Source organism: Flavobacterium sp. C3NV (assembly GCF_046825355.2).
Lineage (GTDB): Bacteria > Bacteroidota > Bacteroidia > Flavobacteriales > Flavobacteriaceae > Flavobacterium.
The window spans coordinates 288,357-346,027 of record NZ_JBKQBJ020000005.1 but is presented as its reverse complement, the minus strand read 5'-3'; the positions used below and the strand labels follow the sequence as shown (position 1 = coordinate 346,027).

At 34.0% G+C, this 57,671-nt stretch carries 49 protein-coding genes (2 of these 49 cut by a window edge); 30 read left to right on the top strand and 19 right to left on the bottom strand.

Going from position 1 to position 57,671, the window contains the following annotated elements:
• From ACIDC4_RS10105 to ACIDC4_RS10085, 5 genes are all read right to left on the bottom strand, one after another.
• Positions 1-2: a 2-nt sliver of a 1-acyl-sn-glycerol-3-phosphate acyltransferase gene (locus ACIDC4_RS10105; RefSeq protein WP_194615211.1), read on the bottom strand. 1,135 nt of this gene lie to the left of the window's left edge; a 2-nt sliver of its 1,137-nt coding sequence is all that appears in the window; its start codon straddles the left edge of the window (only 2 of its three bases are visible, at positions 1-2); the stop codon falls past the left edge of the window.
• A 64-nt stretch (positions 3-66) separates the two neighbouring features.
• Positions 67-846, bottom strand: coding sequence for a TatD family hydrolase (locus ACIDC4_RS10100; RefSeq protein WP_412042639.1), 780 nt, complete (start codon positions 844-846; stop codon positions 67-69).
• Between the two features lie 201 nt (positions 847-1,047).
• The gene (locus tag ACIDC4_RS10095) at positions 1,048-2,697 is read right to left on the bottom strand and encodes a S41 family peptidase (protein ID WP_412042640.1); all 1,650 of its coding nucleotides are present in this window, start codon (positions 2,695-2,697) and stop codon (positions 1,048-1,050) included.
• A 426-nt stretch (positions 2,698-3,123) separates the two neighbouring features.
• Positions 3,124-3,846, bottom strand: a complete 723-nt coding sequence (locus tag ACIDC4_RS10090; protein WP_412042641.1) for a tetratricopeptide repeat protein — start codon at positions 3,844-3,846, stop codon at positions 3,124-3,126.
• A 6-nt stretch (positions 3,847-3,852) separates the two neighbouring features.
• Entirely contained in the window at positions 3,853-4,434 is a 582-nt protein-coding gene (locus tag ACIDC4_RS10085; protein ID WP_412042642.1) for an RNA polymerase sigma factor, read from the bottom strand.
• A gap of 259 nt (positions 4,435-4,693) precedes the next feature.
• Here ACIDC4_RS10085 and ACIDC4_RS10080 point away from each other — a divergent pair, with 259 nt between their 5' ends.
• The 6 genes from ACIDC4_RS10080 (at position 4,694) to ACIDC4_RS10055 (ending at position 13,916) form a co-directional block, all read left to right on the top strand.
• Positions 4,694-4,999 carry a DUF8108 domain-containing protein gene (locus ACIDC4_RS10080; protein ID WP_412042643.1) on the top strand — a complete coding sequence of 102 codons (306 nt, stop codon included), beginning with the start codon at positions 4,694-4,696 and terminating at the stop codon, positions 4,997-4,999.
• Positions 5,000-5,194: 195 nt separating this feature from the next.
• Positions 5,195-6,187, top strand: coding sequence for a hypothetical protein (locus tag ACIDC4_RS10075; protein WP_412042644.1), 993 nt, complete (start codon positions 5,195-5,197; stop codon positions 6,185-6,187).
• A 185-nt stretch (positions 6,188-6,372) separates the two neighbouring features.
• Entirely contained in the window at positions 6,373-8,325 is a 1,953-nt protein-coding gene (locus ACIDC4_RS10070) for a DUF7849 domain-containing protein (RefSeq protein WP_412042645.1), read from the top strand.
• Between the two features lie 192 nt (positions 8,326-8,517).
• Positions 8,518-11,178: a CHAT domain-containing protein gene (locus ACIDC4_RS10065; RefSeq protein WP_412042646.1), complete on the top strand. Its 2,661-nt coding sequence runs from the start codon at positions 8,518-8,520 to the stop codon at positions 11,176-11,178.
• Positions 11,130-11,567 (top strand): retropepsin-like aspartic protease, encoded by a 438-nt coding sequence (locus ACIDC4_RS10060; RefSeq protein ID WP_230034504.1) that lies wholly within the window; start codon positions 11,130-11,132, stop codon positions 11,565-11,567. The genes ACIDC4_RS10065 and ACIDC4_RS10060 overlap by 49 nt, the downstream gene beginning before the upstream one ends.
• Positions 11,568-11,714: 147 nt before the next feature.
• On the top strand, positions 11,715-13,916 hold the full coding sequence (locus ACIDC4_RS10055) for a T9SS type A sorting domain-containing protein (protein WP_412042647.1): 2,202 nt from the start codon (positions 11,715-11,717) through the stop codon (positions 13,914-13,916).
• 172 nt (positions 13,917-14,088) lie between these two features.
• Here ACIDC4_RS10055 and ACIDC4_RS10050 read toward each other — a convergent pair whose 3' ends face one another.
• The 5 genes from ACIDC4_RS10050 to ACIDC4_RS10030 all read right to left on the bottom strand — a co-directional run bounded on the left by ACIDC4_RS10050 (position 14,089) and on the right by ACIDC4_RS10030 (position 20,981).
• A complete protein-coding gene (locus ACIDC4_RS10050) occupies positions 14,089-17,259 on the bottom strand; it encodes an efflux RND transporter permease subunit (RefSeq protein WP_412042648.1) in 3,171 nt (1,056 codons plus the stop codon).
• A 71-nt stretch (positions 17,260-17,330) separates the two neighbouring features.
• Entirely contained in the window at positions 17,331-18,398 is a 1,068-nt protein-coding gene (locus tag ACIDC4_RS10045; protein ID WP_412042649.1) for an efflux RND transporter periplasmic adaptor subunit, read from the bottom strand.
• A gap of 9 nt (positions 18,399-18,407) precedes the next feature.
• The gene (locus ACIDC4_RS10040) at positions 18,408-19,742 is read right to left on the bottom strand and encodes a TolC family protein (protein ID WP_194615200.1); all 1,335 of its coding nucleotides are present in this window, start codon (positions 19,740-19,742) and stop codon (positions 18,408-18,410) included.
• Positions 19,743-19,752: 10 nt separating this feature from the next.
• Positions 19,753-20,352: a TetR/AcrR family transcriptional regulator gene (locus ACIDC4_RS10035; RefSeq protein WP_194615199.1), complete on the bottom strand. Its 600-nt coding sequence runs from the start codon at positions 20,350-20,352 to the stop codon at positions 19,753-19,755.
• A gap of 107 nt (positions 20,353-20,459) precedes the next feature.
• Entirely contained in the window at positions 20,460-20,981 is a 522-nt protein-coding gene (locus tag ACIDC4_RS10030) for a YceI family protein (protein WP_065451577.1), read from the bottom strand.
• 268 nt (positions 20,982-21,249) lie between these two features.
• On the opposite strand from ACIDC4_RS10030, the gene ACIDC4_RS10025 reads away from it, so the two are divergent.
• Positions 21,250-22,224 (top strand): polyprenyl synthetase family protein, encoded by a 975-nt coding sequence (locus tag ACIDC4_RS10025; RefSeq protein ID WP_412042650.1) that lies wholly within the window; start codon positions 21,250-21,252, stop codon positions 22,222-22,224.
• A 179-nt stretch (positions 22,225-22,403) separates the two neighbouring features.
• On the opposite strand, the gene ACIDC4_RS10020 is transcribed toward ACIDC4_RS10025, so the two are convergent.
• From ACIDC4_RS10020 to ACIDC4_RS10010, 3 genes are all read right to left on the bottom strand, one after another.
• On the bottom strand, positions 22,404-24,272 hold the full coding sequence (locus tag ACIDC4_RS10020; RefSeq protein ID WP_412042651.1) for a trehalase family glycosidase: 1,869 nt from the start codon (positions 24,270-24,272) through the stop codon (positions 22,404-22,406).
• Complete coding sequence (locus ACIDC4_RS10015) at positions 24,262-25,482, bottom strand: MFS transporter (RefSeq protein ID WP_412042652.1); 1,221 nt, start codon at positions 25,480-25,482, stop codon at positions 24,262-24,264. Before ACIDC4_RS10015 ends, ACIDC4_RS10020 begins: the two co-directional genes overlap by 11 nt.
• A gap of 283 nt (positions 25,483-25,765) precedes the next feature.
• On the bottom strand, positions 25,766-28,405 hold the full coding sequence (locus tag ACIDC4_RS10010; protein WP_412042653.1) for a TonB-dependent receptor: 2,640 nt from the start codon (positions 28,403-28,405) through the stop codon (positions 25,766-25,768).
• A 164-nt stretch (positions 28,406-28,569) separates the two neighbouring features.
• Between ACIDC4_RS10010 and ACIDC4_RS10005 the strand changes: the two genes are divergently transcribed.
• The gene (locus ACIDC4_RS10005; protein WP_065451582.1) at positions 28,570-29,595 is read left to right on the top strand and encodes a LacI family DNA-binding transcriptional regulator; all 1,026 of its coding nucleotides are present in this window, start codon (positions 28,570-28,572) and stop codon (positions 29,593-29,595) included.
• Positions 29,596-29,635: 40 nt separating this feature from the next.
• Complete coding sequence (locus ACIDC4_RS10000) at positions 29,636-29,992, top strand: hypothetical protein (protein WP_395430430.1); 357 nt, start codon at positions 29,636-29,638, stop codon at positions 29,990-29,992.
• Positions 29,993-30,042: 50 nt separating this feature from the next.
• Here ACIDC4_RS10000 and ACIDC4_RS09995 read toward each other — a convergent pair whose 3' ends face one another.
• The 4 genes from ACIDC4_RS09995 to ACIDC4_RS09980 all read right to left on the bottom strand — a co-directional run bounded on the left by ACIDC4_RS09995 (position 30,043) and on the right by ACIDC4_RS09980 (position 32,716).
• On the bottom strand, positions 30,043-30,528 hold the full coding sequence (locus tag ACIDC4_RS09995) for a hypothetical protein (RefSeq protein WP_412042654.1): 486 nt from the start codon (positions 30,526-30,528) through the stop codon (positions 30,043-30,045).
• A gap of 275 nt (positions 30,529-30,803) precedes the next feature.
• Positions 30,804-31,385 (bottom strand): hypothetical protein, encoded by a 582-nt coding sequence (locus tag ACIDC4_RS09990; RefSeq protein ID WP_412042655.1) that lies wholly within the window; start codon positions 31,383-31,385, stop codon positions 30,804-30,806.
• A gap of 40 nt (positions 31,386-31,425) precedes the next feature.
• Positions 31,426-32,100, bottom strand: a complete 675-nt coding sequence (locus tag ACIDC4_RS09985) for a hypothetical protein (protein WP_412042656.1) — start codon at positions 32,098-32,100, stop codon at positions 31,426-31,428.
• A gap of 64 nt (positions 32,101-32,164) precedes the next feature.
• Positions 32,165-32,716, bottom strand: a complete 552-nt coding sequence (locus ACIDC4_RS09980) for a hypothetical protein (protein WP_412042657.1) — start codon at positions 32,714-32,716, stop codon at positions 32,165-32,167.
• Positions 32,717-32,832: 116 nt separating this feature from the next.
• On the opposite strand from ACIDC4_RS09980, the gene ACIDC4_RS09975 reads away from it, so the two are divergent.
• The 7 genes from ACIDC4_RS09975 (at position 32,833) to ACIDC4_RS09945 (ending at position 43,079) form a co-directional block, all read left to right on the top strand.
• Positions 32,833-35,607: a 2-oxoglutarate dehydrogenase E1 component gene (locus tag ACIDC4_RS09975; protein WP_412042658.1), complete on the top strand. Its 2,775-nt coding sequence runs from the start codon at positions 32,833-32,835 to the stop codon at positions 35,605-35,607.
• 78 nt (positions 35,608-35,685) lie between these two features.
• Positions 35,686-36,930 carry a 2-oxoglutarate dehydrogenase complex dihydrolipoyllysine-residue succinyltransferase gene (gene odhB, locus ACIDC4_RS09970; RefSeq protein ID WP_412042659.1) on the top strand — a complete coding sequence of 415 codons (1,245 nt, stop codon included), beginning with the start codon at positions 35,686-35,688 and terminating at the stop codon, positions 36,928-36,930.
• A gap of 215 nt (positions 36,931-37,145) precedes the next feature.
• On the top strand, positions 37,146-39,629 hold the full coding sequence (locus ACIDC4_RS09965) for a TonB-dependent siderophore receptor (protein ID WP_412042660.1): 2,484 nt from the start codon (positions 37,146-37,148) through the stop codon (positions 39,627-39,629).
• Positions 39,630-39,691: 62 nt separating this feature from the next.
• Positions 39,692-40,024, top strand: a complete 333-nt coding sequence (locus ACIDC4_RS09960) for a hypothetical protein (protein WP_412042661.1) — start codon at positions 39,692-39,694, stop codon at positions 40,022-40,024.
• A gap of 18 nt (positions 40,025-40,042) precedes the next feature.
• Complete coding sequence (locus tag ACIDC4_RS09955) at positions 40,043-40,345, top strand: hypothetical protein (protein ID WP_412042662.1); 303 nt, start codon at positions 40,043-40,045, stop codon at positions 40,343-40,345.
• 3 nt (positions 40,346-40,348) lie between these two features.
• A complete protein-coding gene (locus tag ACIDC4_RS09950) occupies positions 40,349-41,899 on the top strand; it encodes a PepSY-associated TM helix domain-containing protein (protein ID WP_412042663.1) in 1,551 nt (516 codons plus the stop codon).
• Positions 41,900-41,963: 64 nt separating this feature from the next.
• A complete protein-coding gene (locus ACIDC4_RS09945) occupies positions 41,964-43,079 on the top strand; it encodes a PepSY-associated TM helix domain-containing protein (protein ID WP_412042664.1) in 1,116 nt (371 codons plus the stop codon).
• A gap of 227 nt (positions 43,080-43,306) precedes the next feature.
• Here ACIDC4_RS09945 and ACIDC4_RS09940 read toward each other — a convergent pair whose 3' ends face one another.
• Together ACIDC4_RS09940 and ACIDC4_RS09935 are read right to left on the bottom strand one after the other, a co-directional pair.
• Complete coding sequence (locus ACIDC4_RS09940) at positions 43,307-43,654, bottom strand: toxin-antitoxin system YwqK family antitoxin (protein ID WP_230034469.1); 348 nt, start codon at positions 43,652-43,654, stop codon at positions 43,307-43,309.
• 210 nt (positions 43,655-43,864) lie between these two features.
• Positions 43,865-44,857, bottom strand: a complete 993-nt coding sequence (locus ACIDC4_RS09935) for a TlpA family protein disulfide reductase (protein WP_412042665.1) — start codon at positions 44,855-44,857, stop codon at positions 43,865-43,867.
• 157 nt (positions 44,858-45,014) lie between these two features.
• On the opposite strand from ACIDC4_RS09935, the gene aspS reads away from it, so the two are divergent.
• The 14 genes from aspS to ACIDC4_RS09865 all read left to right on the top strand — a co-directional run.
• Positions 45,015-46,766 carry an aspartate--tRNA ligase gene (aspS, locus tag ACIDC4_RS09930; protein ID WP_412042666.1) on the top strand — a complete coding sequence of 584 codons (1,752 nt, stop codon included), beginning with the start codon at positions 45,015-45,017 and terminating at the stop codon, positions 46,764-46,766.
• A 382-nt stretch (positions 46,767-47,148) separates the two neighbouring features.
• Positions 47,149-47,343: a cold-shock protein gene (locus ACIDC4_RS09925; protein ID WP_007137066.1), complete on the top strand. Its 195-nt coding sequence runs from the start codon at positions 47,149-47,151 to the stop codon at positions 47,341-47,343.
• 242 nt (positions 47,344-47,585) lie between these two features.
• Entirely contained in the window at positions 47,586-47,951 is a 366-nt protein-coding gene (locus ACIDC4_RS09920) for an NADH-quinone oxidoreductase subunit A (protein ID WP_194615179.1), read from the top strand.
• A 177-nt stretch (positions 47,952-48,128) separates the two neighbouring features.
• Positions 48,129-48,677 (top strand): NADH-quinone oxidoreductase subunit B, encoded by a 549-nt coding sequence (locus ACIDC4_RS09915; RefSeq protein ID WP_065451598.1) that lies wholly within the window; start codon positions 48,129-48,131, stop codon positions 48,675-48,677.
• A 1-nt stretch (position 48,678) separates the two neighbouring features.
• Complete coding sequence (locus ACIDC4_RS09910; RefSeq protein WP_412042667.1) at positions 48,679-49,200, top strand: NADH-quinone oxidoreductase subunit C; 522 nt, start codon at positions 48,679-48,681, stop codon at positions 49,198-49,200.
• 24 nt (positions 49,201-49,224) lie between these two features.
• Positions 49,225-50,463: an NADH-quinone oxidoreductase subunit D gene (locus ACIDC4_RS09905; protein WP_194615177.1), complete on the top strand. Its 1,239-nt coding sequence runs from the start codon at positions 49,225-49,227 to the stop codon at positions 50,461-50,463.
• Between the two features lie 266 nt (positions 50,464-50,729).
• Positions 50,730-51,260, top strand: coding sequence for a complex I 24 kDa subunit family protein (locus ACIDC4_RS09900; protein ID WP_173969066.1), 531 nt, complete (start codon positions 50,730-50,732; stop codon positions 51,258-51,260).
• A 1-nt stretch (position 51,261) separates the two neighbouring features.
• On the top strand, positions 51,262-52,416 hold the full coding sequence (locus ACIDC4_RS09895) for an AAA family ATPase (RefSeq protein ID WP_412042668.1): 1,155 nt from the start codon (positions 51,262-51,264) through the stop codon (positions 52,414-52,416).
• On the top strand, positions 52,416-53,045 hold the full coding sequence (locus tag ACIDC4_RS09890; protein ID WP_412042669.1) for a DUF3226 domain-containing protein: 630 nt from the start codon (positions 52,416-52,418) through the stop codon (positions 53,043-53,045). Before ACIDC4_RS09895 ends, ACIDC4_RS09890 begins: the two co-directional genes overlap by 1 nt.
• A gap of 6 nt (positions 53,046-53,051) precedes the next feature.
• Entirely contained in the window at positions 53,052-54,419 is a 1,368-nt protein-coding gene (gene nuoF / locus ACIDC4_RS09885; protein WP_412042670.1) for an NADH-quinone oxidoreductase subunit NuoF, read from the top strand.
• Between the two features lie 82 nt (positions 54,420-54,501).
• Positions 54,502-55,533 carry an NADH-quinone oxidoreductase subunit G gene (locus ACIDC4_RS09880; RefSeq protein ID WP_194615175.1) on the top strand — a complete coding sequence of 344 codons (1,032 nt, stop codon included), beginning with the start codon at positions 54,502-54,504 and terminating at the stop codon, positions 55,531-55,533.
• A gap of 3 nt (positions 55,534-55,536) precedes the next feature.
• The gene (nuoH, locus tag ACIDC4_RS09875) at positions 55,537-56,589 is read left to right on the top strand and encodes an NADH-quinone oxidoreductase subunit NuoH (RefSeq protein WP_412042671.1); all 1,053 of its coding nucleotides are present in this window, start codon (positions 55,537-55,539) and stop codon (positions 56,587-56,589) included.
• A 159-nt stretch (positions 56,590-56,748) separates the two neighbouring features.
• Positions 56,749-57,294 carry a NuoI/complex I 23 kDa subunit family protein gene (locus tag ACIDC4_RS09870; RefSeq protein ID WP_194615173.1) on the top strand — a complete coding sequence of 182 codons (546 nt, stop codon included), beginning with the start codon at positions 56,749-56,751 and terminating at the stop codon, positions 57,292-57,294.
• Positions 57,295-57,671, top strand: the 5' portion of a protein-coding gene (locus ACIDC4_RS09865; protein ID WP_173969071.1) for an NADH-quinone oxidoreductase subunit J family protein. Its footprint extends 163 nt past the window's final position; the window shows 377 of its 540 coding nt (coding positions 1-377); its start codon is at positions 57,295-57,297; its stop codon lies off the right edge, out of view.

Below are 57,671 nucleotides of genomic sequence, written 5' to 3'. Positions count from 1 at the left end.
ATTATTTATATTGGTTTTAAGTGGGCAAAAGAACAAAAAAAAAATTAAACTATTGTAAGGTATAAATTAAATCCCGAAAACGTTTACAGAATTTTGTGTTGTTCGTTGTGCAATTTCCTCCTCAGAAACGTCATATAGATCTGCCAATTTAGAAATAACATTCACTAAATAACTGCTTTCATTGCGTTTTCCGCGATACGGAATGGGTGCTAAATAAGGAGAATCTGTTTCTAAAACGATATGTTTCAAATCGATTTGATTCAAAAATTGATCGATTTTTCCGTTTTTAAATGTCACTATTCCACCAATTCCCAACTTCATATTGTAAGATATCGCCTGAAGTGCTTGTTCGTGCGTTCCTGAAAAACAATGAAAAATCCCAAACAAATCATCTGATTTCTCTTCTTCGAGCACTTCAAAAATCTCATCAAAAGCTTCACGGCAATGTATTACGATAGGCAATTTATATTGTTTGGCTAACTGAATTTGTCTCTTAAAAGCAATTTGCTGTTCTTTCAAATGCGTTTTATCCCAATACAAATCGATCCCGATCTCGCCAACGGCATAGAACTTTCTTTTTGCCAGTTCGGTTTCTACGTGCTTTAACTCGTCTTCGTAATTATCTTTCACGTAAGTGGGATGCAAACCCATCATCAGGAATACATTATCAGGATAATTTTGTTCTAAATCGTACATAGATTGTGTTGCAGCAGCATCAATTGCGGGAATAAAAAAGCGTGTTACTCCGGCATTAATGGCTCTTTGCATCATTTCGTCGCGATCCTGATCAAATTCGTCAGAATATAGGTGTGTATGTGTATCGGTAATTATGGGTGTTGAATTCAATTGTCTAATTTTTAAAGGTTCAAAATTACGACAATATTAAAAACTTTCCCAATCTTGATGAAATGGCACACGGATGACACGGATTCACTTCGTGAAAACGCGGATGTGCACGGATTTTTTGTTGTTTGTTTATTGCTATGAAAAGCAAAAACCTTTGTCAAAGTTTAAAGCTTTGACAAAGGTTTATTCGAAATAAAAATATTATTTTCCTGTTTCAATAAATACCAAGGCACGATCCAGAACTTCATCTTTACCTTCCTGAATACCTTTTATAGTAGGTTTTACTTTAATATCAGGAACGATACCTATTCTTTGCGTTTCACGTTTATCCGGATAATAAACTCCAATCCCGGAATATCTGGTATGAAATTGTTTAAAATCTAGTTCTATTACATTTCCATCTGCTCCTGCGGTCTGACTTCCAATGATTGTTGTGTTTCCTGCTGTCTGAAAACACATAGCTGTCCATTCTGACTGACTTAGAGATTGTTCATTAAGCAGCAATACTACTTTGCCTTTATAATGGTCCTTATTTTCAGAACCGCACATTGTTCCTTCTGTCCATTTAAATTTTCCAGGATAACTAAAATCAGGATACGTATAGATTACAAAATTTTGTTCGTGGGCATTTAAAAATTTAGAGATATCTTCATAAGTTCCTTGCGGATAATTTCTCATATCAAAAACAATTGCTTTGGTAGATTTTAATGCTTCGATCATATCCGGAACATTTGGCACTTTTAGCGTTCCCATGTCTACGTAGCCAATATTGTTATCCAGGACTTTAAATTTTTCTGGTTTTTTCTTCTTTGCTCCTTTTTTAAATTCATTTCTGTGCGAATCATGATAATTAAACCATGTCATTGCTTTTGTTGTGTATTTACCGTCTTTAAAAAATTCAACATTTACATGATCTGAATTTCCGCTTAAAATTTTTCTAAGCACCTTATCCAAAAGTACCGGTTCATTTGAAGCTGAGTACAAATCTTTGTATTCATCTATAAGTACCGGAATTGTTTTGTCATTTACTTTTGTAATTACATCTCCTATTTTTATATCATCGGCCTGAGCCAGACTATCTCCTAAAATTTCGGTAACCACCAATTTGTTATCAATTATTTTGCAGGCGGCAGGAAAGTACCGTTTGTAATCTTCCAATTTACTTTGCTGGTACATTACAAATTCAACATGACTATCGTCAAGCGTAGACGACATTTTTTTTGCTATGGTGTAAAACTCATCTTCATCTTTTGCTGCGAGAACTAAGGGAAGTGATTTTTCTAAAGTAACATCCCATTTTTGATCCATTAGGTATTTATACGGAAAAAAATATTCTACTAAATTCCAGTACGCAAACACCCATAGTATTCTTGAATTTTTATTGTCGTACTTCAAATTAAAATAATCTCCGTTTTTAAGAGGATTATATCCCGGACCAATTTCTTCATCGGTTTGAAATCTGTTGTTTTCTATAAATTTTAATTTCTTCGAAAGTTTTTTAGAAAATAATTTAGGATTATTGAGCCAGCTTAAATCAAAGTTTTTATTAAAATATTCAACACCTTTTGGTGCAATGATGGGAGCAATTTCTATTACCGGACCAAGATCGTCAATCCAGTTTTCGAGAACTAACGAGAATTCTGCCTGAGTTTGTGCTTTTTCTATTTTTGGTAAAATTTCAAGAAGCTGGTTGTCCCAATTCACCTCTCCATTTGCAACTTTTGGGTGATAATATTTCAAAAAGCCCCAAACTTTACAGGTTGCTGTAAGCTTTTCGGTCTCTGTAATTTTGGCTTGTACTAAAGTAATTTGTGAAAGGAATAAGAGAAAAAAGAGGGTAATTTTTTTCATTCAATAATGGTTAGAATTATAAATAGTTTTTGGTTGTTTAGTGGTATAAATTAGAAACGAATGTAGTATAAAAAATTTAAATGCTTTTACGGCTTTACGTAAAAAGTCTTTTCAAATATATTGTCGTCAATGGCACACGGATGATGCGGATTCACTTCGTGAAAACGCGGATGGACGCGGATTTTTTCTTGTTGGTGTGGTTATCTTTAATTGAGCGAAGTCAATGGCACACGGATGACACGGATTCACTTCGTGAAAACGCGGATGGACGCGGATTTTTTTCTTGTTTTTGTCAGGCTGAGCGGAGTCGAAGCCCCGTAAAGTAATTCAGCCAATATTCATCAAAGGCAAAAAAAATCGCAAAGTATTTTACCTCTTTGCGAATCTTCGTGTATTCTTGGTGTTTTTTGTGAAACCCTTACTTCCTTAATTTAACTCATCCAGAAGTTTCTCGACATCGTCATAGTTTTCGTAATCCTGCGAAATGGTTTCCAGGATTTCTTTACACTCTGTATATTTCTTTTGTTTCAATTTAGACAAGGCAAGACTCCATGTTGCTTTGTCTTTATAAGCAGATGTTCCTGATCTCAATTCACTAAAAACACCTTCGGCTTTTGGGTATTTACTTTCTTCCAGTAAAGCCACACCATAAAAATACTGAATTTCGGGTGTTTTATTTTCTTTTAAAATCTCTTCAAAAAGCGGAATTGCTGCCGCATATTTTCCATCATTAAAAGCGGTTTGCGCTCCTATCAATGCTGTATCTGTGTCTCCTCTTTCTACAAACGAAGCCGTTTCGGGATTATCATAATCGGCAAAAGACGGATTATTATAATCAAAAAAGAAGAGTCCAAACAAAATAATAACAGATGCGGCGGCGGCTAAATACCAAGGTCGCATTACCACCACTTTTGGTTTGCTGGTATTAAAATGTATATCCGAAATTGTGGTCAAGTTTGCTTTAAACGCTTCTCTTTCTTCTTCAAACTCAAATTTAGTTTTAAGGCGCAACTGTACCTCCTTGAAAGTTTCAAATTCCGAAGACAATTCATGATCTTCAGCCAATTGTTTTTCAAAACTATCTTTTTCCTCAACAGTCATTTCTCCCTGAAGATATTGATCGAATAATATATAGCGTTCCTCGTTCATGACTAATTATTTTTTTAGCGATTTAAAATTTTTGGCTTCCTGAATCCATTGCGTTAACTGCCCCACACATAACGATTTCTTTTTACGCACGTAACCATAAGTAACGTTAAGCTTCTCGGCCACTTCTTCCATTGTTTTCGTAGTAAAGCTCAGTTTTAATAATTCCTGGCATTTATCTCCCAATTTTAGAAACATAGCATCAAAAAGCTGCTGTTTTTCATCAAATTCTTCTGTGTGAGTAATCAGTTCAGATGCAGATTCATTCATAGATAAAACATCTTCATTAATTGTTACCCCTTTGTTGGATGTTTTTTTGAGTTCGTTCAGCCATTTTCTTTTACACAGTAAAAAAAAGTACGCATCAAACGGGCAAGTTAACTGTAGTGTATTGGCTTTGGCCTGATTAAAAAGTAAAATCATAATTTCCTGAACCACATCCTGAGCATGTTCCTTATCTCCTGAATTGTTCATAATGAACATCACCACTTTTGGAACAAACTTTTTGTAAATCGTCTGAATAATTGCCGAGTCATTTGCAGCAAGTCCTTCAATATACATTTGATCAGGATGAATTTTACTTTTTCCCATAAAAAAAACTTTTTGTAGCTAATTTAAAAAACAATTGTAAATAAATTTCACAATATAGGGTAACAATTAACATATGAGATTGATATAACGTAACAAAAGTCTTTTAGCATTAATAAAATGTAATAAGAGATGACCCACAGATTAAACGGATCAAAACAAATTGTCACAGATTTTCTACTTATTGAAATTTAAAATTCGTAATCATTCGTGGAGTTTGTGGCAAAACCTTTTCTAAAAACAATAATAAAAATTAAGAGAAATGGAAACTTATCAATTTGTAACCGAAAAAAACTTAGACCAGTTCAACCAAATGATTTCTGCCAAAACACGCAATGGTTTTGTCATCACAGAACATAATGAGAAACTGCCTTATGTTGTTTTATCCAAAGAAAAAAAAGCAATCAAACATCCCCTTCATTTGTTTATTACCTGTATCACATTCGGACTTTGGTCAATCGTATGGATTTATTTGAGTATTACGCTTTCGCGGAAGAAAAACATTCTCGTTGCCGTAGATGAAGACGGAAATTTATTTGAAGACAAATGCCTTTCAAAAGAAAATTAAAAAAAAAATTGAAAACCGGGGTAACAATTTTATAAGCCAGTTGATATAACATCAGAATATAAATTGAAAAGAGAATTTTTAAAACCAAGGGTAACAATATCAAACCCAAATTGATATAAGAATATAAAACTATAATTAACCAAAATCTGAAAACCACCTGAAACCATCAGGACAGATTTATAAAAACTAGAAATTATGAACACAAATCTTAAAAAAATCGGACTTTTATTTTTATTAGTTATCACCTTCATTAGCTGCGACAATGGCGATGACAATAATACAGACAATCTTATTTTGCCTCCAACAGCAGCAGCTTTTAAAAGCATTCGCGAAAAAGGAGTTTCAGCAAACAAACAAAAATTTACCATTACTGCAGGAACTGGTGTTGTAACAATTACATCTGCAAAAGGGGTTAAATTGAACATCAACGGAGATTGTTTGACCAAAAACGGAGTTGCGGTAACCGGAGCAGTAGACATCGAATATATCGAACTTTTCGACAAAGGAACTATGTTAATCACCAACAAACCTACAATGGGAGTTATGCCTGACGGAAAGAAAAACTTACTGATTTCAGGTGGAGAATTCTTCATCAAAGCCACGCAAGGCGGAGTGGAACTTAAAACTTCTTGTAGTATGAATTTAATCGTACCAACAGCTTTAACAGACGGACTTGACAATGCAATGACTTTATGGAATGGTACAATCGATGATAATGGAGAACTGGCCTGGAGAGAGAACAAACCAAATGCTGATGGAACTGGCGGCGGAAAAGGTGGCGTACAAGGCGAAGGAGCTAATTATTATGTAACTTTTGGCAACTTTGGCTGGACAAACGTAGACCGTTTTTACAGCGATCCAAGACCTAAAACTACCCTTCTTGTGGCTGCTCCTACTGGTTACGACAACAACAATAGCGCCGTTTACCTGTCATATGATGGCGAAGGAACAAATGCATTAGCAAAATTAGATACTTATACGCCTGCAGGATTATTCAGCGAACACTATGGTCAAATTCCGATTGGTTTAAAATGTCACGTGATTTTTGCAACCGAAGATAATGGTCAATGGCGTTATGCAATCAAAGCCGTAACCGTTGCTGCCAACGATGTTTACACCTTTACTTTAGCCGAAACAACAGTCGGCACCGAAGCACAACTGGTAGCCGCAATCAATGCTATTCAGTAACTTACAAAATACTTTTAAGAAAAAGTGGTGATTTGCTCATCACTTTTTTTTACATTTAATCCAGTTTTAAAATTAATTCTGATGATTTTAAGAAGCTAATCCTGCTATTCGTTACAATCTTTTATGTCCGCCGCGGCGGACACAAAAGGATTTCCACTACTACCAGGGCTAAAAAACCTCAAGTTATGAAACCACTATCGTCTATTTTCTTTATTCTATTTTCTATTCTCTCTATAGGACAAACCAAAGTAAAAGACACCATAACCCGTCGAGCCAATATCGTTTTTATGCAAAATGGAAATGCCGTTACTTACAAACCCGAAACCCCGTCATTGATACCAATTGCAGGTGCGCCAAAACCCAGTTATTCTTATTTATGGGAATTGGGCGACGGACATTACAGTAAAGAAGCCGAACCCAAACATGTTTATAAAAACAAAGGAACATACACCACAAGACTTGCCGTAACCAACAATTACGACAACGGAAAACCTCCTGCGACACGACCAAAAAAAGTAGCTGTCAACGATATTACCGATACTAATTATAAAGACATTGCCTCAATCGTCGATCAAAACGGATTTTCAATTATAAAAAATTGCGATCCTATTCCGGAGCAGGAAATGGTAGTCGTAGTAGGTTATCAAAATTTGGAGAATTATGTATCGAGCGGAAAGCTTTATTTGTTCTATAATGAGAAACAATTTAAAAGTAATAATTTCGAACTAACAGACTTTCGTACCTATGCAAACGAACGTGAAATAAAAGAAAAAACCATTGCTGCTGTTACTGATGTTGATGATTCTAACAATTATCTGGCTTCCGCCGAAAGTAATTTCAAAACCAAAAAATACCGAAATACCACCACCGAGGAAGATCTCGACGCATCATTATTAGACGCTAATAAAACCTATCATAATGTTTCGGTTCTAGAATTTGATGATGTAAATCCTAACGAAACACACAATGTTTTTTATACGTTTAAAACCACTCCGGAAATGATCAAAGATACCAGCGCAACGGTAACGATGCGTGGCATTTTTGTACCCAACAGAAGTTATAAAAACCACAAAATAAAAAATCTCGAAATGGAAATCGTAACTTCTCACGATCCTAACAAAATGGGATCTAACGGAAGTTTTATGAATTACAGATTGGTCCGTTTTAAACGAGTAAATTTTAAAACCCGTTTCCAAAACAATGGCGAAGGTCCTGCAAGAATGATTCGCTTAGAAACCGATGTTCCGGATATGTTCGACAAAAAAACATTTAAGGTCGAAGATATGTATCCTAAATGTCCGATTTGTCCAAAAGATGAAGTTCCTACTGTAAGTTGTCTCGATACCATTATCAAAAAAAATCAAATCTTTTTTACGTTCAAAAACATTTATTTACCCGGAAGCGAACAGAAAAATGTACACGAAAAAGATTCTACAAAGGGTTTTGTAAAATACTCGATGAAATTTGCAGAGGATTTTCATAAGGTAAAAACCCGAAGCAGAACGGCGATTATTTTTGATAAAAATGAACCTATAATTACCAATTATGCCACTACCCGATTCCTGCCCGGAATTTCGATTGGCGCAAAAGCGGGTTATAATCTATATCCTGATCTCGAAAAATCGACCAGTTATTTTGTGGGTGCCACAATTTCGCCTTTTAAATCGTATCGTTTTTATTGGCAGGCCGAATGGCTGAACGCCATTAATAAACACGAAAGTGCTGCAACAGTTGTCGATCAAAATGTGGTAAACCCAAATGGTGTAAAACAATTTCAACGCACGACGACGACTATAGAAAACAAAAGCGTAAACTGGGAAGTTCCGGTTTTGATCAGATACAATATTAATAATTATATTGGTGTTGGTGCCGGAATTCAGGCTAATTTTGATGTTTCGTCTGAACAAACTACCAACAAAAAAATTGAAAGTTTCGAAGGTGGAACCGATCAGTTTTTAATGGATACCAGAACGGAATCCAATTCAGTCAAAAATTCGTTTGTGAATCTTAAAACCGGACTTTTATTTGACTTAACATTAGGTTTCGCGAGAATTGGACCGAGTTTAGGGGCGCGCTACGTGATGAATTTTGAACAGAATTTTAACTATTTTCAGTTTTATGGGATATGGAAATTTTAATTTTTTTTCACCATATAAGTTATATAAGTCCATATTATTTACTTTGTTTTATTAAATACAAATGTCACCCTGAGCGAAGTCGAAGGCTTATAGAAAAGGTCTTCGACTTCGCTCAGACAGACAAAAGCATATCAACATAATTGTAATATGCACTTTATGCTTTAACTTTAAAATTATGCGTACCAATATAATATGAACTTATATAACTTATATGGTTTAATCTTTCTTTTTATAAATCTGAATGTTTTCGGACAGAGTCAGGAAGATAAAATATATAATGCAATTGATGTTTTTGTTGCTCATCCTTCCGCGAAAGCGTTACAAAATTTAACCCATCTTGAATCTGATTTTTGGAGAAATCCAAAACCCAAAACCAAAGATGAATTATTAGCGATAGTAGTTCTAAACTGCAATAAAGCCTATTATGAAAACCAATTTGGGCAAACCGAAAAAGCGATTGCGAGTTACGAGAAAGCCTGGCAAATTTATCAGAAAAACAAACTTAGCGATTACGATATCATCGAATTTTGCCTAAAACCTCTAGGGAATTTATATACTATTTTAGGAGATTATGATAGTGCGAAAAACACTATAAAGCAATACTTTTTCATTATAAATACTTCTAAAAATTATCCAGATGCTCAAAGGCAAAAGTTTGCTGCGATTTTGAATTTATCGAATGTGTATCAAAGTTCCGGCAAGATTTCTCTGGCGATTGAATTATTAGAAAACACTTTAAAAACAGAAAAATTATCGAATTCTCAGAAAGGGATTTTATTGAATAATCTGGGGAATAGTTATTGGCTAGGTTCAAAGCAAATTGTATGGATTAGAGACTCACCTCACAATGCCGAAAAAGCATTTGAATCTTCTGTACAATATCTCAAAAACGAAAAAGATCAATCGGAGACTTTATCAAATTCGTATCGAAATTTAGCTTCAATGAATCGCCAATGGCAACGATTTGATATTGCTAATTCTTATATGGAAAAGGCTGAGAAACTATTTTTAGAAACAACAAATCAGCAGCCCAGAAAATTGGCAAAATTGTATTATGAAAAAGCATTGCTTCTTTTTGATGAACGAAAATATGCAGAAAGCACGAAGGAAATTACGACCGTTTTTAAAGTTTTAATTCCAAATTATAATTCAAAGAATATTCTCCCAAACCAAGATCAATTGTATGGAGAAACGGTTTTAGTTGATGCGCTCGATTTGCAGGCAGAAATTTTAAAAATAAATGAGCCTAAAAAATCAATTAAGGCTTTTGAGCTTTCTTTTTATATCGAAGATTTATTAATGAATAGTTTGATTTACGAAAACTCGAAAATTCTGATGCAATTACGATCCCGAAATCGCACCGAAAAATGCATTTCGATTTATGATCAATTATTTAAAAAAGAAAACAAAACTGTCTACCTGGAAAAAGCTTTTCAGTTGTCCGAAAAAACAAAATCTGGAATATTAAAAAGCTACAGATCAAATATTAAAAATGCTTCTGCAGAAGAAAAACAGCTTTTGCAAGAATTTCAAAATTTTAATAATGCCATTTTAAAAGAACAACAAAAAGGAAATTCAGCTAATATTTCGAAGATCAATCAGTTTATTAAAAAGCAAAGCGAATTGATGATCTCGTTGAAAAAATTACAATCTCAAAATCCGGAATATCTTGCCGATACATCCGATTTAAAAACATTATTTTCAAAATTAGAAAATGACAAAGCGGTAATGATTTATTACTTAATGGGATATGAAAGGTTGTATTATTTCATTTTACAAAACAACCGAATTAATCTCAATCATATTAATATTACCGATACTGCAATTCCGAAAATTGCACAATTTATAGATTATTTTGGCAATGCAAGTACGATCACAAATGATATTTCCGGATATAATCATTACGGAAAAATAGCGTATGATATGTTGAAATTACCATCAAATGTCATATATAAAAACCTGATTATTGTTCCTGATGGAATTTTGAATTTCCTTCCTTTCGAAGCTTTGATTACACAAGAATCATCAACAACGAATTTTGCCAAAATGCATTATTTACTCAATGATTTCAGGATTGCTTATAATAATTCGGCTGGCAATTATTTGAATTCAAAACCTGTTTCAAAATCTGAAAAAACTGTTTTGGGGATTTTTCCGGTTTTCGAAAAAACAGCTTTTGAGTTGAGTTATTCGAAAAAAGAACTGGAATCTATTCGAAGTAATTTCAAAGGAAAATATCTGGAAAATACAACAGCAAGTTTTTCTAATTTTAAAAATAATGCCAACCAATATTCAATTTTGCATTTAAGCACACACGCTTCTTCGGGCGATCTTGAAACTCCGGCAAGCATTAAATTCTATGATCAGGAAATCTTGTATTCTGAATTGTATAACCTCAACATCAATCCTGATTTGGTGGTTTTAAGTGCCTGTGAAACCGGGATTGGCAAACTCTACAAAGCCGAAGGTGCTATGAGTGTGGCTAGAGGTTTTCAGTTTGCCGGAGCGCAGAATTTATTATTTTCTTTATGGAAGGTGAACGATTATACCACATCGGTTTTTATGGCTGATTTTTATAAAAACATTAAAAATGATGTTCCGTATTTTGAGGCTAATACGAATGCAAAACTTGCCTTTTTACAGGATAAGTCAATTTCAAATGCTAAGAAATCGCCTTATTACTGGAGTTCGTTTGTGTATTACGGTTCTATTTCGGCAGAAGAAAAAACGGCAAATTATATCTATTACATCATTAGTTTATTGACGGTAATTGGTTTATTTTTGGTTTTCAATCATTATCGAAAATGGAAAATCTTCACGAAGTTCTCAAAAAAGAGAAATACAAAAAAATAAAATTCAAGGTTACCAAAACGCAACACCTTTTAATAAAAGCCAAAATTAATGGGGTTTCAGGAAATTTCATTTTAGATACCGGAGCTTCGAATTCCTGTGTAGGATTTGAAAGTATTGAACGTTTTGAACTGAATGCAAAAAAATCGAAGACCAAAGCTTCAGGAGCTGGAGGAACTGGTATGAAAACCCAAATTTCGTCTCACAATAATTTGCAACTTGGCAGCTGGAAAAATCAGGATTTCAATCTGGTTATTTTTGATCTTTCGCATGTTAATGAAGCTTTAGAAGCTTATAAAGCTAAGCCCGTTCATGGCATCATTGGTGCTGATGTTTTATTGGAAGGGAAGGCGATTATAGATTATTATAATCATTATTTGTATTTGAAATAAGAAATTCCAACTTTTTAAAATTCCAAACGTTTACCATTTCTGGTTTCAATAATTGAATTCTCAATTATTGAACAATAATTAATTTATACTTATTGAAAGCGTGTTTTTTGTATATATTTGTTAAACAAATTTAACAAACCTATACGTATGAAAAAAACTCTACTTTTTTTTCTTTTATTGTTTACTAATGTTTTTTACGGTCAAATAAACGATCTTATGGGCTGTAAAAGTTATCCAATATTTGATTTAACATCTCAAAAAACAGCATTGTTAGGAAACTTAAATCCAGCCGAAACTACTGTTAGTTTTCATTTAAGCCAAACTGATGCAACCACTAATGCTAATCCTATTCCGAATCCAACGGCATATGTTTCTGAAACAGTAAAAACAATTTATGCACGAATTGATAATAAAGGGGCTGTTACAACCAATTATTTTAAACTTGATTTTAATCCTGACCTGTTACTTACATGGGCAATTCAGCCAATAAAATGTACAGGCGAGAAGGCAGTACTTGATATTTTAGCGCATGGAGGAAAAGGTCCCTATTATTATTCTATAGACAACGGTCAAACTTATACTACTTATAATCGCTTTTTTAATCTTGATCCGGGTATATATTACCTCTTTGTAAAAGATGCTGCCAATTGCAGGGTTCAACCTGCTTTTATAGAAATTTTTCCTGCTTCGAATCCTTTAGTGGTATCAGTTACGAACACCAAAATTGCAGAGTGTGCAGCTGATTATAAATCGACCATAACTGTTGCCGCAAGTGGTGGTCAGGGTCCTTATTTATATTCACTGGATAATTCTTATGAATATCAGGAAAGCAATATCTTTTCAGGAACACCCGGAGCACATTTTATTCAAACTTTTGATAAGTCCGGATGTATTGTCACTACTAATTTTACTATCGAATCGCCTGCGGAATTGGCTGTCACTACAAGCATTACAAAAGCTGCATTTTGCGGAGGAATGGATTCTGTTACTATTAATGCAACCGGAGGAAAAGCTCCTTATACTTACTCTTTTACAAAGGGAGCAACATATTCTGACATAAATACAAAAGAGTTGCCTCCGGAAAATTATACTTTGTATGTAAAAGACAGCAATGGTTGTGTTACAACAAAAAATATCACAGTAGAACGATATAATTCTACTTTAAATTCTTCACTATCTTTCAAACAAATTTCGTGTTTAAATGATAAAGGATGGATTAAAGTTCAAACCATTGGCGGAGTACTTCCTTATAAATATTCATTGAACGGACTTCCTTATGAATCGAATAATACTTTTAATGATTTGGTTCCCGGAAGCTATAATGTAAGCACAAAAGATGCTTATGGCTGTGTAATCACTTCAAATGTTGTTATAAATTCTTATAGTCCTATAATTGGAGATGCTTCAGTACAAGCTGTAACTTGCTTTGGTTCAACTAACGGATCGATAAATGTAAATGCATCCGGAGGAACGTTTCCTTTAAAATATTCTCTTAGCAGTACTTCGGGACTTACTATACCACAATCTACAAATAATGTTTTTAAGGATTTGCCTGCTGGTCACTATACGGTTCAAATTATTGATACAAACGGATGTCTGCTTTCAATAGAGGCTAAAATATCTGAACCTTCTATTTTAGAAGCATCCATTCTTACGGAAAATCGCGATATTACCATTAATGCTAATGGAGGTACGGGTAATTATGAATATTCGCTTGATGGAGTTAATTTTCAATCAAGTAATACTTTTACAAATTTAAACTACGGAACTTATCAAGTTTGGGTAAAAGATGAAAATGCGTGCCTTACTACCTTGACTACGACTTTAAATCCGCCAAGTCCTTTATTAGATGGAAAAACCGTAATTATAGCAGACTTCAAAGCTGGACAAACTTTAGGTGATCTTGTTGTAGAGGGGCAAAACATAAAATGGTATAGCTCAGCAAATCCTTCGACAGGCAAAACAAGTAAATCTGCCGAAACTAGTTTGCCTTTATCAACAGTTTTAGTAGATGGTGTTACTTATTATGCCTCACAAACTATAAACGGAATCGAAAGTAAAGAGCGTCTTGCTGTTACCGTAAAATTAAATGGATCGCTATCTGCTCCTGATTTTGTTTTACCTAATTTCAGATATTATCCAAATCCTGTTCAACATACTTTAACAATAGATAATACGGCTAACATTGACGAAATCGAAATACTATCTGTTTCCGGAAAATCTATTGTTAACAAAAAAATAAATAATACTCATTCTGAAATTGATTTATCACATGTTGCTTCCGGGTTTTATTTCTTAAAAGTAAAAGCTGAAGGAAAAGTAAAAACAATTAAGATTTTGAAGAAATAACGGTATTAAATTCCAATATAAAAATTCCAAATTCCAATTTAAGAACTTTGCTTAAAAAATTCCAAATGGACTTCTTATAAAAAAATCCCAAACTCCTTAATTGGAATTTGGGATTTTTTAGTTTTAAATTCCTCCAAAAAATTGGAATTTGGAATTTTTATATTGGAATTTCTTAATGCGTATGTTTAGGGTTAAAACCGTCTTCACTTAATTCTGTGTGCTCATAATCAGCAACCATTTCAGCTTCGTAGTCGATTTTTTCTCCTTTAGATAATCTTCTGATGATACCTTCCATTATTTGGTAGATTACAGGAACTACGATCAGGGTTAGGAATAATGAAGAAATTAATCCTCCGATAATTACCCAGGCCAATCCGTTTTTCCATTCAGCTCCTGCTCCTGATGCTAATGCAATTGGGAACATACCAAATACCATCGCAATTGTTGTCATCAAGATCGGACGTAAACGAGCGTGATTCGCCTGAATTAATGCCGTTCTGATTGATTCTCCTGCTGCTCTTCTCTGGTTGGTATAATCGACAAGCATGATCGCATTCTTACACACCAGACCAATCAACATGATGATACCTAAGATCGTAAAGATATTTAATGAGTTGTTTGTTAATGCTAATGCTAATAAAGCACCAATAAATGATAATGGAATAGCAAATAATACTACAAACGGGTGAACGAAACTGTCGTATAAACTCACCATTACAAGGTAAACCAAAATAATTGCGGCTAATAAAGCGATTCCTAAAGTACCAAACCCTTCAGATTGGTTTTCCTGATCACCACCCCAGATATAGTTTACACCAGCTGGTTTTTTAAGCTTGTCTAATTTTGCCTGCCATTGTGTTACAATTGTTCCTGACGGAACCCCAACGTTTTGTCCTTTTACGGTTACAGATGCTGATTTGTCTCTACGCTCTAACTGGCTAGGTCCTGAACCTTCTGTAATATCTGCAAACTGAGACAATTTGATTTGTTGTCCGGCTGCATTGATGAAAATCAAGTTACTTACGTCAGTAATACTTTTTCTGTCGAATGCATTGTATCTGATGTTGATATCGTACTCGTATTCTCCAGCTCTGTATTTACCATCTGTATTTCCGCTAAAAGCAGTTTGCATAGTCAAACCAACCGTTTGAAGTGTTAATCCTAAAGCGGCCATTTTATCACGGTCTACTTTAACATTTACCTCAGGATTTCCGTCCTCAACAGTTAATTTAATCTCTGTTGTTCCTGGAATAGTACGTAATTCAGCTTCAGCTAATTTAGCAAATGCCATAGCACTTTCTGTAGACGGACCTGTTACGATTAATCCTAATGTAGCATCCTCGGCAGTACCTAAGATACCTACAGGAACTGTTTTTACTTTTGCTCCAACCAATACTTTTTCAAGTTTACGTTTGATTTTTGCTGCGTAAACGTTAGCATCATCAGTACGATCTTTTTGTTCGATCATTTTTACGTCAATCTCAGCTTTGTAAGCTGTAGCTTGCGATGCTCCAAAACCTTCTGAAGTTTGTCCTACAGTTGTAATTTGGCTATGAACATATTCCTGAGCTTTTAAATAAGCTTCGGCTTTTTGTGTCATAAAGTTCGTTTGTTCTAACGAAGCATCTTTTGGCATTTCGATCTGAACTAAGAACTCCCCACTATCAGATGATGCGAAAAATTCTCCTCCAATAAAGCCTCCAAGCCCAAAAATTGATCCAAAAAACAATATTAATACAAGAATAATAGTTTTACCGTAATTATCCAGACACCATGTTAATAGCTCAGAAATCCAGTTAGTGAAACGTGTTAAGTAGCTTTCGAAACCAAGGATAACTCTTCCGAAGAAATTTTTTCCTTCAATATGTTCCAATTTACCATAACGAGATGATAACCAAGGAATAATAGTAAATGAAGCTAAAAGTGACAATAAAGTAGATATAATTACCGTAACACAAAATTGCGTAATGATATTAGAAACCAATCCTGAACTCATTGCGATTGGCAGGAACACTACCACAATTACCAATGTGATCGAAGTTACCGTTCCACCAATTTCGGCAGTACCGTCATAAGAGGCACGAATTTTATTTTTCCCCATCTCCATGTGTCGATAAATATTCTCGAGGACCACAATCGCATCATCGACCAGAATACCAACCACAAGAGACAATCCTAATAAACTCATTAAGTTTAGGGTATATCCCATTAAATAAATACCAATAAAGGTAGCGATCAACGATGCCGGAATAGACACCATTACGATCAGCGAGTTTCTAATACTGTGCAGGAAGAACAACATTACTAATGCAACCAGCACTACCGCAATTAATAAATCGTGTACTACAGAATCTGCTGCTTCAAGCGTAAAAACGGTACTGTCTTTTGCAACTTCTAATTTTAACTCGTTTACTTTATAATCTTTTTCAAGAACAGCAATTGTTTTTAATAATTGCTCACTTACCGCAACCGCATTCGCATCAGATTGTTTTACGATTTGTAAAACGATCGCGCTTTTTTGATCTACACGTGATATCTTTTCAGCAATTTTTTGAGTATCCTGAACATCGGCAATATCACTTAAACGAACCTGAATTCCGTTTTGAGAAGAAACTACTAAGTTTCTTAATTCATTAACACTTTTATATTTACCCGCTAAACGAATTAATATTTTTTGATTACGAGTCTGGATGTTTCCTGTTGGGAAATCTAAGTTCGAAGTCAAAATAGTTTGTTGTACCTGCGGAACAGATAATCCGTAACCCTGCATTTTTACAGCATCAAGATTTACCTGAATTTCACGCTCTGAACCACCAATGATATTTACCTGAGCGACACCTTGTACACGAGATAAAATAGGCGCAATTTTTTTATCAATTAAGTCATAAAATGCTGCTTCGTCCATTTTTCCGTTGGCACCCAATGTCATAATTGGTAAATCACTCAAAGAGAATTTAGTTAACGAAGGCGGATCTGCATCATCTGGTAAGTCACTAATAATGGCGTTAATTTTACGCTGTGCATCATTCAGTGAGAAATCGACTTTTGCGTTTGATGTCAGTGTAATCGAAACGATAGATAAACTTTCGTATGATTTCGAGTCAATTTTTTTAACGTTTTCTAAGGATGCAATCGCATCTTCTATTTTCTTCGTTACCGTGTTCTCTACCTCACTTGGAGATGCTCCAGGATAAACAGTAGAAATTGTAATAACGTTTTGTTCAAATTTTGGGATCAGCTCATAGCCTAACTGGCTGTAGCTAAACAATCCACCAAGTATTAGAATTGTAAACAATACAATTACTAACGACGGACGTTTTATGGATATTTCGGCTAATTTCATATATTTTGCTTTAGGCTGTAGGCTTTAGGCAATAAGCTCAATGCTTATGGCGTCTGGCTTAATGCTTTAAATTATTTAATAATTTCTACAGTATTACCGTCTTGTAAGTTAATTTGACCTGTAACAATTACAGTTTCTCCGTCAGATAATCCTTTGATAATTTCCACCTGATCTCCTAAAATTCTTCCTGCAGTTACTTTTCTTAATTTTGCAATACCATTTTCAACTACAAAAATCTCGTTGCTGCTCACACTTCCTACGAAAGCATTTCTTGGTACAACCATAAGGTGTTGTTTTTGTTGGTTTGATGAAAAGTTTGCAGTTCCGTACATACCCGCTTTAAGGTCATTGTTTACATTATTTGCAATTTCAATTTCAACCGGGAAGTTTAAAGACTCATCTGCTTTTGCAGCAATAAAAGTAATTTTTCCAGAGAACGTTTTATCAGGATAAACACTTGCTGTTACATTAATTTGGTTTCCAACTTTTAAGCTTGCCACCTGATTTTCGTTTACTGTAACTACTAATTTTAATTTAGAAACATTTACGATATCAAACAAAGCAGTTGCAGGCATTCCTGCCAGGATAGATCCCGGCTCAATATATTTTTTATTGATGAATCCGTTTATTGGTGCTTTTACTTTAGTATCTCCAACATTAATGTTGGCTTGTTTTAGGTTAGACTCAGCATTTGTTAAAGCTAATTTTGCCTGATCTAATTGTTGTTTTGTAACACCACCAGTTTTAAAAGCATTTTCGTAACGGCTGTAATCAGATTTTGCATTTTGATAAACAGCCTGAGCTTGTTGTGCGCTTACATTAATTACATCACCTCTCACTGTCAATAAAGTCTGACCAACTCTTACGTAATCTCCTTCTTTAGCCAAAACGCTAATTACTTTTCCTGCTTTTTCTGCAGAGAAAGTCAATTGCTGAATGGGTTGAAAATTTCCGTTAGCCACAAAGTCTAATGAAACTTCTTCTGTTTTTACAGGAGCTACTTTTACTGAAACTGCAGCATTTTTTTCTGCTACGATATCTGTTTTTGCTTTATTCTCTTTCTTATTATTATTTAAGACATATCCAATCACACCCAGCGCTGCGATTATGATTACGATTGTTATAATAGTTTTCTTCATTTTGTTTAGTTATTTAATAAGAGTTTTAAGTTCGCCTTTTGATTTGATTAGTGCTACTTCGGCAATTTTGTAATTCAATACTGCTCTGGTATAGTTATTTTGAGCTTCAAGTGATGCATTTTCAGCATCTAACAAATCTGTTAATGATGCTAATCCCTGAAGGTAATTGTTTTTTGTGTTGCTTAAGATCTCAAGCGCCAAACGCATATTTTCTTTTTGATTATTGATAGTCACAAGGTTATTATCAATTTGAGCCATTGCGTTTCTGTAATCTAAATCAAGCGAAAGTTTGGTATCTTTCATATCTTCCTGAAGTGATCTGATTTCTACATCGGCTTGTCTTACTTTAGCACGAGTTCCGAATCCTGTAAAAATTGGCACGTGTAAATTCAATCCAATTGCAGAGAAATCTGACCAGTAAACGCCGTCTTTAGGTTTTGCAAACCAAGGCATTTCAGGTCCCTGACCAATATAATTGTATCCTGCAGTTAAAGAAAGTGTTGGATAATATCCTGCTTCAACAGCTTTTTTATTATATACCAATAGCTCTTCTTGTTTTTTCAAAAGCAAATATTCTGTTCTGTTTTCAACATTTGGTACTTCTGTTAATGCAGCAGGAACAACTTCAAATTCTTCTTTTGGAATCTCGATTTGAGCTTCAATAGGCATTCCCATATAAAACTTCAAAGCATTTTCCTGTAATGTAATTTGATTTTTTACTTGCTGACGTTCTGTATCAATGTTCGACATTTTAACTACGATACGGTCTAAGTCAATTTTTTTAGCCAAACCGTTATCAAATTGTCCTTTTACAATGTCACGAACTTTAGTCGTATTAACATAACTGCTATCCAATAAAACCAATCTTTCGCGCTGTACGTAAACAGAGTAATAGTTATTAGCTACTCTTTCTATTACCTGCTCTTCAGTCAACTGATCGTTTATTTGATAAAATTCACGAGTAGATCTTGCTGCTCTTAATCCGGTAAAAACAGATTGATCAAATATTGTCTGAGTTAAAGAAAGTCCGGCAGTTGAAGTCCATTTTTGACCAAATGCTGCCTGAATTGTAGTTCCCGGTGCACCAAATCCTGCACCATCAATTACTGTAGTCTGAATTACCGGATTGTATGTTAAATTTCCGTTGGCAGAAATTTGCGGTAACGCTCTTGATCGCACTTCCTGAATCTTGTACTCACTATTTTCAACCTGTAATTTTGCTTTTTTTGCATCGGCTTTGTTTTCAAGCGCGTATACAACAGCCTCTTTCAGGGTTAGTGTTTTGACTTGTGCGTTGGCAGACAAGCCAATTGAACACAAAAATATAAGAATTATTCGTTTCATAGATTGATGATTAAATAGTAATTTTTTTAAGTTGTTTTTCTAATTCCAGTATTCCTTTTTCGGTTGCCATAGCTCTTGTATGGTATTCCAATGCTTCTAATTCTATTTTTTGTGCTTCTCTTTCTGAGACTGTAGTGGCATTTATATGAAAAATTAATGTGTAATAAAATTTTACATATAAATCGATATTCAAATCAGGTCTGTACAAACCTTCGCTTATTCCTTTTAAAATATTATCCCTGAAATAATGGTTGCACTGATCAATTTCATGCGTCATTATATTTTGATAAATTTCAGGATAATGCTTTTTTAACTGATAAAGAGGAGAAGTATCGGTTGCGTTTTTAAACATGTCGCGAAACATCTCTCTAATTTCAAAATTCTCATGAATGGCGTTATAATTTTTCGCAACAATAGTATCAATAACTTCATGTACTTGCTGATGAACTGTTGATGTACTTTCTTCGATCAGCACTTCTTTGTTACAAAAATATTTGTAGATCGTTTTTTTCGAAATACACATTTCACCCGCTATATCGTCCATCGTAACACTCTTAAAACCAAGTTTTAAAAATAATTCACTTGCTTTTGATATAATTTTCTCTTTCATCTTAATTTTCAAATTGTATCACAAATATACTTAGGAAACTAAAATATGAAAAATAGTTTCCGTGATATTTGTAATAATTTTACATTAATTTATTCATTATGTAAGATTTATATACTGAATTCTAAATTTGCAATCAGTTTAATATCTTTTCCTAAAGCTAAACCTCCGTTATGATTGAACGAATTATAATCTAAACCAAAATCCTGACGTTTGATATCTCCTTTAATTTCAAAAGCAACTTTTTTCTCGCCATTGTAAGTGTTAACGCCAATAAACTCAGCATCAAGCTCTACTACTCTGGTTACATCTTTTATCGTTAAATCTCCTTTAAAGAAATTGATGTTATTATTTATTTTTTGAAAAGAAGTCGATTTAAAACTAATGATAGGATGCTCATTTACATCAAAAAAATCCTGAAGTTGTAAATAAGTATCGATTTGCTGAAAGCTATCCTTTTTGTTATTGATATCTAAAGAAAACTCAACCGATGCATCTTCAATTTCATTGTCTTCGATGTTCACATAACCATCAAATTTATTCGTCGTTCCTCCCATGTAAGCAATTATCGAATGTCTCATTTTGATTAAAACATCTGATTGGCTAGAATCTAAGGTCCATGTTGTTTTCATAAATATTTGATTTTAGTGAATTTATAAATCATTAAAATTCCCAACGGAAACTTTTACAGTGTTCAGAGTTTCCAATTAAAAGTGCAAATATAGACAGGAAACTCTAAACACCAAAAAAGTTTCCAAGTTTTTTCAAAAATAATTATAACTAATTAATAATTAACGGTTTTGGGGTCATTTTGAAGTGGAAACTGTCATTTAAAACTTTAAAAAAGAAATAATTCATTATGAATCGTATCTTTGGAGCTCGCAATTCAGATTAAATTTTATGCACGATATTAGCCAATACCAGGATTTTTTTATCACTTATCTCCAAAAACAAAGTATTAGTAAAGAGCCCAAAAACCTTTATGAACCCATTGAATATATTTTAGGTCTTGGCGGAAAACGCATGCGCCCTGTACTTACTTTAATGGCTTCGGAAGTTTTTGATACTGATTATAAAGTAGCACTTCCGGCAGCAATGGCGGTTGAAGTTTTTCATAATTTCTCGCTTGTTCATGATGATATTATGGATGATGCGCCTTTGCGAAGAGGACAGGAAACGGTACATGAAAAATGGGATTTGAATACCGGAATTCTTTCCGGCGATGCGATGCTAATTCTTGCTTATCAGTATTTCGAACAATATGAACCAGCTGTTTTTAGAGACCTGGCAAAATTATTTAGCAAAACTGCTCTCGAAGTTTGCGAAGGACAACAATGGGATGTTGATTTCGAAAAAAGAAACGATGTTACGATTCCGCAATACCTGAAAATGATCGAATACAAAACAGCTGTTTTAGTTGCCGCAGCCATGAAAATGGGTGCAATCGTAGCCAAAACGACTGAAAAAGAAGCTGATTTTATTTATGATTTCGGGTTGAATTTAGGATTGGCTTTCCAGCTTCAGGATGATTATCTGGATGCTTTTGGAGATCCGGAAACTTTCGGAAAACAAGTTGGCGGTGATATTATGGTAAATAAAAAAACCTATTTATACCTAAAAGCACGAGAGTTTTCATCAGCTGAAAAGGCTTCAGAATTAGAAAAATTATTCAGTTTACAGTTAGATGATAATACAGCCAAAATAGCGACTGCAAAAACTATTTTTAATGAATCGGGTGCTTCAAAAGCAACTCAGGATGCTATTGAAATGTATACTTTTAAAGCTTTTGAAACTTTAGAAAAAATGGATATTAATGCCGAAAAGAAAGATATTCTTAGAACTTTTGGAGAGAATTTAATGGGAAGAAAGGTTTAGTTTTTTTTGCCACAGATTAAAAGATTTTAATGATTTTTTTTCGCTTTTATTACACATAGTAAACCCGACAGGTTTTAAAAACCTGTCGGGTTTGTCTTTTCTAAGAATTATCGAAAAGGTCTTCGACTCCGCTCAGCCTGACATCACAAGTGTCATCCTGAGCGAAGTCGAAGGCTCGTTTATTCAAAAATTTCATCCGGATCTGTTAAATCTGATAATTTTTGTTTTAAATCATCTTCTAAAATCGTCAATCCGTATTGATAAGAGGCATTCATCCAGCCAAAACCTTCTTCGGTTATAAAATCAAATTCGGTTCCTACGTTTCCGTATTCTGCGAAAATTTTGTGTGAACTTATCGATAAATCAAACTTCTCCGGAATGGTTCCGTTATAATCCACTGCGTTTCTGGTAATCAGCCATAGCCAGCGATATACCATTTCCTGCGCTTCTTCATTAAAATTATAATTCAGCAAACCTTCCCATAAAAGCATTTGATGCGGCGCCCATCCAAACGGATAATCCCATTGGCGAATTGGTGCATTTTCGTCTACTCCGGCAATCGATTCTTTGGTACTTCCTGCAATTCCGCCTTTCATTTTAAATCTTGGCAATGTCTTTTTTACCAAAATCTCTGCTTGTTCTGGCGTGCTTATTTTTGCCCAAAGCGGATAAAATGTGGGAGCTGCCTCAAAAAAATGCTGTTCTTCATTTACAAAATTATAATCCAGATAAACTCCGTTTTCAGGATTCCAGCACAATTGATTGATTTTTTCTTTTCTGGAAGCTGCTTTCGAAAGCCAATATTCACTTGAAAAAGATTTGTCTTCAAAATATTGAAACTCATTTTTAAAGTACTTTTTAATCAAAAAAGCAATATCGGTTTCGTATTTATAAAGCAAACTATTGATCGCTACAGTATTCAAATTGGCACAAACCCCAACCAATCTGTTCGTTGTATCATGTCCGCTTTCGCGCATACTGCGATCGTGAATAAAGTATTTATCGAGTTCAGCATCAACAACTTCTCTTTCGAGATATTTCTTTTCGAATTCGCGGGTTGACAAATTGTATTTTGGCGCATATTGCTCCAGAATATCATCAAAATGTCCTTCTTCAACCTCAAAAGGAAGTCCGATTCCTTCTGCTTTATAACGATTTAATCCGTTTGCGGTAAGTCGTTTTCCCTCTTCCATCCAAACCGTTTGGTATTCTTTTATGGCCGTTTTTAGATGTCTTTCGATCCAGAAAATATCCGGATTCGACTTCTCTAAAACATCCATTATTAATGATGTATAAAGCGGTGGCTGCGTGCGGGTTAAATAATAACTTCTGTTAGCATTCAGAATTTTTCCGTAATGATCGATCTGATATTTAAAATTCTCTGCAATGCCTAAAGCAAGCTCGATTTTATCATCGATCAAAAGTCCTTTGGCAATAAAATAACTGTCCCAACCGTACATTTCGTTGAATCTTCCGCCAGGAACCACAAACGGAACTCCCGAAATTTCGTTGTTTTTTATTTGAAGTGCCAAAGCTAAAATTCCCGGCTTTTTGTTTAATGATAAAACATATTCAGGCGAAATATTTTTAGGCATTTGAACCACCTTTAATTTTGGAGTTACAGCTTCTAGTTTCTTGAAATAATCAAAAACTATTTCGTCGCCAAAAGGCACATACAAATACGCCAATTCATTTTCGATCTTATTGTCTTCCAGAATTTTCTTTACACCATCAGCATCAATCGTTCGTGTAAGACCTTTCCAATACAGATTTTTTATTTTTCCCGAAATTCTCTTTACGGGATCTTCGGTGATTTCATCTAAATTGATTTCGGCAAATTCAGTATTGTTTTTTTTGGCCAAAGCCAGTTCCTGCAATAAATTCGAAAGCTGATAAGTTCCTTCAATTAGAGCAGAATTGCCGTTTTCATCGTGCAGCAAAAACTTTTTTGGACCATTATCATCGATCGTTATTTTTTTATCGCCATCAGTATCTTCCTGAGCCAATAATTTTTCGATGGTTTGGAGTATATGTAATTTAAATTTCATCTTTTGCAGTTATTTTTTTGAGAATAAAAAAGGATATTAATAATAAAGACATTGGAATTAAAGTAAAATAAAATGCGTTTTCCGGCCCTTCATTTTTAAACAGCCAACCTGTTATTCTGGAACCTAATGTGCCGCCAAGAGCAGAAAAAATCACGATTAATCCGGTCATTGAACTTTGCAGATTCTTTGGTAAAGCACTCAATACAATCGAATTTAATAAAGGATAAATAGGCGCAATAAACAATCCTATTAATGGAAATGCAAAACCAATCAAGGGAATATCTGAAAGTGTATTGATATTTTTTACTTCTAATCCAACGGTTTTGGGAAGTACAAAAATCACTATCAACATAGCCGAAAATATACAGAAACTTAAAACCCAGATCCAGTTGACTTTTTTGGTGACAATACCTGCAATCAATCTCCCGATCGCTAATGAGATAGCGAGAATACTTGCCATCATAATGCTGATGTTTTCCGGAAGATGAAGCACTTTTGTATTAAAAGTGGGCAGCCACGAAAGGATTCCCTGTTCGATCATCACAAACAAAAAGACACTTATAACAAAAATAACGGTAAGCAATTTTGCCATTAACCGGAACATTTGCAGGAAATCATCTTTAAGGTTTGCTCCTGCCGAAACTTCGGGTTCTTTAAATTTTACAAAAAATAAAAACAAGAAGGACAGGAACGATAATGCAGCCAAAAACCAATATACATTTAGCCATGAATTAGGATCGTTTTCGTTATTAAAAGCGGGAAATAAAAAATAAGCCAAGGCAATACCCACCATAAAAAAACCTTCGATACTGCTCATTAAAGCATTATGCTCTTTTTTGGTTTCGGTCACGGTGCCTATCAATGAATAAACCGAAACTTTGATGAGAGCAAATGAAACTCCAACCGTGGCAAAAAGAATTTTAGCATTATCAAAAGAGTTTCCAAAATACATCGAAATACAAGCCAAAGTCACCAATGCCAAACCTATCAACATCGATTTTCTATAGCCTATTCTGGGTAAAAAAGAGGCTATAAAAAAAGATACAATAGCAATGGGCATGTCTTTGAAAGCTTCTAAAATACTCGCCTGAACTTCATCTACTCCGTAATTTTTCTGCGATTTTAAAATCACAATGCCTACGCTGTTTAATAAAATAGCGAAGACAAAATAATTGAGGTAAAGTGAGATTTTAATTCCTATGTTTTTCATTTTTTTATTTGTTTGTCTTGCTTTGTGGTTACGGTGCCGAGACGCACTGCTGTGCACCTCTACGATACCGTATATATATTATTTAACCTGTTGGGCGTAATGGCTGAAAATTTAACTAAACACATAGAAACATTCATTTATGTGTTTAAAAAAAAGTAAATCAAAAAGAAACTCGTTTCTCACACATAACTATGTGTATTAATTCAAGTGAAACGCCTTTTTTTTCATTTCAATAATTCTATGTTTCTATGTGTTAAAAATTATTAAACCCAACAGGTTAAATCTAGAAATTAATCGCTACCGAAAATCTAAACGCGCGCCCTAAAATAGGTCTTGCCATAAACACATCGCTTGCTGCAGATGTTGTTTGTCTTGGATCTCCTTCTGTCAAACCAATTTCGTTGAATAAGTTCGAAGCATCAACTGCAAAACGAAGGTTATTATAGGTATAATTTAATCCTGCCCCAACTTCTTTATAAGCCGGTAAAACTTGTCTGTTATCCTGATTCGTGAATTTTTTATCGAAATAAGAGAACTGAACATAAGCCGTAAGATCTTTTGTAATATCTACTTCTGGTCTTAGATTACAGAAAAATTTAGGGATTCTTCGTGCTGTATTTCCGTTAAAATCAAAGGTCGAACCATCAGCATTTGTTCCTGTAAAATTATCGTATTCCGGTTTTTGAACTGTAAAAGTAAAATTCAGTTTTACAATGCTATATCTGGCATTAGTTTCTACTTCAAGACCAATATTGTTTACGTCTGCAAATTTGTTTTCAGAACTTCCGTCAGATAAAATATCCGTGAAAGCAACATTTTTTAAATTCATATGAAATAAATTCGCATTTATAGAGAAAAATGAACTTGCATATTTGTACCCTAATTCAAATTGATTTACTTCTGTATTCTCCAATTTGCTTAAATCTGCTGCATTATCATAAAATGATTCTTCAATTGGCGATCTAAATCCGTGGCTATAACGAACATACGAAGCCATTTTATCATTGAATTTATAATTTCCTGCAGCGGTATAAGACCATTCGCTTACATCATATCTCCAATAGGTATACGGATTTCCTTTTACCGTTGTTACTGCATCATCAGCCGTATTGTTGTCTAAAATACCTAAGTTTTCAGCACCAAATCTGGCGTTATCTCTGTAGCCTGAATATTTGTCCTTATTGTATCTTAAACCAGCATTAAAGGTTAATTTATCTGATGCTTTAATTTCGGCATCAGCATAAATATCATTCAAAACTCCTTTGGTTTGTGCATCTCTTTCCAGCCAGGTGATTCTTTCTACACCATTCCAGGTATGATCTACTCCACTTGTATTGTCTTTTACATTTAATAATCTAGGATTGTCTGAAACACCTACCAAATAAGAATTCCAGTTCCAGTATTGATTTGATTTCCAGTTCGAATAGTAGTAACCCGCTGTTAATTTCACCGGATCTAAATCAAAATTAAAAGAGAAATTATTCGCAAAATTATTCATCTTTTTCTCGATATGCCAAAGATCTGCTCTCATAATCAAAGCGTTTGGATCCAGCGTTTGTCCGTTATCTACATAAGAATACGTTAGATTACTAGCTGTTGTATTTTGAACATCTGTTGCATAGCCATCTTGTGTCCACGGCCCTCCATTTGGGAAAATCGCATTGTAATTTAAATCGATATTGGTGTTTTTGAAAGCATTTTTGAACGTTACTTTCTCTGATATTTTCTTTTTGAATTCAGCTCCAATAGAGTTGATAATTGGGTGAGAACCATCTTCTAAATCTGCGCTAAAAGTTCCGCCGCCATATTGAGGTACATTTAAGTGACTTAAATTTACTGAAGTCAATGTTCCGTAATTTGGGTTAAATCCAGGAATTCCTTCTACTTTTCCGTTATTACTTTTTAGCGGAATTGGCAAATAGAATGTGTTTCTGTCGTCAAGATGTTTAAAGTTTACCCTCAAATAATCGTCATCATCAAATTTGTAGGTGATGTTTCCTTTTATTTGTCCTCCTTTATTGGCTGTAAAACCTGTATTTCTAACTCCGTTATCGGCTCTGTAAAAACCTCCAACATTAAAAAATAATTTATCCTGAATTAAAGCGCCTGATAAATTAAGATCGGTTCTGAACATTCCGTAATCTGAAGTCGTGAATTTTGCTCTTCCCTGAAAATCATTTTGTCCTGTTTTAGAAATAAAATTGATGATTCCTCCAGGAGCATTGTTGGCAAAAATTGAGGCAGAACCTCCGCGAACCGCTTCCATTTTACTAACGGTTTCATCTAATCTGTAAAAAGTATCGGCGTTGGCAAATTGCAGCGCTCCATCTTCAAAAACCGGCAATCCGTCTTCCTGAATTTGTACATATTCATAGGCTCCAGCAGACGGAATTCCTCTTGCAAAAAGGTTATTTCCTATTTCTCCTCCAGAAGCTTCTACTACAAATCCGGGAATGGTTTGAAGCAATGCTGCTGTACTCGACGGCGCTCTGTCTTCGATGGCTTTGGCGCCCATTGTCGTAATCGCAACACTCGACTCCAATTTAGATCTTGGAGTTGAAGATCCTGTAACGACAACTTCTTTTAAGCTTTGAGATTCTCCTTCAAGCAATAAATTTACCTCTACGGATTCTCCTTGTTTTATGGCAATTTTTTTCTCGAAGGTTTTATAACCCACATTGGTTGCAATAATCGTATAAGTTCCCGCTTCGACATTCGAGAACGAATATCCTCCGTTTTCATCTGTAACGGTACTTTTACCGGTTTCCTTAATCGATACATTTGCTCCGGGAACTGTTACTCCGCTATCGTCAAGCACTTTTCCGGAAACTGTATTGGTGTTTTGGGCAAACCCTTTATTTGGTAAAAAAAATAGGCAAAACATTAAAAATAATGTGCCTAAATACTGGTGTAGCTTTTTCATTTTTTTGTTCGGTTAGTTAGTAATTATGGTTATCACTGTCAAACTTAACTACAAATCATAAAGGAATTTACGAATTAAAAATCGAAAACGTTTTCGAAAACACCTAAAACGTTTTCGGAAGTTAAAAACTTATCAATCCGTTTTATTTTTAGTACTTTTATTTCATGAATGACACTAAATTAATAGATATAGCCTCGGCACTCGGAATTTCGGTTACTACGGTTTCAAAAGCGTTAAAAGGATATACAGATATTAGTAAGTCTACTCGTGCCAGGGTTATCGAGATGGCCGAAACGATGAACTACATCCCCAATTCTGTTGCAGTGAATCTTAGAACCAATGAAACCAAAACCATTGGCGTTATTATTCCGGCTACGGTTCATCACTTTTTTTCGAGCGTACTAAATGGTATTCTCGAAGAAGCCGAAAAAAGAGGATATCTGGTCATTATATTACAATCAAACGAAAAATATGAGCTCGAGAAAAAACAGCTCGCTTTATTGATTCAGAAACGAGTTGATGGGGTTTTAATGTCACTCTCTAACGAGACAGACGATTTTACTCATATTAATGAAGCCATTAGAAAAAATACTCCCGTTGTTCTTTTTGATAAAATTGCCAAAAGGGTAGATTGCTCCAAAGTAGTTATCAATGATGCGAAAGCAGCTTTTGATGCGGTTTCTTACCTTATTAATAAAGGATATAAAAAAATTGCTCATTTTAGAGGTTCTTATGTTCCGCAAAACTCGATCGATCGTTTTTTAGGTTATAAAAGAGCGCTTGAAGCACACGGAATTGAGTACGATTCGAAATTGGTTTACGTTTGCGATAATAATACAGATTTTGAAGACGGCTACGAAAATGCTCAAAAAATAATGACCGAAAATCCGGATATCGATGCCATTTTTGCCATTACTGATTTGGTTGCCATCGGGATTATTAAATACTTTAATGAAGCCGGAATAAAAACGCCGGAACAAGTTGCCGTTTTTGGCTTTAGCAATTGGTTTATGAGTACGGTTATTTCGCCTAAATTAACCACAATTGATCAGCCCGGATTCGAAATGGGACATCAGGCCGTATCACTTTTAATTGATGAAATTGTCGACATAAAAGAGCATCGTCCGGTAACGCATCAAATTATTGAACTTCCTACAAGAATCATTGAGCGAGAATCGACAGTTAAATGATTTTTTAGTTTTAACTTTGCCTCAATCTTAAAAAGCATCAATGTTTCCGATTCCTGAAAATACCGATTTTTTATTGGCTGATGCCGAAAAAGAAAATCTATATCTAAGCCTTGTTGAGCAAATCAATAAAGACTTTAATTTGGCCAATGAAGGAATTGATTTTCCGATGAGCATTTCTCCCGATGAACTAAAAATTCAGCTTCACGAAAAAATCTACCGCATGATTCAGTATAAATTTGCTGAATATTTAAACCTGCTTTATATTATTGATGTATCTGAAGAAGAAATTAAAAAACTAGACGGATCAGATTTGGTTGTTCTCGCTGAACAAGTTGCCTTTTTGATTCTAAAAAGAGAATGGCAGAAGGTTTGGTTTAGGAAGCATTATTCTAAGTAAGTTGCTAAGGTTATGAGATGCTGAGATACTAAGTTTGCAAGTTTTATTTTTTAATCCTTTGTTGGTATTTCATATAGTTTAATAAAGAGTTCCAGTGCTTTGTTTAAATTTAAAACTTTATCTAAAATTGGCTGTAAGGATTCCGGAGCATCTTCAATAAAATAGTCAATGTGAAATTTTAATGTTTCCCCTATCTGGAAATGATCCCCTATTTTAGGCGGAAGTGCAAACGATCTTAATTGAAGTATTTCGCCACCTCTTGCCTGATCACGAAAAAACCAGGACAGAAATTCTAACGAGATTAAACTCTCAGAAGATTTATCTAATGTGAATTCGAATTGTAACATTACTTCATCTTTCAATCCTCCATCTGTTCTTAATAAAGTAGCAAGAGGTAGATGAGAAAGTGATACATCACCCAAATCAGAACCTTTTATCCCTTCTAAATTATCAATTCCACTGCTAACATTTTCTATTCCTTTTAAACTTTTAAGTGTCTTTTGAAATAATTCTATTTCTTCTGGATATTCTCCCATTATTTTAAAATTTAATTCTTTAAGTTAATAATTGAGCTTTTCAAACTATCCTAAGTTTGCCTTTTTTTGTTATCAAAAAACTAATTTACAACCCAATCTTAAGAAAGAAAAAAACCTACACGTTATACTTTTAGATTATTCCAAAATATAGTTGAGAATTCTTTTAAAAAATAGAAAGTTCAAATTTATTGATTCTCACTAAATAAGTTTCTTTTTTGATTTTAAAAAAGGAATTTCAGAATGTTTGGTTTCGCAATCAATACAAACAGAAAAAGTTAGTTAGTAAACAAAATACTATAACTTTCAGGTCTCACGATTTTTTTTAATTTATCTAATTCAGACCAAAGTCCAAATCCATTAGTATCTAATTTGCTTCCTATAATTTGGTAGCGGCCACATTTAAAACAAATTTTTGCAATTCCTATTGTCTTTTCTTTCTTCTTAAAAATAAAGATATCACGATATTCTGCAATGCAAGCGGCAAAAGTGGTTTGCAATGAATCTTTTTCGCTAAAAACATTTTCAATCTTTTTTTCTTGCTTAATTGACAAGTTTGATTTTTTGTATTCGTATTTTAATAAAAGCTTTTCAAAATCTTTCTTCGGAATATTATCAGGATAATGCCCGTAAAAAAAACCAGAGAATTCTTCTTTCTTTTCTGTCTGTGAAGTATTATCATTGGATGAATGTTCAAACTCCCGTTTAGAAAAATCTAAATAATAATGATCAATTTTATCCGAATCAAAAAAAGGTCTTAATTCTTTCTTTACAGCCTTTTTGGATGCAACTTCTACTTTATTAGAATTATTACAACTCGAAATTACAATGACAATAAGTACAAAAATATATTTTCTCACTTTTTTTGGATTTAAAACTTAATGTCTTCAATTTGAAATATTAAATTTTGACAATATCTGTTCCTAGTTTTTTATTTTCAACTATTTTATTAACCAAGTCTCGAAATGTTTCAATATCTCCAGTAGTAATAGTACTTTCATATTTCCAGTTTGGAAATATTCTGTCCAACCAATGATCTAAACATCTTTCTCGTTCTACTTTTACATCGAATTTATCGAAAACTTTCACCCCTGTTAATGTTACTTCTTCTAATAGAGGAGAAAAATTATCATTAATAGCCAAAAAATCTTCGATTCTTGTTGACGGTTTTAAACTTACAACATCTACACCTTTAATTTTTAAATTTCGTTTTAAGGTTTGAAAAACAGAGAATGTTAAACATTCTGAACCCAAAATTTTGATTGGTTTGACAATTTCTTTTTCAGCAACAGTTGATAAAAAATCACAAAGATCACCTAAAGTTTTTTTGTCATCTGGATTGAAGATTGTATCCCATATTTTTATTGGCACATCAATTCTAAATTCTTGATTTAAAAATTTAGTTAATTCATTCCAAGGTAATAAATCCTGAGCTTCACGCCATTCCCATATTAATGTATCCTTTGTTAAAACAAAAGTTCCATCAACCATAAAATCAAATTGGCCTGAAAGTCTATGCTGTTCTTTGAATATTTCTAAAAGCTCATTAGAAGTATAACAGATCTTATCATTCATAACTTATATTTTCTTTTATCCATTCGAAACCTTAGAATCTTAGCATCTCAGAACCTTAGCAACTTTAGAAATAAACCCTCACAAAAGGCATAAACCCAGACCCATAAAGACTTCTATCAGCATCATACAAAACATCATAACGCGCACCAATAGTAACACTTCCGGTTCTGTAACCTGCACCAAGATACAAGGCCGTATTCCAATAATTATCAGAATAACTTGGTCTGTAAGGGGTTGAATTATAATCTGTATTTACTCGCACCTGCTCCAACTCTGCAGACAATTGAATTTCGGGAATAGGATTTACAAGACCCACCACGCTTCCTCCATAAACAAAAGAATTGTAGTAACTTTTTGAAGATAAGTAACCAAATTGCAAACCAACACCAACAGCCACAATTTCGTTTACATTATAAATAGCACTTGGCATTACAGAAATATCGGTGTAACCTGATCCAATTCCTAAACCAAGTCCTCCACCAAACTGAACTTTGTCCCAAAAATGATTGCTATTATCAATAACGTATTTTTGCTGCGAAATTACCGCAGTTGAAAACAGCACTGCCAAAATCACAAAAAAAGATTTGAAAACGATTGAAATTTGATTATAATTCATAGTTAAGTCTATTTTTAACAAATTTTTACGTAAAAGTACGTAAAAAAAAGATTTAAATAAATGCGATTGTTGTACTTTTGCCTTTCTATTTAACAAAAAGTATATTCACTAATATTATGGATAGGTTTTCATTTTTAAATGCAGCGCATACAGAGTTTTTCGCACAATTATATGATCAGTATTTAGTAAATCCAGATAGCGTTGAGCCAAGCTGGAGAAGTTTTTTTCAAGGTTTCGACTTTGGACAAACGACTTATAATGACGAAAATCCAGTTCAACGAATCGTTGAGTATGTAACTAGCGACAACACAGATTGTAGTCTTGTTTCTGACAAACTACAAAAAGAATTCAATGTACTAAAGTTAATCGATGCCTACCGTACTCGTGGCCACTTGTTTACAAAAACAAATCCGGTTCGTGATCGCAGAACATCTTCTCCAACATTAGACATTGAAAATTTCGGATTAACAACTGCTGATCTTTCTACAGTTTTTGATGCTGCTCAGACTATTGGAGTGGGACCTTCTACTTTGCAAGACATTATAACGCGACTTAAATCTATTTACTGCCAGCATATTGGTATTGAATATATGTATATCAGAAATCCTGGCGTTGTAAAATGGATTCAGGATAAACTGGCTGTAAATGTTAATCAGCCTAATTTCTCTTCTGAAGAAAAGAAAACTATCTTAAATAAATTAAACCAGGCAGTTTCTTTCGAGAACTTCCTGCATACTAAATACGTAGGTCAAAAACGATTTTCATTAGAAGGTGGAGAATCTATCATTCCCGCTTTGGATGCTTTGATCGAACAGGCTGCTGAAAAAGGTGTTGAACAATTCGTAATGGGAATGGCTCACCGTGGTCGTTTGAACGTTTTGGCTAACATCTTCGGAAAATCTACTCAGGATATTTTTGGTGAGTTTGACGGTAAAGATTACGATCAGGAATATTTTGATGGTGACGTAAAATACCACTTAGGTCTTACTGCCGACAAAAAAACAAGAACAGGAAAAAGTATCAATATCAATTTAGCGCCAAACCCATCTCACTTAGAAACGGTTGGAGCTGTAATTGAAGGAATTACAAGAGCAAAGCAAGATAAATATTATCCAAATGATTTCTCTAAAGTATTACCTATTGCCGTTCACGGAGATGCTGCAATCGCAGGTCAGGGTATCTTGTACGAAATCATTCAAATGGCTCAGCTTGATGGTTACAAAACCGGAGGAACAATCCATATTGTAATCAACAATCAGGTTGGTTTTACTACTAACTACTTAGACGCTCGTTCTTCTACTTACTGTACAGATGTTGCCAAAGTAACACTTTCGCCAGTATTGCACGTAAATGCTGACGATGCTGAAGCTGTTGTTCATGCGGTATCTTTTGCATTAGATTACAGAATGCAATTTGGACGTGACGTATTTATTGACTTATTAGGATATAGAAAGTACGGTCATAACGAAGGTGATGAACCTCGTTTTACTCAACCTGTTTTATATAAAATCATCGCAAAACATAAAAATCCAAGAGATATTTATGCTGAAAAATTATTGTCTGACGGCGTAATCGATGCATCTTATGTAAATGCTTTAGAAAAAGAATACAAATCTACCATGGAGGAGAACTTAGAAGCTTCCCGTAAAAAAGATTTGACTATTATAACTCCATTCATGAAAAACGAATGGGATGGATTTGTTCAGGTAACAGATACTCAAATGCTTGAAAAAGTAGATACTACTTTTGACAAAAAAGGATTGGATTCTATTATCACTACAATATCTACTTTACCTGAAGACAAAAAGTTTATTAATAAAATAACTAAAATTGTTACAGACAGAAAAGCCGGATACGACAATAATACTATTGACTGGGGAACTGCAGAAGCACTAGCTTACGGTTCACTTTTAACAGAAGGATTTGATATTCGTATTTCAGGTCAGGACGTAGAGCGTGGTACATTCTCTCACCGTCATGCTGTAGTTAAAGTAGAAGATTCTGAAGAAGAAGTAATTCTATTGGATAGTATCGAAAACAAAAAAGGAAAATTTGGCGTATTCAATTCTCTTTTATCTGAATATGGTGTTCTTGGTTTTGATTACGGATATGCATTAGCAAATCCAAATGCGTTGACTATTTGGGAAGCTCAATTTGGTGATTTCTCTAATGGAGCACAAATCATGATTGACCAGTACATTTCATGTGGTGAAGATAAATGGAACAACCAAAACGGTATTGTTTTATTATTGCCTCACGGATACGAAGGACAAGGTGCAGAACACTCTTCTGCAAGAATGGAACGTTACTTACAACTTTGTGCAAGACAAAATATGTATGTTGCAGATTGTACAACTCCAGCCAACTTCTTCCACTTGTTGAGAAGACAAATGAAAACAAATTTCCGTAAGCCTTTGGTAGTTTTCTCTCCAAAAAGTTTATTGCGTGATCCAAGATGTGTTTCTACAGCTGAAGAATTAGCTACAGGAAGTTTCCAGGAAACAATTGATGACAATACAGTAGATAAAAAAGCAGTAAAAACATTGGTTTTTGTTACTGGTAAATTCTACTATGACATCGTTGCTGAAAGAGAAAACAACGGAAGAAATGACGTTGCAGTTGTTCGTATCGAGCAATTATTCCCTTTCCCGGCTGCACAACTTAAAGAAATCATCGCACAATATCCCAATGCTGACGATTATGTTTGGGCTCAGGAAGAACCTAAAAATATGGGAGCTTACAGCTTTATGTTAATGAACTTTGATCTTGTAAAATGGAGATTAGCTTCGTTAAAAGCTTACGCTGCACCAGCATCAGGAAGTTACACACGTGCAAAACGTCGTCATGCAGATGCGATTAGAATGGTATTCGATAAAGATTTATTCAGATAAAAAAAATGTTTCAAGTTTCGAGTTTCAAGTTTAACTACATGAAACGTGAAACCATAAAAACCTTAAACAAAAACAAAGATGATTTTAGAAATGAAAGTCCCATCACCAGGGGAATCAATAAAAGAAGTTGAAATTGCAACTTGGTTAGTAAAAGACGGAGATTATGTAGAAAAAGATCAAGCTATTGCTGAAGTTGATTCAGACAAAGCAACTCTTGAATTACCTGCTGAAATGAGCGGAATTATTACGCTAAAAGCTGAAGAAGGTGATGCAGTTGCTGTAGGAGCTGTAGTTTGTTTAATTGATACTGATGGTGTAAAACCTGCAGGTGATGCTCCGGCTGCACCAGCGGCTGAAACTCCTAAAGCTGAAGCTCCAAAGGCAGAAGTAAAAGCTGAGGCGCCAAAAGCAGCACCTGCACAAGCTCCGGCAGCTACAAGTTATGCAGCAGGAACTCCATCTCCGGCAGCAAGAAAAATATTAGACGAAAAAAACATAGCACCGGCAACTATTTCAGGAACTGGTAAAGACGGAAGAATCACTAAAGAAGATGCTGTAAATGCAGTACCTTCTATGGGAACTCCAACTGGAGGAAACCGTGGATCTGAGCGTACAAAATTATCAATGTTACGTCGTAAAGTAGCTGAGAGATTAGTTGCTGCTAAAAACGAAACAGCAATGTTAACTACTTTTAATGAAGTTAACATGACACCAATCAACTTGATTCGTAACGAATACAAAGATGCTTTCAAAGCAAAACATGGCGGCCTTGGATTAGGATACATGTCTTTCTTTACAAAAGCAGTTACAAGAGCATTAGAATTATATCCTGATGTTAACTCAATGATGGATGGTGATTATAAAATCGCTTATGATTTTGCTGATATCTCTATCGCAGTTTCAGGACCAAAAGGTTTAATGGTTCCTGTAGTTCGTAATGCTGAAAACTTAACTTTCCGTGGTGTTGAAGCTGAAATTAAAAGATTAGCATTGAGAGCTCGTGATGGTCAAATTACTGTTGACGACATGACTGGTGGAACTTTTACTATTACTAATGGTGGAGTTTTTGGTTCTATGTTATCTACTCCAATTATCAACCCTCCTCAATCAGGAATTTTAGGAATGCACAACATTATTGAGCGTCCGATTGCTGTAAACGGTAAAGTTGAAATTCACCCAATGATGTATGTTGCACTTTCTTATGACCACAGAATTATCGACGGACGTGAGTCAGTTGGTTTCTTAGTGGCTGTAAAAGAAGCATTAGAAAATCCAGTAGAATTATTGATGAATGGCGATGCTAAACGTGCTTTAGAATTGTAATTGTAAGTAATTTTCACAATAACAAAAGACCTGTTCATTAGCTTGAACAGGTTTTTTTATGCAAAACTTGCTTAAGATTTGCTTAAGATGTTAATTTTTTAAATAAACGTAAATTTTACCCTTTAAAAAATATTTTATTTAGAATAAATAAGAATAGCTTGTGTAGTTGATAATCAACAACTAAATTTGCGCTATTAAAATCAATTCTAAATAAAATGAAATATAAATTTACAATTTCTTTTTTGAGCTTTTGTTTTTTTCTATTAGCTGCTACAAGTATCTCAGCACAGGAAAAAGCATCTATTAAGGGGCAAATTAGTTTAACAAATAACCAAGCTGCAGATAACGTTTCAGTTGTATTAAAAGGGACCAAAATAGGAACCAATACAGATAGCAACGGTTTTTATGAAATTAAAAATCTTAAACCGGGAAGCTACGTTATTAAAGTTTCGGCTGTTGGACATTCATCAAAAGAAAAAAGTATTTCTCTTAATGCAGGTGATGAAATAGTTGAAGATTTTACCATTAGTTCAAACTCTGAACAATTAGACGAAATTGTAATTAACGGAGGTACTAAAAAAAATCCGCTAGCGCGTAAAGAAACGCAGCAAGTATCAAGATTACCACTTAAAAATCTTGAAAACCCACAAGTTTATACTACTATTACAAGCGAATTATTAAAGGAGCAGGTAGTTACTAATTTAGATGATGCATTAAAAAACTCACCTGGACTAACACAGCTTTGGGGCTCTACTGGTCGTACAGGAGACGGTGCAGGATATTTTTCTTTAAGAGGATTTGCTGTTCAGCCCACTATGATCAACGGATTACCTGGATTATCAAACGGAAGTTTAGATCCTGCTAACATTGACAAAATCGAAGTTATAAAAGGACCATCAGGAACATTGTTTGGAAGTAGTTTGATTTCTTACGGAGGACTAATCAATGTTACCACTAAAAAACCTTACGATCGTTTTGGAGGAGAAGTTAGCTACACTTCCGGAAGTTATGGTTTAAACAGAGTTACTGCAGATATTAATACTCCATTGGACGACGAACACAAAGTAAATTTTCGTGTAAATGCCGCTTATCATAATGAGGACAGTTTTCAGGATGCTGGTTTTAAAAAATCATTATTTGTTGCGCCGTCGTTATCTTATCAGGTAAATGACAGATTATCATTCCTTATCAATACTGAGTTTTTGAGCAGCGAAATGACAAATCCAACCATGTTATTCTTAGACAGAACAACTCCTTTAAGAGCTCACAACATCGAAGAATTGGGTTACGACAACAAACGTTCTTATACTAGTAACGATCTTGTAATAAAAACACCATCATATAGCCTTCAGGGTCAGATGAATTATAAAATTTCAGATCAATGGACTTCACAAACTGCCTTTGCAAGAAGCTCTACAAAATCTCAGGGTTACTATAATTACTTATATGACATAACAAGTAATTTTCAAAATATTACCGACGGAATTGTTTTTGGAAGATCATTTACAAATAATAATTCAAAAACACTAACAACTGACATTCAACAAAATTTTATTGGAGATTTTAAAATAGGAAACCTAAGAAACAGAATTGTGGCCGGTTTAGATTATTTCAACAGAATGCAAGTTGATAACGGAACAGATTACGAGTATTACGAAAGCCTAGTATATGTTGGTAGAGATGACCTAAAAACAGTAAACGAAAATGTATTTAAAATCACTGATCCTACTCAATATATTTTAGACGGAGATAATGGTATTTTATCTCAATCACATGCAGATGCTGTTTTATCAGGTAAGGGTGTAAGCAACAGCAAACAAAAGCAGGAAGTTTTTAGTGCTTACGTATCAGATGTTATTAATTTCACTCCTGCCCTTTCTGTAATGGCTAGTTTACGTATCGATCGTTTTATGAATTCAGGCGAAGTAACGACAAAAGATGATGACTTTAATCAAACTACTTTTTCTCCAAAATTTGGTATTGTATACCAGCCTATTATAGACAAAGTTTCGATTTTTGCCAACTATATGGATGGTTTTGTAAATCCATCTCCAGTTACTAATATATTAGCTGACGGAAGCAGACAACCAAGAACTTTTGGTCCTGAACATGCAACTCAAATTGAATTTGGTACCAAATTAAACTTATTCAAAGATAAACTATATGCCACTTTTAGCTATTATGACACAAAAGTAAAAGATATGGTTTATACGGACTATGGTGCAACAACTACAATCAGTTATGAGGATGGTGCTCAAAGAAACAAAGGTTTTGAAGCAGAAATTGTGACCAACCCGGTTGACGGCTTAAACATCGTTTTTGGATATAGTTATAACGATGCGATCTTAACAGCAGGACTTGAGGATTTCGTGAATCACAGACCTGAAAGTGCAGGACCACAAAACTTAGCAAACCTTTGGGCAAGTTATAAATTTCTTCAGGGAGACTTAAAAGGTTTTGGTTTAGGTTTTGGAGGTAATTATGCAAGTGATAATAAAATCATGAACAGAACAGTTGCCGGAGTATTTACAATTCCGGAATATACTGTTATGAATTCTTCTATTTTCTACGGAACAGAAAAATACACTTTGACTCTTAAAGTTAACAATATCGCAAACGAAGATATTTATAGCGGATGGTCTACAGTGAGTCCAAGAGATGCAAGAAGCGTAGTGGCCAGTTTCTCTTACAGATTCTAAAAAACAAATAACAAAAACACCTTTTTCTTCTGGAAAAGGTGTTTTTTAAATTCTATAAAATTATGATAACAATAGCAAGTCTCATCGTTTTTTTAGCTTTTTACACTCTTTACTACACCTCAAAAAGAGCAACCTTATCTTATGATTTAGGTTTCGAGAAATGGATGAAAAGCAATCCTAAGCCAACCAAATATATGGGTTTAGGACTTCTTTTATTAGCGTACGCCCTTTGGTTGTTTACACAATCACTTTGCTGCGGGACTTTAATGTTTTTTATTCAGCTAATGACAATTGGAAGTTTGATTATTATTCTGACTCCATTAAAAAAAATTAGCCCATTTGCTATTATTGCTCTCTTTGTAATTGTTGCTTTACTAGAATTTTATTACAACTAACTTATTTCTAACCAAAATATGCCAGCAAATCCAAAATATCTAACCCAATCTAAGTGGCAACGATTTGCCAAAATTACAGCTGCTATAATTGGCGGCTATTTTGTTTCAGTCAGTTTTCATTTGGCTTTAGCATCCTGGTTTAACCGTGCTAATATCCTTATGACAATGGCTTTTAGCGGATTCATTCTTTGGGTAGCGCTTATGATAATTGCTTTCCTGGCAAAAAGCGGATTGAAAATCTGGGGTATTTACCTACTCCTTACTTTGGTTTTTTCTCTCCTCATTTATCTTGGTCAAACTTACAATCCGATAGCAAAATAACCTATGAACAATCGTAATTATAACATCTATTTTCATACCCATACTGTTAGCGGAATTGTTATCAGCGTAGTACTCTTTGTGATTTTTTTTGCAGGATCTTTTTCTTTTTTCAGAGATGATATCAACAATTGGGAAAGAAACGAATCTACTGCTATTACCAAAGAAATTCAATTAGACTATAATACCGCTTTAAAAAAATTAGACAAAGAATACGTTCTGCACGGAAGAAACGTGACCATTTCTAAAAACAGCAACGAAAGAAGAGTTGCCGTTTATATGGAAGGTACCAAAGATACTTTGGCTCCAGCCAAACAAAAAGAAGGTTCATTTTTCTATCTCGACACTAAAACCTTCAAGACTTTTACTTACGAACAATCGTATTCATTAGGCGAATTTTTGTATCGATTACATTTCCTGGCTCAAATTCCGTATCCGGTGGGGTATTACCTTTCCGGCTTTATTGCTTTATTTTTCTTATTTGCCATCATAACCGGTGTTTTATTGCATTGGAAAAAAATCGTTTCTAACTTTTATATTTTCCGTCCAAAGGAAAAACTAAAGACATTATGGACAGATGCTCATACCGCATTAGGAATGATTGGTTTACCATTTCAGTTTGTATATGCCGTGACAGGAGCCTTTTTTATGATCAAACTTTTGATTGTTGCTCCCGCTGTAATGACATTGTACAAAGGAGATCAGGATAAATTATATAAAGAACTGGAATACAGTGATCCTGAATATAAATTTGAAAATAAAAAATTAGCAACACCTTTTAATATCGATCAGTTAGTAGCAAAAGCCAAAAGTAATTGGAAGGATTTTGAAATTACCCGTGTTTTTATTCAGAATTATGGTGATGCAAATATGCATGTTGTTGTTGAAGGCGAAATGCTAAGTCACAAAAAATTCACCGGAATAGGAAAAGTAATTTACCGAATTGCTGATGAGAAAGAAATTGCAAAGAAAAATCCTGTTACGCAAAATAACTATCTCGATGTTGTAAAAAATGTTTTATATAAAATACATTTTGGCGACTACGGAGGTTACGCTCTAAGAATCGTAAGTTTCGTTCTGGGAATCATTACTTGTTTTGTTATCATTTCGGGCGTAATGATTTGGTTAGTTGCCAGACAAAAAAATAATTTACCTGAAAAGAAAAGACGTTTCAATGCTGCAGTTGTTCGTATTTATTTGGCAATCTGTCTAAGCATGTATCCTATTACTGCACTTGCATTTATTGTTACTAAAATATTTTATCCGCTAAGTCAGAATAATCTTTTTGCGGTTTATTTTGGAGGATGGCTGATTCTGGCAATCTTTTTTATCCTTAAAAAGAATGATGATTTCACTAATAAGTTCTGTTTAATTTCAGGGAGCATTTTAGGTTTTTTAATTCCAATTACAAACGGAATCGTATCCGGAAACTGGTTTTGGAATTCGTTTATGCACAATCAGATTCAGGTTTTCTTTATTGATGTTTTCTGGATTGTTTTGGCTTCGCTAACACTTTACGTTGCCTATCATTTAAAACCCAAAAAAGCAGTTTCTTAAAAATTAGCTTAAATAATTTGCCCTCTATTGATTTAGCGTATACTTTTACGCTTTATTCAAAAAAATGGGATTTAAAAAACAAATACGTTTTCTACATAAATGGCTCGGATTAATTTCCGGGCTTATTGTTTTTATTATAAGTGTTACTGGTTGTATTTTTTGTTTTCATGACGAAATAAAAGACATTACCCGAAAAGAATGGCGATTGGTTGAACCTCAAAACAAGCCTTTTGTAATGCCATCGCTTTTACAGGAAAAAGCAAAAGAAATTCTTCCGGATTATAAACAATCAATGGTTTCTTTTTACGGAAAAAACAGATCTGCGATTGTTTACACCTATTCTGATACCGAAAACAGATATCTCTACTTTAATCCCTACACAGGAAAATATTTAAAAACCGAAGATCCAGCGACTGATTTTTTTATCATTGTTGAGTACATTCATTTGTATTTGCTTTTGCCGGATTATATCGGGAAACACATTATTGGCGGCGCAACAATTATTTTTATTCTTTTATTAATTTCGGGAATTATTCAATGGTGGCCAAAGCGAAGAAGTGATATCAAGCGAAGTTTCACCATAAAATGGTCTGCAAAATGGCGTCGTGTAAATTATGACTGGCACAACACTTCCGGATTTTATATTGCGATTATTGCTGCTATTATTGCCATTACAGGTTTAACTTTTACTTACGAATGGGTTGGAGACGGGATTTATAAAACCTTCAATTTTGGCGGAGATAAAGCTTTAGAAACAAAAGCGCCAGTAATTGACACTACCAAATTTGCGACTAACAAACTTATTGCTGTCGATCGTGCTTTTGTTGAAACCATGAAACTACAACCTGAAGCCGGAATGATTTTTATAACTTATCCTCTGCAAAAAGGAGACTTAATTAATACCGGTGCTTATCCTCATACCTTACGATACGATCATCAAAGCAATTATTACTTTCATCCGGGTGATGGTAAATTAATACAAAGCCAGCCTTTCGATAAAAAGAGTTTGGGCCTGCAAGTTGTCGAAATGAATTACGGAATTCATACCGGACAAATTTTAGATTTACCGGGAAAAATTATTGCTTTTATTATCAGCTTAATTGCGGCGGCTTTGCCTGTAACGGGTTTTGTAATTTGGTACGGAAGAAGAAATAAATCCTGTAAAAAAATAAAGGCATAAAAAAAATTAACCGCAAAGAACGCAAGTTTCATCTTATCATTATAATTACAAACGCAAAGTTCGCAAAGCTTTATAAATTATAGCTTTGCGAACTTTGCGTTTATATAAAATCTTATAAATAAAAAAACTTGCGTTCTTTGCGATTAAAATCATTAGCCAAACACAATATTTACTGATCCAAAAAAAACCGCTAATTAAAGCGGTTTTCTAAATTATTCGAAATAGTATTAATTTCTATTTGCTAAAGCATTTTTCTGCAAGTTTTTAACTGAAGTCACTTTGCTGTTTTCGTAAGCAACCTCGCAAAGGTTTTTTTCATTAAAGAAAATCCATTTTCCAGTTTTCAATCCGTCTGTGTATTCTCCTACGGCAACTTTATTTCCTTTTTCATCATAAGATACCCAAACTCCATCTAATTTACCATCTTTAAAAAAGCCTTCTTGTTGTACCTGACCATTTTCATGATAATAAGTAGCTTTTACTTTGTTTCCAACAGCTTCTAATTCTGGTTTTATCTCTTGTGCAACTAAAATTCCAGAGAACAATATTGCAACTAAAATTACACACTTTTTCATATTTTGAGGTTTTAATGTTATCAAATCGTTATCAAATATAATTAATTGTTTACATTAAAAAAACTTTTACTTAACAATTTGGTAACATTGAGTAAAAGCTTAACATTGAAAATTTACCTAAAACAAAAAAAACCAGCGCTGAAGCACTGGTTTTACTTGGTTTTTATCAAAAATATAAATTTACTATAACGTTATAATTTTCGTAATAAATTACTTCAATAATGAGTCTAATTGCGTTTGAAGTTCTGGAGATGAAGGTCTTGCAGCATCTGCGCTTAAAACATTTCCTTTTGGATCAACAATAATAAATCTCGGAATTCCGGTTACACCATAACTCGTTACAAACTCAGATTCCCAATCTTTATCGGCGAATAATTGAATTCCGCCTAAACTTTTATCTGTTACAAATTTTTTCCATTTTTCATTGTCTTTCAATTTATCAATCGAAATACTTACGAACTCAATATTTTTTCCATGATATTTTTCTTCAATTTTCTGCAAATACGGAATTTCAGCTCTACAAGGTGCACACCAGGTTGCCCAAAGATCGATGTAAACATATTTCCCCTTTAGATCAGAAAGTTTTGTTTTTCCCCCTTTAAAATTCTCATAGTCGAAATCAGGAGAAGGCTTTCCGGTAAATTTATTTGCTTTAGATGCACTTTCATAATTCCTAATAGCAAATTCATTAAAGCGTTCAAAATTACTTTTCATTGCAGTTACAAATTCGGCATCAAAAGATCCTTTCTCTAAACTTTCTTTATCTGTTTTATTCTTAGCCTCTAATATTACTGCAAATTCAGCCGGTTCTTTAGAATAAGCTTCCTCCAATTTTTCATTTCTTAAAGCTTGCTGTGCCAAAAAATTACTTTCTTCAACACCTTTACCTTTATACAAAATCGTTTCATCAAATTCTTTGGCATTCATCGTTAGATTAACCTCTGAATTTGGTTTTAGGTATAAACGAGAAGATTCTGTACCGTCAGAAAACACATAAAATCCTTTTGGTGCATCAAAATTGGCTGCAAAGACCTCTTTTTTATTAATCGGAATAATTTGTTTAAAATTATCCTTGCCCACAATCACTAAAGTATCGCTATTTCTATTGGTAATTTTAGCCGTAAATTTAATTTGATTTTTGGTTTGACCTATAACATTCAAAGCGCTAAAAATCAACAGACCAGTAACAAAAAGTTTGTTCATATAAATTAAAGTTTGTTTTAAGTGATTCAAATCTAAAGAAATTACAGCTTCAAAATTTAAGAATTAACAAAATATTTCAAATTATTGAGCATCTAGTGATCACTTTACTACATTAATTTGAATTTTGTGTTTACTTTTGCAGTCTAAAATTTTGATCATGTATAGAAGTCATAATTGTGGCGAGTTAAACGCCTCAAATATTAATACGGAAGTTACACTAGCGGGTTGGGTTCAAAAATCACGCGATAAAGGATTTATGAATTGGGTTGATTTACGCGACCGTTACGGAATTACACAACTTATTTTCGACGAAAGTCGTACTGATAAAACTGTTTTTGAACTAGCTAAAACGCTGGGTCGTGAATTTGTAATTCAGGTAAAAGGGACTGTTATTGAGCGTGAAGCTAAGAACAAGAACATACCAACTGGTGAGATCGAAATTTTAGTTACTGAATTAACGATCTTAAATGCAGCATTAACACCTCCATTTACTATTGAAGATGAAACTGATGGTGGAGAAGATATCAGAATGAAATATCGTTATTTAGACATTCGTAGAAATCCGGTAAAAAACAGTTTGCTTTTCCGTCACAAAGTGGCAATGGAAGTTCGTAAATATTTATCTGATTTAGATTTCTGCGAAGTTGAGACTCCTTACTTAATCAAATCGACTCCGGAAGGCGCTAGAGATTTCGTTGTACCAAGCCGTATGAACGAAGGTCAATTTTATGCTTTGCCACAATCACCACAAACTTTTAAACAATTATTGATGGTGGGCGGAATGGATAAATACTTCCAGATCGTAAAATGTTTCCGTGACGAAGATTTACGTGCAGACCGTCAGCCTGAGTTTACACAAATCGATTGCGAAATGGCATTTGTGGAGCAAGAAGATATTTTGAATGTTTTTGAAGGATTGACAAGACATTTACTAAAAGAAATTAAAGGTATCGAAGTAGATAAATTCCCTAGAATTACCTACGACTATGCTATGAAAACATATGGAAATGACAAACCGGACATTCGTTTTGGAATGGAGTTTGGTGAGTTAAACGAATTTGCACAACATAAAGATTTCCCTGTATTCAATGCTGCAGAATTAGTTGTTGGTATTGCAGTTCCCGGAGCAGGAAATTATACCCGTAAAGAAATCGACGGATTGATTGACTGGGTAAAACGTCCTCAAGTTGGTGCATCAGGAATGGTGTACGCAAAATGCAATGACGACGGAACTTTTAAATCATCTGTAGATAAATTTTATGATCAGGACGATTTAGGACAATGGGCAAAAATTACAGGAGCAAAACCTGGAGATATGATTTTTGTACTTTCGGGACCAGCTAATAAAACACGTGCTCAGCTTTCTGCACTTCGTATGGAATTAGCAACTCGTTTAGGATTGCGTAAACCAGAGGAATTCGCTCCGTTGTGGGTTGTAGATTTCCCGTTATTAGAACTTGATGAAGAAAGTGGACGTTATCATGCAATGCACCACCCATTTACATCTCCAAAACCAGAAGATATGGCTTTATTAGAAACTGAACCTGGAAAAGTTCGTGCTAATGCATATGATATGGTATTAAACGGAAATGAAATTGGAGGAGGATCTATTCGTATTCATGATAAAGCGACTCAACAATTAATGTTCAAATATTTAGGTTTTACCGAAGAAGAAGCAAAAGCACAATTTGGTTTCTTAATGGATGCTTTTCAATTTGGAGCACCACCTCACGGAGGTTTAGCATTTGGACTTGACAGATTGGTTGCTATTTTAGGAGGTCAGGAAACAATTAGAGATTTTATTGCTTTCCCAAAAAATAATTCAGGACGTGATGTAATGATCGATGCACCTGCTGCAATCGATGATGCTCAATTGAAAGAATTACACATCAAAATTGACACAATATAAATTCTTAGAATTTTAAAATTATATATGGCAGCTCAAAATTTAGCTGCCATTTTTTTTGATTTTCACCATTTTTTAACTCAAATTTAATAGTGTTTCAAACCAACAACATCAGTAATTACAACTATTCTGTCACATTTACACAGTTTTAAGGATCATCCTGTGCATAATATAAGAAAAATTTGTAAACTATAAGCTACTTTTTTAACTTTTATTCTTACAATTAATGATTCTTAAATAAATTACTTCCATATCAAAATTGATGCAATATAAATAGCGAAAACACTGTGAATCAATAATTTTTACAAAAAATTAACACCTTATTGTCTTTTGTATGAATTTATATATTACATTTGCTTCATTATAAATTATTATTACAATTACAATGCGTACAGGTACAGTAAAATTTTTCAATGAATCTAAAGGTTATGGATTCATTACAGACGAAGAAACAGGAAAAGATATCTTCGTTCACGCTTCAGGAATTAACGCGGAAGAATTACGCGAAGGTGACCGTGTAAGCTACGAAGAAGAAGAAGGAAGAAAAGGGAAAGTTGCTGCTAAAGTAGCAGTAATCTAAGAAAAATATAGCAATTTATTTTTTTTGCCTCTGAATGGTTTAAAAACGTTTCGATTTATTTCGAGACGTTTTTTTTTGCCCAAATCTTAAAAAAGTCTTAAAATACCCTACTATTATTTATAATGAATAAAAATTACAAATATTCACCCTTTTGTAACACACTTAAATCCTTTTTTAGCTTGTGATTTACAGAGTTGAAAGTTATCTTTGTGGCTTATTCTTTAAGTAAAAAACCTAAGATTATGCAATCTGATCAATACAATTACATTCCTATTTTAATGCAGTTCATTTTAGCTGTTGGTTTTGTGGTAGGAACAATTATTATTTCCGGAAAATTAGGCCCAAAAAGAAGCTCTGAAACCAAAGATAAAAACTTTGAGTGCGGTATCGAATCTGTTGGTAATGCACGTATCCCTTTTTCAGTAAAATACTTCCTAGTAGCCATTTTGTTTGTATTGTTCGATGTAGAGGTAATTTTCCTTTATCCTTGGGCAGTAAACTTTAAAGAATTAGGAGTAGAAGGAATGCTAAAGATGATCGTATTCATGTCACTTCTATTAGTAGGCTTTTTCTACATCATCAAGAAAAAAGCATTAGACTGGGAATAACACGATTTTAGATTTTAGATTGATGATTTTAGATTTAAGAATTAGCAAATGCCTGAGCTTAAATAAAACCACAATATAAAATTTAATTTCTTCGGATTAATATACTGATTTAAAAAATTGATTTTAATTTTTATGATTTCTCAAATCTAAAATCTAAAATCAGAAATCTAAAATAAAATGAGCAATTCAAATGTAAATATGGTTGCACCACCAGAAGGGGTTGTAGGAGAAGGTTTCTTCGCTACAAAACTTAACGATGTTGTAGGTTTAGCAAGAGCCAATTCATTATGGCCATTGCCTTTTGCAACTTCATGCTGTGGTATCGAATTCATGGCTACAATGGCTTCACACTACGATTTAGCACGATTTGGTTCTGAGCGTGTGAGTTTCTCTCCTCGTCAGGCTGATATGTTGCTTGTTATGGGAACTATTTCTAAAAAAATGGCCCCTATTTTAAGACAGGTTTACGAACAAATGTCTGAACCACGCTGGGTTATTGCTGTTGGAGCTTGTGCTTCATCAGGAGGAATCTTTGATACTTATTCTGTTTTACAAGGAATCGACAAAGTAATTCCTGTTGACGTTTATGTACCGGGATGCCCACCAAGACCAGAACAAATTGTTGATGGAGTAATGAGACTTCAGGAACTGGTAAAAAGCGAATCTGTTAGACGCAGAAGCTCTCCGGAATACCAAGAATTATTAGCTTCATATAATATTTCATAAGATGGCTTTAGAAAATACCCTGATACAAGATAAACTTACCGAAACATTTGATTCAAGTGTTTTTAATTTTCACGAGGAAAGAGATGTTTTTACATTAGAAACCAGCGCTGACAAAATCACAGCTTTGATTCTTTTTCTAAAAAATGATTCTGACCTTCGTTTTCACTTTTTAACTGATTTATGCGGAGTTCACTATCCGGATAACGAAACGGATCGTCAGTTTGCCATAGTATATCATTTACACAACTGGTACGAAAACAAAAGAATTAGAATTAAAGTATTCTTAAACGGTGAAAAACCAGAAATTAAAACCATTTCAAATATTTTCTTAAGTTCAAACTGGATGGAAAGAGAAACATACGACTTTTACGGAGTAAACTTTATTGGACACCCGCAATTGAAACGTATTTTGAATATGGATGAAATGGTGTCTTTTCCAATGCGAAAAGAATTCCCAATGGAAGACAGCGGAAGAACTGATAAAGATGACAGATTCTTTGGAAGAACAACAACAAATTGCTAAAAATAAATAATTCAACATTATAAAATGTCAGAACTATTATTACCACCAGAGCATCGTTATGCTAAAATAGTTAAGGATAAACTAAACGAAGACGGAAGCGAGCTTTCGGTACTGAATTTAGGCCCAACACACCCAGCCACTCACGGTATTTTTCAAAATATCCTGTTGATGGACGGTGAGAGAATTCTTGAAGCTGAACCAACTATTGGTTACATTCACAGAGCTTTTGAGAAAATCGCCGAAAATCGTCCTTTTTATCAAATCACACCTCTTACGGACCGTATGAACTATTGCTCCTCTCCTATCAATAATATGGGATGGTGGATGACTCTGGAGAAATTACTAAATATTGAAGTTCCTAAACGCGCTCAGTATTTAAGAGTTATCGTAATGGAATTGGCCCGTATTACGGATCACTTAATTTGTAACTCAATCTTAGGTGTTGATACTGGTGCTTATACTGGTTTCTTATATGTTTTTCAATTTAGAGAGAAAGTTTACGAGATTTACGAAGAAATTTGTGGTGCTCGTTTAACAACAAATATGGGAAGAATTGGTGGTTTCGAAAGAGATTGGTCACCAGAAGCTTTCCGCAAACTAGATGTATTTTTAAAAGAATTTCCTGTCGCATGGCAAGAATTTGAAAACTTATTCGAAAGAAACAGAATTTTCCTTGACAGAACCGTAGACGTAGGTGCAATCTCTGCAGAGCAAGCAATGGCTTACGGATTTACAGGTCCTAACTTACGTGCTGCCGGAGTTGATTATGATGTACGTGTAGCACACCCTTACTCTTCTTACGAAGATTTTGATTTTATTGTTCCTGTTGGAAAATCAGGAGATACTTACGATCGTTTCTGTGTTCGTAATGCAGAAGTTCGTGAAAGTTTAAGCATTATTCGTCAGGCTTTGGACAAAATGCCAGCCGGAAACGAATATCATGCAGAAGTTCCTGATTACTACCTTCCTCCAAAAGAAGATGTTTACACTTCTATGGAATCTCTAATTTATCACTTCAAAATTGTAATGGGAGAAGTTCCTGTACCAGTTGCAGAAGTGTATCATGCAGTTGAAGGCGGAAACGGAGAATTAGGATTTTATTTAGTTACAGACGGAAGCAGAACTCCATATAGATTACATTTTAGAAGACCTTGTTTTATTTATTACCAGGCATATCCTGAAATGATTAAAGGATCTTTACTTTCTGATGCGATTGTTATCTTATCAAGTTTAAATGTAATTGCAGGAGAATTAGACGCGTAAAAAATTTTAGATTGAAGATTTTAGATTTTAGATTGCATATAGCAAATTTTAGAATTTAGGTTGAAATCTAAACTTATATAGAATTGAAGAATTCAGATTGAAAAATCTAAAACTAAAAAAAGATTGCAGAATATAGATTTAAAGACAACAGATTTAAAAATCTAAAATCAGAAATCTAAAATCTAAAATTATAAGATTGCAGAATATGGATTAAGGACAAAGATTGGAAAAATCTAAAATCTAAAATCTAAAATCTAAAATTAAGAATGGAAAGAAAACATTACAAACAAGAAATAAATATGACCGAAGCATTGATCACCCGTATCAATGAATTAATCAGTCATTATCCTGAAGGCAAACAAAAATCAGCATTGTTGCCTGTTTTGCACGAAGTGCAGGATGCGCATAACAACTGGCTTAGCATTGAATTGCAAGATAAAGTTGCCGAAATTCTTCAGATAAAACCAATTGAAGTTTATGAAGTGGTTACTTTTTATACCATGTTCAACCAAAAACCAATTGGAAAATACATGTTCGAGTTTTGCCAGACTTCTTGTTGTTGTCTAAATGGTGCCGAAAATTTAATGGATTATACTTCTGAGAAACTAGGCATTAAAATGGGAGAAACAACTCCAGACGGAATGTTTACCATTGCCGGCGTAGAATGTTTAGGTGCCTGCGGATATGCTCCAATGTTACAATTAGGCGATTTCTACAAAGAAAAATTGACAGAAGATAAGATTGATCAGTTAATCGCTGATTGTAAAGATGATAAAATAATATTACACGATAAATAAAGTGGATAACAATCATTTAACATATTTCAAAATCGAAAATTTCAAGAAGTTTGACTCTCTTGAGGTAAATGATATTGGGCAATTTAATCTGATTGTTGGAGACAATAATGTTGGAAAAACATGTTTATTAGAAGCATTATTAATAGATGAAGACATTGACAAATGTATAGAGAACCTACATAACACTTTATGCAAAAGAAACTTACACATCCATCCATTAAGAATACATTCTAAAAATCCAGTTTTCCCAGAGAAAAACTATTTCGATTATCTAAAGAATAAAACTTCTAATAAGTTTATTACAATTAATTGGAAAAATGAAAAATCTTCTTTCAATTTTAAATTTGAAGATAAAAGAATTGAAGAATTAGAAGAACTTGATTTTGAAAAAGAAGTAAAAAATAATTATGATATAGGAAGACCAAATTTATGGATTAAAACTTATATAAATGATGAATATAATAATTTACAATTCATGTATTTAGATGATTTTAAAACCAAATTTAGTCATGGTTATCAACCTTTTATTAGTAAAGATGCAGGATTTAATATTGATGTCAATCGATATTATGCAGAAGAAATTGGTCTTGGGGATAATGAAATTATTAGTTCAGGTATAGACGATGATAGTTTTGTCAATTTGAAAGTAAAATCATTAAGCTATAATGACCAACAAGATTTTATAAAAACATTGTCTGTGTTTTTTGAAGATATAGAAAATGTTATGATAAAAAGTTATTTCGATAGAGATATTTTATCATTAAAATTAAAAAGAAATGAAGATTATGTTCCCATCACGTATTATGGAGATGGCGTAAATCAATATATTAGATACATTTTAGAAATCTATAAATGTAAAAGCAATAGAATAATGATTGATGAAATAGCAACTGGTATTCATTATTCTAAAATGGAAAGTTTTTGGATTAATATTTTTAAAATTTGTAAGGAATTAGAAGTACAACTATTTGCAACAACACATAGTCAAGAATGTACTGAAGCATTTGTAAAAGCTTCTGAAAATTTAGATATTGTTAATAATATCAGATTAATAAAGCTCGAAGAAAGCACAAAAAAAGAAAAAATTTATGTATCAACTTTTAATCATAATCAAATAAGTGCAGGGATAGAATCTAATGTCGAGTTAAGAGGCTAATGAAAAAGTACGATTTAAACAAAATATTTGTAGAAGGAAACAGCGATAAATTATTTCTTGATTTTCTTTTGAAATCATTTTTTAAAATTGATGATAAAGATTTAGTTGTTGATGTAAAAGGGAAAGATAAATTAATTGATCAACCGTTATTAATAGATGCTAGAAGAAAAGACGAAAGGGCTAAAAATTTAATTATTTTTGACACCGATTCTACAAGGATTAATGGAGGAAGAACAAATAGATTAAAAGAATTAAATGATATTCAACAGAATTTAGAAACAAAATTTGAAATATATTTACTCCCTTTTAATGATGAAAATGAAGGGATTTTAGAAAACTTACTAGATAGTTGTATAAATAGTAATTTTAATTTTTTTGACCCGTGTTGGAATGGAATGATAGATTGCATTAAAATGTCAAATAAAGAAAATTTAAATATTCCTGCACAGAAAGCATTTATATATTCTAAAATTGATTTGTTTAAAAATCAAAGAAGTATAAAATGGGACTATAAAGGTGCAACCACCTACAATTACGCAGATAATGAAATATGGGAAATAGATCCTAATAAAAATAAGGAAATAAAAAAATTGCTAGATTTCATAAATGATAATCTATTTAATGATTAAATAAATATGTCACAAAAAATATTATTAGATAAAATCAATATTCCAGGAATTAAAACCTACGAAGTATATCGCCAAAATGGTGGTTATGCATCTGTAGAAAAAGCCCTAAAAACCCTTACACCGGATGAAGTTACTGAAGAAGTAAAAAAATCTGGTCTTCGTGGTCGTGGAGGTGCAGGTTTCCCTGCCGGAATGAAATGGAGCTTTATTGATAAAAAATCTGGAAAACCAAGACACTTAGTTTGCAACGCCGACGAGTCTGAACCGGGAACTTTCAAGGATCGTTACTTGATGGAATTTATTCCTCACTTATTGATCGAAGGAATGATTACCTCAAGTTTTGCCTTAGGCGCTAATCTATCATATATCTACATTCGTGGAGAATATATGTGGGTTTTCAAAATATTAGAAAGAGCAATCGCCGAAGCTAAAGCTGCCGGTTGGTTAGGAAAAAATATATTAGGTACAGGTTACGATTTAGAGTTATATGTTCACTGTGGAGCTGGTGCTTATATTTGCGGAGAAGAAACTGCACTTATCGAGTCACTGGAAGGTAAAAGAGGAAATCCTCGTATTAAACCACCTTTCCCTGCAGTTTCAGGACTTTGGGCAAACCCAACAGTGGTAAATAATGTTGAGACTATCGCTACTGTGCCGTGGATTATCAACAATTCTGGTGATGATTATGCTAAAATTGGTATTGGTCGTTCAACAGGAACTAAATTAATCTCAGCTTCAGGACACATTAAAAATCCAGGAGTTTATGAAATTGAATTAGGTTTAAGCGTTGATGAATTCATGAATTCTGACGAATATTTAGGAGGAATGTCTTCCAGCCGACCTTTGAAAGCATTTGTACCGGGAGGATCTTCAGTGCCAATTTTACCAGCTGAATTAATTTTTAAAACAGCAAACGGAGAAGATCGATTAATGTCTTACGAATCTTTAAGTGATGGTGGTTTTGCTACCGGATCTATGTTAGGTTCAGGAGGATTTATCGTTTACAATGACACTGCTTGTGTCGTAAGAAACACCTGGAATTTTTCTCGTTTCTATCACCATGAATCTTGCGGACAATGTACACCTTGTCGTGAAGGTACAGGATGGTTAGAAAAAATATTATGGAGAATTGAAAACGGTCAGGGCCGTGAAGAGGATATCGAATTATTGTGGAGCATTCAAAGTAAAATTGAGGGTAACACGATTTGCCCACTTGGAGATGCAGCAGCATGGCCAGTAGCAGCGGCAATTCGTCACTTTAGAGATGAGTTTGAATATCACGTTCGTTTCCCTGAAAAAATAAAAAACAGAGATCACTTTGTTGCTGAACCTTTTTCGCAAGTAAAACATTTAGTAGGCAAACAAACAGTTTAAAAATAGTTTCAAGTTTCATGTTTTTTTAGTTTCAAGTACAAACCTGAAACTTTAAATCTGAAACTAAAAAAACAAAACAAAGATGAAAGTAACCATAGACGGTCAAAGTATAGACGTAGAGCCAGGAACAACAATCCTGCAGGCTGCACGTATGATTGGTGGAGATTTGGTTCCGCCAGCCATGTGCTATTACTCAAAATTAAAAGGCAGCGGCGGAAAATGTCGTTGTTGTTTAGTTGAAGTTTCTAAAGGAAGTGAAGCTGACCCAAGACCAATGCCAAAATTGATGGCATCTTGCGTAACAGGATGTATGGACGGAATGGAAGTAAACAGTAAATCGTCGGCTCGTGTAACTGAAGCCCGTAAATCTGTAACTGAATTTTTATTGATCAATCACCCGTTAGATTGCCCTATTTGTGATCAGGCTGGAGAATGTGATCTTCAAAACTTAAGTTTTGAGCACGGAAATCCAAAATCACGTTTTATTGAAGAAAAAAGAACATTTGAGCCAGAAGATATTGGCCCACATATTCAACTACATATGAACCGTTGTATTTTATGTCAAAGATGTGTACAAGTTGCAGATCAATTGACAGACAACAGAGTTCACGGAGTATTAGATCGTGGAGATCACGCTAATATTTCTACCGGAATTTCTAAAGCAATCGATAATGAGTTTTCAGGAAACATGATCGACGTTTGTCCGGTTGGAGCTTTAACAGATAAAACTTTCCGTTTTAAATCAAGAGTTTGGTTTAACAAACCTTTCAATGCGCACAGAGAATGTACAACTCCCGGATGTTGTGGTAAAACTACCGTATGGATGTTTGGAGGAGAAATTCAACGTGTTACTGGTCGTAAAGACGAGTATCATGAAGTAGAAGAATTCATTTGCAACAGCTGTCGTTTTGATCACAAAAACGTGAATGACTGGGTTATTGAAGGACCAAGAGAATTTGAAAAAGATTCTGTTATCAACCAAAATAATTACACTCAAAAATTAGAGAAAGTTGAAATTGATACTGAAAAGAATATTCTTTTAGGTAGAGATGCCGATCGTAAAAAAATTAGTATGGCCGCAATTCCATTAACAACTAACGATAAAAAATCTTAAGAAATGGAAAGTGCATTTATTATAGAAAAAAGTGTTGTTATTATTGTCGTTTTTGCGATAACTATGATCATGGCAATGTATTCTACCTGGGCTGAACGTAAAGTTGCAGCTTTTTTACAGGATCGTGTGGGACCTAACCGTGCAGGATGGGGTGGTTTGTTACAGCCTCTTGCAGATGGTATGAAATTATTCTCGAAAGAAGAGTTTTTCCCAAATACACCAAACAAATTTTTATTTGTTGTAGGACCTGCAATTGCCATGAGTACGGCTTTAATGACCAGTGCTGTTATTCCTTGGGGAGACAAATTGCATGTTTTTGGCCGTGATGTTGTTTTACAGGCAACTGACATCAATATTGGTATATTATACATTTTTGGGGTACTTTCAGTAGGGGTTTACGGCATCATGATTGGTGGATGGGCTTCGAACAATAAATTCTCATTAATGGGAGCTATTCGTGCAGCATCACAAATGGTTTCGTATGAAGTCGCTATGGGATTATCGATAATTGCATTGTTAATGATGACAGGAACTTTAAGTTTAAAAACGATTTCTGAGCAACAAGCCGGAATGAACTGGAATGTGTTTTATCAGCCTTTATCATTCTTAATCTTCCTGATTTGCTCTTTTGCAGAAACGAACAGAACTCCTTTTGACTTAGCAGAATGTGAAAACGAATTAATTGGAGGTTACCATACAGAATATTCATCCATGAAAATGGGATTCTATTTATTTGCTGAATATGCGAGTATGTTCATCTCTGCTACAATTATTTCTGTGTTGTTCTTTGGTGGATACAATTACCCGGGAATGCAATGGATGGTAGAAAATGTAGGTGTAAATACTGCTAATTTACTGGGAATTGCAGCATTGTTTGCAAAATTATGTTTCTTCATATTTTTCTATATGTGGGTACGTTGGACAATTCCGAGATTTAGATATGACCAATTAATGAATCTGGGCTGGAGAATTTTAATTCCGCTTTCGATCATTAATATCATGATTACAGGTGTTGTTATATTAAGACACGAAATTGCAGCCGCTTTAGGATTCTAAGAACCGTAATGCCTAGCCCCGATAGAAGCGGCATCCTTTTATTTTTTTTCTTTAGAAAAAATAAAAGATATAGCGGATAGCGGGATTAGCTTCAAATAATAATAAAATAGATTTGATTTGTTTCATACAAATAGTAAATCGTAAATCATACATTAAAAAATGTCAATAGAAACTATATCATTATCGGGTAGAAAAAAGATGGTCTCTAATAAAGAGATGACTTTTTTAGAGCGAATGTATCTTGTGGCGATTGTGAAAGGATTATTTATCACACTTAAACATTTATTCAGAAAAAAAGTGACGATTCACTATCCTGAACAAGTGCGTGAAATGAGTCCGGTTTATCGCGGTCAGCACCAGTTGAAACGTGATGAGCAAGGTCGTGAAAACTGTACCGCTTGCGGATTATGTGCTTTATCATGCCCTGCTGAAGCGATCACAATGAAAGCGGCTGAACGTAAAGCTGATGAAAAACACTTGTACAGAGAAGAAAAATATGCTTCGATCTACGAAATCAATATGTTACGTTGTATTTTTTGCGGTTTATGTGAAGAAGCCTGTCCAAAAGACGCCATTTATTTGACAACTTCGAAAGTATTGGTTCCTTCTAGCTATGAAAGAGAAGATTTCATTTTTGGAAAAGACAGATTAGTGATGCCTCTTGATGTGGCGATCAAAAATGCTCAACTTAATAATGCTAACTAAATGATACATATTCCTGATTTTGCACACGCAACAACTGTACAAATTATATTTTGTTTCTTAGCGTTTATTACGGTGATTACCGCATTTTTGACCATTTTTAGCAGAAACCCAATTCACAGTGCTATCTATTTAGTAATTTGTTTTTTCTCTATTGCCGGTCACTATTTATTATTAAATGCTCAGTTTTTGGCTATTGTACATATTATAGTCTACTCCGGAGCCATCATGATTTTATTCCTGTTTACGATTATGTTGATGAACCTGAACGAACAACGGGAAGTACACAGACCTAGAATTACACGTTTAGGCGCCATTGTTTCTTTTTGTTTGATTTGCATTGTATTAATAGCAATTTTCATCAACTCTAAGCCAATTGT

Coding starts and splice junctions, on each gene's coding strand:
- ACIDC4_RS10095 (WP_412042640.1), bottom strand. CDS start 2,697: ATGAAAAAAATTACCCTCTTTTTTCTCTTATTCCTTTCACAAATTACT.
- ACIDC4_RS10090 (WP_412042641.1), bottom strand. CDS start 3,846: ATGAACGAGGAACGCTATATATTATTCGATCAATATCTTCAGGGAGAA.
- ACIDC4_RS10085 (WP_412042642.1), bottom strand. CDS start 4,434: ATGGGAAAAAGTAAAATTCATCCTGATCAAATGTATATTGAAGGACTT.
- ACIDC4_RS10080 (WP_412042643.1), top strand. CDS start 4,694: ATGGAAACTTATCAATTTGTAACCGAAAAAAACTTAGACCAGTTCAAC.
- ACIDC4_RS10075 (WP_412042644.1), top strand. CDS start 5,195: ATGAACACAAATCTTAAAAAAATCGGACTTTTATTTTTATTAGTTATC.
- ACIDC4_RS10070 (WP_412042645.1), top strand. CDS start 6,373: ATGAAACCACTATCGTCTATTTTCTTTATTCTATTTTCTATTCTCTCT.
- ACIDC4_RS10065 (WP_412042646.1), top strand. CDS start 8,518: ATGAACTTATATAACTTATATGGTTTAATCTTTCTTTTTATAAATCTG.
- ACIDC4_RS10060 (WP_230034504.1), top strand. CDS start 11,130: ATGGAAAATCTTCACGAAGTTCTCAAAAAAGAGAAATACAAAAAAATA.
- ACIDC4_RS10055 (WP_412042647.1), top strand. CDS start 11,715: ATGAAAAAAACTCTACTTTTTTTTCTTTTATTGTTTACTAATGTTTTT.
- ACIDC4_RS10050 (WP_412042648.1), bottom strand. CDS start 17,259: ATGAAATTAGCCGAAATATCCATAAAACGTCCGTCGTTAGTAATTGTA.
- ACIDC4_RS10045 (WP_412042649.1), bottom strand. CDS start 18,398: ATGAAGAAAACTATTATAACAATCGTAATCATAATCGCAGCGCTGGGT.
- ACIDC4_RS10040 (WP_194615200.1), bottom strand. CDS start 19,742: ATGAAACGAATAATTCTTATATTTTTGTGTTCAATTGGCTTGTCTGCC.
- ACIDC4_RS10035 (WP_194615199.1), bottom strand. CDS start 20,352: ATGAAAGAGAAAATTATATCAAAAGCAAGTGAATTATTTTTAAAACTT.
- ACIDC4_RS10030 (WP_065451577.1), bottom strand. CDS start 20,981: ATGAAAACAACATGGACCTTAGATTCTAGCCAATCAGATGTTTTAATC.
- ACIDC4_RS10025 (WP_412042650.1), top strand. CDS start 21,250: ATGCACGATATTAGCCAATACCAGGATTTTTTTATCACTTATCTCCAA.
- ACIDC4_RS10020 (WP_412042651.1), bottom strand. CDS start 24,272: ATGAAATTTAAATTACATATACTCCAAACCATCGAAAAATTATTGGCT.
- ACIDC4_RS10015 (WP_412042652.1), bottom strand. CDS start 25,482: ATGAAAAACATAGGAATTAAAATCTCACTTTACCTCAATTATTTTGTC.
- ACIDC4_RS10010 (WP_412042653.1), bottom strand. CDS start 28,405: ATGAAAAAGCTACACCAGTATTTAGGCACATTATTTTTAATGTTTTGC.
- ACIDC4_RS10005 (WP_065451582.1), top strand. CDS start 28,570: ATGAATGACACTAAATTAATAGATATAGCCTCGGCACTCGGAATTTCG.
- ACIDC4_RS10000 (WP_395430430.1), top strand. CDS start 29,636: ATGTTTCCGATTCCTGAAAATACCGATTTTTTATTGGCTGATGCCGAA.
- ACIDC4_RS09995 (WP_412042654.1), bottom strand. CDS start 30,528: ATGGGAGAATATCCAGAAGAAATAGAATTATTTCAAAAGACACTTAAA.
- ACIDC4_RS09985 (WP_412042656.1), bottom strand. CDS start 32,100: ATGAATGATAAGATCTGTTATACTTCTAATGAGCTTTTAGAAATATTC.
- ACIDC4_RS09980 (WP_412042657.1), bottom strand. CDS start 32,716: ATGAATTATAATCAAATTTCAATCGTTTTCAAATCTTTTTTTGTGATT.
- ACIDC4_RS09975 (WP_412042658.1), top strand. CDS start 32,833: ATGGATAGGTTTTCATTTTTAAATGCAGCGCATACAGAGTTTTTCGCA.
- odhB (WP_412042659.1), top strand. CDS start 35,686: ATGATTTTAGAAATGAAAGTCCCATCACCAGGGGAATCAATAAAAGAA.
- ACIDC4_RS09965 (WP_412042660.1), top strand. CDS start 37,146: ATGAAATATAAATTTACAATTTCTTTTTTGAGCTTTTGTTTTTTTCTA.
- ACIDC4_RS09960 (WP_412042661.1), top strand. CDS start 39,692: ATGATAACAATAGCAAGTCTCATCGTTTTTTTAGCTTTTTACACTCTT.
- ACIDC4_RS09955 (WP_412042662.1), top strand. CDS start 40,043: ATGCCAGCAAATCCAAAATATCTAACCCAATCTAAGTGGCAACGATTT.
- ACIDC4_RS09950 (WP_412042663.1), top strand. CDS start 40,349: ATGAACAATCGTAATTATAACATCTATTTTCATACCCATACTGTTAGC.
- ACIDC4_RS09945 (WP_412042664.1), top strand. CDS start 41,964: ATGGGATTTAAAAAACAAATACGTTTTCTACATAAATGGCTCGGATTA.
- ACIDC4_RS09940 (WP_230034469.1), bottom strand. CDS start 43,654: ATGAAAAAGTGTGTAATTTTAGTTGCAATATTGTTCTCTGGAATTTTA.
- ACIDC4_RS09935 (WP_412042665.1), bottom strand. CDS start 44,857: ATGAACAAACTTTTTGTTACTGGTCTGTTGATTTTTAGCGCTTTGAAT.
- aspS (WP_412042666.1), top strand. CDS start 45,015: ATGTATAGAAGTCATAATTGTGGCGAGTTAAACGCCTCAAATATTAAT.
- ACIDC4_RS09925 (WP_007137066.1), top strand. CDS start 47,149: ATGCGTACAGGTACAGTAAAATTTTTCAATGAATCTAAAGGTTATGGA.
- ACIDC4_RS09920 (WP_194615179.1), top strand. CDS start 47,586: ATGCAATCTGATCAATACAATTACATTCCTATTTTAATGCAGTTCATT.
- ACIDC4_RS09915 (WP_065451598.1), top strand. CDS start 48,129: ATGAGCAATTCAAATGTAAATATGGTTGCACCACCAGAAGGGGTTGTA.
- ACIDC4_RS09910 (WP_412042667.1), top strand. CDS start 48,679: ATGGCTTTAGAAAATACCCTGATACAAGATAAACTTACCGAAACATTT.
- ACIDC4_RS09905 (WP_194615177.1), top strand. CDS start 49,225: ATGTCAGAACTATTATTACCACCAGAGCATCGTTATGCTAAAATAGTT.
- ACIDC4_RS09900 (WP_173969066.1), top strand. CDS start 50,730: ATGGAAAGAAAACATTACAAACAAGAAATAAATATGACCGAAGCATTG.
- ACIDC4_RS09890 (WP_412042669.1), top strand. CDS start 52,416: ATGAAAAAGTACGATTTAAACAAAATATTTGTAGAAGGAAACAGCGAT.
- nuoF (WP_412042670.1), top strand. CDS start 53,052: ATGTCACAAAAAATATTATTAGATAAAATCAATATTCCAGGAATTAAA.
- ACIDC4_RS09880 (WP_194615175.1), top strand. CDS start 54,502: ATGAAAGTAACCATAGACGGTCAAAGTATAGACGTAGAGCCAGGAACA.
- nuoH (WP_412042671.1), top strand. CDS start 55,537: ATGGAAAGTGCATTTATTATAGAAAAAAGTGTTGTTATTATTGTCGTT.
- ACIDC4_RS09870 (WP_194615173.1), top strand. CDS start 56,749: ATGTCAATAGAAACTATATCATTATCGGGTAGAAAAAAGATGGTCTCT.